Source organism: Paracoccus sp. (in: a-proteobacteria) (genome assembly GCF_030538655.1).
Classification (GTDB): Bacteria; Pseudomonadota; Alphaproteobacteria; order Rhodobacterales; family Rhodobacteraceae; genus Paracoccus.
Window position 1 is genome coordinate 1 of record NZ_JAUNTO010000021.1, and the last position, 41,627, is coordinate 41,627.

Annotated in this window: 40 protein-coding genes and 1 tRNA gene; 22 read left to right on the forward strand and 19 right to left on the reverse strand. The window is 63.3% G+C overall.

The genetic code is table 11. The annotated features are described in order from the left end of the window. The first annotated feature begins 131 nt into the window (after window positions 1-131). The gene (locus Q4G22_RS12785; protein WP_303386282.1) at window positions 132-713 is read left to right on the forward strand and encodes a YceI family protein; all 582 of its coding nucleotides are present in this window, start codon (window positions 132-134) and stop codon (window positions 711-713) included. A gap of 3 nt (window positions 714-716) precedes the next feature. Further along, the gene (locus Q4G22_RS12790) at window positions 717-1,064 is read left to right on the forward strand and encodes a DUF488 domain-containing protein (protein WP_303386283.1); all 348 of its coding nucleotides are present in this window, start codon (window positions 717-719) and stop codon (window positions 1,062-1,064) included. Between the two features lie 58 nt (window positions 1,065-1,122). Here the strand turns inward: Q4G22_RS12790 and topA are convergent, their stop codons facing one another. Beyond that, entirely contained in the window at window positions 1,123-3,810 is a 2,688-nt protein-coding gene (gene topA / locus Q4G22_RS12795; protein ID WP_303386284.1) for a type I DNA topoisomerase, read from the reverse strand. 150 nt (window positions 3,811-3,960) lie between these two features. Here topA and Q4G22_RS12800 point away from each other — a divergent pair, with 150 nt between their 5' ends. Continuing rightward, on the forward strand, window positions 3,961-4,662 hold the full coding sequence (locus Q4G22_RS12800) for a GNAT family N-acetyltransferase (RefSeq protein WP_303386285.1): 702 nt from the start codon (window positions 3,961-3,963) through the stop codon (window positions 4,660-4,662). Between the two features lie 677 nt (window positions 4,663-5,339). On the opposite strand, the gene Q4G22_RS12805 is transcribed toward Q4G22_RS12800, so the two are convergent. Beyond that, on the reverse strand, window positions 5,340-6,047 hold the full coding sequence (locus Q4G22_RS12805) for a response regulator (protein WP_303386319.1): 708 nt from the start codon (window positions 6,045-6,047) through the stop codon (window positions 5,340-5,342). Window positions 6,048-6,200: 153 nt separating this feature from the next. On the opposite strand from Q4G22_RS12805, the gene mce reads away from it, so the two are divergent. Both mce and Q4G22_RS12815 read left to right on the forward strand, forming a co-directional pair. Then, a complete protein-coding gene (gene mce / locus Q4G22_RS12810; protein ID WP_303386286.1) occupies window positions 6,201-6,605 on the forward strand; it encodes a methylmalonyl-CoA epimerase in 405 nt (134 codons plus the stop codon). Then, on the forward strand, window positions 6,605-6,877 hold the full coding sequence (locus Q4G22_RS12815; RefSeq protein ID WP_303386287.1) for a DUF1467 family protein: 273 nt from the start codon (window positions 6,605-6,607) through the stop codon (window positions 6,875-6,877). The genes mce and Q4G22_RS12815 overlap by 1 nt, the downstream gene beginning before the upstream one ends. Here the strand turns inward: Q4G22_RS12815 and Q4G22_RS12820 are convergent. Further along, on the reverse strand, window positions 6,846-7,544 hold the full coding sequence (locus Q4G22_RS12820; protein WP_303386288.1) for an EI24 domain-containing protein: 699 nt from the start codon (window positions 7,542-7,544) through the stop codon (window positions 6,846-6,848). The two genes, Q4G22_RS12815 and Q4G22_RS12820, sit on opposite strands and share 32 nt — an antisense overlap. Further along, the gene (locus tag Q4G22_RS12825; protein WP_303386289.1) at window positions 7,544-8,113 is read right to left on the reverse strand and encodes a nitroreductase; all 570 of its coding nucleotides are present in this window, start codon (window positions 8,111-8,113) and stop codon (window positions 7,544-7,546) included. Before Q4G22_RS12825 ends, Q4G22_RS12820 begins: the two co-directional genes overlap by 1 nt. Window positions 8,114-8,203: 90 nt before the next feature. On the opposite strand from Q4G22_RS12825, the gene Q4G22_RS12830 reads away from it, so the two are divergent. Continuing rightward, the gene (locus Q4G22_RS12830) at window positions 8,204-8,455 is read left to right on the forward strand and encodes a DUF167 domain-containing protein (RefSeq protein WP_303386290.1); all 252 of its coding nucleotides are present in this window, start codon (window positions 8,204-8,206) and stop codon (window positions 8,453-8,455) included. A 38-nt stretch (window positions 8,456-8,493) separates the two neighbouring features. Here Q4G22_RS12830 and Q4G22_RS12835 read toward each other — a convergent pair whose 3' ends face one another. After that, window positions 8,494-8,733 (reverse strand): hypothetical protein, encoded by a 240-nt coding sequence (locus tag Q4G22_RS12835; RefSeq protein WP_303386291.1) that lies wholly within the window; start codon window positions 8,731-8,733, stop codon window positions 8,494-8,496. A gap of 142 nt (window positions 8,734-8,875) precedes the next feature. On the opposite strand from Q4G22_RS12835, the gene Q4G22_RS12840 reads away from it, so the two are divergent. Both Q4G22_RS12840 and Q4G22_RS12845 read left to right on the forward strand, forming a co-directional pair. After that, complete coding sequence (locus tag Q4G22_RS12840; protein ID WP_303386292.1) at window positions 8,876-9,676, forward strand: M48 family metallopeptidase; 801 nt, start codon at window positions 8,876-8,878, stop codon at window positions 9,674-9,676. Between the two features lie 591 nt (window positions 9,677-10,267). Next, window positions 10,268-10,633, forward strand: coding sequence for a hypothetical protein (locus Q4G22_RS12845; protein ID WP_303386293.1), 366 nt, complete (start codon window positions 10,268-10,270; stop codon window positions 10,631-10,633). Window positions 10,634-10,702: 69 nt separating this feature from the next. Here Q4G22_RS12845 and ilvN read toward each other — a convergent pair whose 3' ends face one another. From ilvN to Q4G22_RS12860, 3 genes are all read right to left on the reverse strand, one after another. Further along, on the reverse strand, window positions 10,703-11,263 hold the full coding sequence (gene ilvN / locus Q4G22_RS12850; protein ID WP_303386294.1) for an acetolactate synthase small subunit: 561 nt from the start codon (window positions 11,261-11,263) through the stop codon (window positions 10,703-10,705). Between the two features lie 11 nt (window positions 11,264-11,274). Beyond that, entirely contained in the window at window positions 11,275-13,029 is a 1,755-nt protein-coding gene (locus Q4G22_RS12855) for an acetolactate synthase 3 large subunit (RefSeq protein WP_303386295.1), read from the reverse strand. A 161-nt stretch (window positions 13,030-13,190) separates the two neighbouring features. Continuing rightward, complete coding sequence (locus tag Q4G22_RS12860) at window positions 13,191-14,033, reverse strand: arginyltransferase (RefSeq protein ID WP_303386296.1); 843 nt, start codon at window positions 14,031-14,033, stop codon at window positions 13,191-13,193. Window positions 14,034-14,188: 155 nt separating this feature from the next. Here Q4G22_RS12860 and Q4G22_RS12865 point away from each other — a divergent pair, with 155 nt between their 5' ends. After that, window positions 14,189-17,014 carry a glutamine-synthetase adenylyltransferase gene (locus Q4G22_RS12865; RefSeq protein WP_303386297.1) on the forward strand — a complete coding sequence of 942 codons (2,826 nt, stop codon included), beginning with the start codon at window positions 14,189-14,191 and terminating at the stop codon, window positions 17,012-17,014. Window positions 17,015-17,343: 329 nt separating this feature from the next. On the opposite strand, the gene dapA is transcribed toward Q4G22_RS12865, so the two are convergent. Continuing rightward, the gene (gene dapA / locus Q4G22_RS12870) at window positions 17,344-18,219 is read right to left on the reverse strand and encodes a 4-hydroxy-tetrahydrodipicolinate synthase (RefSeq protein ID WP_303386298.1); all 876 of its coding nucleotides are present in this window, start codon (window positions 18,217-18,219) and stop codon (window positions 17,344-17,346) included. A 110-nt stretch (window positions 18,220-18,329) separates the two neighbouring features. Here dapA and Q4G22_RS12875 point away from each other — a divergent pair, with 110 nt between their 5' ends. Then, window positions 18,330-20,480 carry a lytic transglycosylase domain-containing protein gene (locus Q4G22_RS12875; protein ID WP_303386299.1) on the forward strand — a complete coding sequence of 717 codons (2,151 nt, stop codon included), beginning with the start codon at window positions 18,330-18,332 and terminating at the stop codon, window positions 20,478-20,480. On the opposite strand, the gene Q4G22_RS12880 is transcribed toward Q4G22_RS12875, so the two are convergent. From Q4G22_RS12880 to ilvC, 3 genes are all read right to left on the reverse strand, one after another. Continuing rightward, window positions 20,443-21,369 carry a DMT family transporter gene (locus Q4G22_RS12880; RefSeq protein WP_303386300.1) on the reverse strand — a complete coding sequence of 309 codons (927 nt, stop codon included), beginning with the start codon at window positions 21,367-21,369 and terminating at the stop codon, window positions 20,443-20,445. The genes Q4G22_RS12875 and Q4G22_RS12880 overlap by 38 nt on opposite strands. 122 nt (window positions 21,370-21,491) lie before the next feature. Then, window positions 21,492-22,955 (reverse strand): MATE family efflux transporter, encoded by a 1,464-nt coding sequence (locus Q4G22_RS12885; protein WP_303386301.1) that lies wholly within the window; start codon window positions 22,953-22,955, stop codon window positions 21,492-21,494. A gap of 116 nt (window positions 22,956-23,071) precedes the next feature. Next, window positions 23,072-24,094, reverse strand: coding sequence for a ketol-acid reductoisomerase (ilvC, locus tag Q4G22_RS12890; protein ID WP_303386302.1), 1,023 nt, complete (start codon window positions 24,092-24,094; stop codon window positions 23,072-23,074). A 131-nt stretch (window positions 24,095-24,225) separates the two neighbouring features. On the opposite strand from ilvC, the gene Q4G22_RS12895 reads away from it, so the two are divergent. The 3 genes from Q4G22_RS12895 to Q4G22_RS12905 all read left to right on the forward strand — a co-directional run bounded on the left by Q4G22_RS12895 (window position 24,226) and on the right by Q4G22_RS12905 (window position 27,005). Further along, entirely contained in the window at window positions 24,226-24,681 is a 456-nt protein-coding gene (locus Q4G22_RS12895) for an Lrp/AsnC family transcriptional regulator (protein WP_303386303.1), read from the forward strand. Beyond that, the gene (locus Q4G22_RS12900; protein WP_303386304.1) at window positions 24,678-25,136 is read left to right on the forward strand and encodes an Lrp/AsnC family transcriptional regulator; all 459 of its coding nucleotides are present in this window, start codon (window positions 24,678-24,680) and stop codon (window positions 25,134-25,136) included. Before Q4G22_RS12895 ends, Q4G22_RS12900 begins: the two co-directional genes overlap by 4 nt. A 303-nt stretch (window positions 25,137-25,439) precedes the next feature. After that, window positions 25,440-27,005 carry a 2-isopropylmalate synthase gene (locus Q4G22_RS12905; RefSeq protein ID WP_303386305.1) on the forward strand — a complete coding sequence of 522 codons (1,566 nt, stop codon included), beginning with the start codon at window positions 25,440-25,442 and terminating at the stop codon, window positions 27,003-27,005. Between the two features lie 40 nt (window positions 27,006-27,045). Here Q4G22_RS12905 and Q4G22_RS12910 read toward each other — a convergent pair whose 3' ends face one another. Next, window positions 27,046-27,885, reverse strand: a complete 840-nt coding sequence (locus Q4G22_RS12910; RefSeq protein WP_303386306.1) for a glycosyltransferase — start codon at window positions 27,883-27,885, stop codon at window positions 27,046-27,048. Window positions 27,886-28,113: 228 nt separating this feature from the next. On the opposite strand from Q4G22_RS12910, the gene Q4G22_RS12915 reads away from it, so the two are divergent. From Q4G22_RS12915 to Q4G22_RS12940, 6 genes are read left to right on the forward strand one after another with little or no spacing between them, the layout of a single operon-like run. After that, window positions 28,114-29,148 carry a rod shape-determining protein gene (locus Q4G22_RS12915; RefSeq protein WP_303361195.1) on the forward strand — a complete coding sequence of 345 codons (1,035 nt, stop codon included), beginning with the start codon at window positions 28,114-28,116 and terminating at the stop codon, window positions 29,146-29,148. Window positions 29,149-29,161: 13 nt separating this feature from the next. Continuing rightward, window positions 29,162-30,103: a rod shape-determining protein MreC gene (gene mreC / locus Q4G22_RS12920; protein WP_303386307.1), complete on the forward strand. Its 942-nt coding sequence runs from the start codon at window positions 29,162-29,164 to the stop codon at window positions 30,101-30,103. Next, window positions 30,096-30,635 (forward strand): rod shape-determining protein MreD, encoded by a 540-nt coding sequence (locus Q4G22_RS12925; RefSeq protein ID WP_303386308.1) that lies wholly within the window; start codon window positions 30,096-30,098, stop codon window positions 30,633-30,635. The genes mreC and Q4G22_RS12925 overlap by 8 nt, the downstream gene beginning before the upstream one ends. After that, window positions 30,632-32,581 (forward strand): penicillin-binding protein 2, encoded by a 1,950-nt coding sequence (gene mrdA / locus Q4G22_RS12930; RefSeq protein ID WP_303386309.1) that lies wholly within the window; start codon window positions 30,632-30,634, stop codon window positions 32,579-32,581. Before Q4G22_RS12925 ends, mrdA begins: the two co-directional genes overlap by 4 nt. Before the next feature lie 10 nt (window positions 32,582-32,591). Then, window positions 32,592-33,731 (forward strand): rod shape-determining protein RodA, encoded by a 1,140-nt coding sequence (gene rodA / locus Q4G22_RS12935; protein ID WP_303386310.1) that lies wholly within the window; start codon window positions 32,592-32,594, stop codon window positions 33,729-33,731. Beyond that, window positions 33,731-34,627, forward strand: a complete 897-nt coding sequence (locus Q4G22_RS12940) for a glyoxylate/hydroxypyruvate reductase A (protein WP_303386311.1) — start codon at window positions 33,731-33,733, stop codon at window positions 34,625-34,627. Before rodA ends, Q4G22_RS12940 begins: the two co-directional genes overlap by 1 nt. On the opposite strand, the gene Q4G22_RS12945 is transcribed toward Q4G22_RS12940, so the two are convergent. The 4 genes from Q4G22_RS12945 to folK form a co-directional block, all read right to left on the reverse strand. After that, window positions 34,624-35,292 carry a DUF2062 domain-containing protein gene (locus Q4G22_RS12945; protein ID WP_303386312.1) on the reverse strand — a complete coding sequence of 223 codons (669 nt, stop codon included), beginning with the start codon at window positions 35,290-35,292 and terminating at the stop codon, window positions 34,624-34,626. The two genes, Q4G22_RS12940 and Q4G22_RS12945, sit on opposite strands and share 4 nt — an antisense overlap. A gap of 33 nt (window positions 35,293-35,325) precedes the next feature. Further along, window positions 35,326-37,440, reverse strand: coding sequence for a bifunctional (p)ppGpp synthetase/guanosine-3',5'-bis(diphosphate) 3'-pyrophosphohydrolase (locus Q4G22_RS12950; RefSeq protein ID WP_303386313.1), 2,115 nt, complete (start codon window positions 37,438-37,440; stop codon window positions 35,326-35,328). A gap of 25 nt (window positions 37,441-37,465) precedes the next feature. After that, a complete protein-coding gene (rpoZ, locus tag Q4G22_RS12955; RefSeq protein ID WP_303386314.1) occupies window positions 37,466-37,822 on the reverse strand; it encodes a DNA-directed RNA polymerase subunit omega in 357 nt (118 codons plus the stop codon). A gap of 70 nt (window positions 37,823-37,892) precedes the next feature. After that, window positions 37,893-38,579, reverse strand: coding sequence for a 2-amino-4-hydroxy-6-hydroxymethyldihydropteridine diphosphokinase (gene folK / locus Q4G22_RS12960; protein ID WP_368661480.1), 687 nt, complete (start codon window positions 38,577-38,579; stop codon window positions 37,893-37,895). Between folK and Q4G22_RS12965 the strand changes: the two genes are divergently transcribed. The 3 genes from Q4G22_RS12965 (at window position 38,552) to Q4G22_RS12975 (ending at window position 39,927) form a co-directional block, all read left to right on the forward strand. Beyond that, entirely contained in the window at window positions 38,552-39,103 is a 552-nt protein-coding gene (locus Q4G22_RS12965; RefSeq protein WP_303386315.1) for an NYN domain-containing protein, read from the forward strand. The genes folK and Q4G22_RS12965 overlap by 28 nt on opposite strands. 97 nt (window positions 39,104-39,200) lie before the next feature. Then, window positions 39,201-39,284: transfer RNA gene (locus Q4G22_RS12970), tRNA-Tyr, on the forward strand. Between the two features lie 187 nt (window positions 39,285-39,471). Further along, window positions 39,472-39,927 carry a hypothetical protein gene (locus Q4G22_RS12975; RefSeq protein ID WP_303386316.1) on the forward strand — a complete coding sequence of 152 codons (456 nt, stop codon included), beginning with the start codon at window positions 39,472-39,474 and terminating at the stop codon, window positions 39,925-39,927. Between the two features lie 176 nt (window positions 39,928-40,103). Here Q4G22_RS12975 and Q4G22_RS12980 read toward each other — a convergent pair whose 3' ends face one another. Together Q4G22_RS12980 and Q4G22_RS12985 are read right to left on the reverse strand one after the other, a co-directional pair. Then, window positions 40,104-40,403 carry a hypothetical protein gene (locus tag Q4G22_RS12980; protein ID WP_303386317.1) on the reverse strand — a complete coding sequence of 100 codons (300 nt, stop codon included), beginning with the start codon at window positions 40,401-40,403 and terminating at the stop codon, window positions 40,104-40,106. Between the two features lie 183 nt (window positions 40,404-40,586). Continuing rightward, the gene (locus tag Q4G22_RS12985) at window positions 40,587-41,312 is read right to left on the reverse strand and encodes a hypothetical protein (RefSeq protein WP_303386318.1); all 726 of its coding nucleotides are present in this window, start codon (window positions 41,310-41,312) and stop codon (window positions 40,587-40,589) included. Between the last annotated feature and the right edge of the window lie 315 nt (window positions 41,313-41,627).

Below are 41,627 nucleotides of genomic sequence, written 5' to 3' on the forward strand. Positions count from 1 at the left end.
GAGGCTGCGCCGGTTTCGCATCATTGCGGAAGGATGCGGCTTTATAGCGGCGATTGCGGCGAAATCAAGATAATTCGGCGGAACCTGTGCGGGGGCAAGTGCGTTGCCCGGCTTTGGAAGGAGTCATCCATATGAAACGGACGATCATTGCAGCCGCGTTTGCTGCCGTTATGCCGATGGCCGTGCTGGCACAGGATACGCCCGACAGCGGCACCTATGTGTTTGACAGCGATCACGCACAGGCGCTGTTTTCGTGGAATCACATGGTTTTTTCGACCAGCTATGGTATGGTGAATGGCATTGAGGGTCAGGTCGTTCTGGATGCCGAAAATCCGGCCAATTCGACCGTCGAGGCGCGGTTTCCGGCCGTGTCCATTCAGACAGTCTCGCCCGGTCTGGACGAGCATCTGAAATCCGAGGATTTCTTTAATGGTGACGGCGGTGAGGTGACGTTTGTGTCCACCGTGGTCGAGCCGGGCGAAGGGAATTCGGCCCGTGTGACCGGCGATCTGACGTTGAACGGGCAGACGCATCCGGTGGTGCTGGACATGGTTCTGAACCACAGCGGCGAAAACCCGATCGCGCAAAAGCCTGCCGTTGGCTTTACCGGCACGACGATCATCAAGCGGTCCGACTTTGGGCTGGGTGCTTTTGTGCCTGCGGTCAGCGACGAGGTTCAGATCACGCTGAACGTCGAGGCAATGAAGGAATAACTCTTGCCTGATCTGACGATCAAGCGCGCCTATGACCCGCCCGCGCCCGGCGATGGGGCGCGGGTTCTGGTGGATCGGCTTTGGCCGCGCGGCATGACGCACGAGGCACTGGCGCTGGATCTGTGGCTGAAGGAAATCGCCCCCAGTGAGGATCTGCGACGCGAATTTCACCATGACCCGGCGCGCTGGCCCGAGTTTCAGCAACGCTATGCCACTGAACTGGCGGGCAATCCCGCGGTGCAGACCCTGCGCGATCTGATGGCCAAGGGGCGGGTGACGCTGATCTATGCGGCCAAGGATCAGGCGCATAACAACGCCGCCGCGTTGCGGGATTGGCTTATGGGGCACTGACGCGCGGGATGCAGTGCAGCGCCCCAGGGCGCGTATTTCGCAAACAGGAAACCGGCGGTCACTCTGGAGGAGTGGCCGCCTTTTTCGTGGTTTTCTTGGCTGCCGTCTTTTTAGTGGCGGGCTTTTTGGTGGTTGCCTTCTTGGTCGTGGCCTTGGGCTTGGCCGCCGCTTTTTTCGGTGATTTCGCGGCCTTGGCGGCGATCAGGTCCAGCGCCTGTTCCAGCGTGATGTCTTCGGGGGTCACATCGCGGGGCAGGGTGGCGTTGATCTTTTCCCATTTCACATAAGGGCCATAGCGGCCATTCATCACCTGAATTGCACCGCCATCCGGGTGATCGCCCAGTTCTTTCAGCGGGGCAGCCGTGGTGCGGCCTCGGGTCTGTTTTGCGGCCAGCACCTCGACCGCGCGGTTCATACCGATGGTAAATACCTCATCGACATCGGGCAGGTTTGCATATTTCGACCCATGTTTGACATAGGGACCAAAGCGGCCAATCGCGGCTTCGATCATTACCCCGTCTTCAGGATGCGGGCCGATCTGGCGCGGCAGATTCAGCAGCATCAAGGCCCGGTCCAGATCGAGGCTGGCCGCGTCCCATCCTTTCGGGATCGAGGCGCGGGGCGGTTTCGGCACATCTGCGGTTGCCTCGCCGCGCTGGACATAGGGGCCGAAACGCCCGACGCGCAGGCTGATTTCGTCGCCGCCGTCATGGCCCAGCACGCGGTCGCCCACGGGTTCCTCGCCATCGGGCGCTGACAGCGGGCGGGTATAGCGGCATTCGGGATAATTGCCGCAGCCGATAAACGCGCCGCCCGAGCGCGCGGTTTTCAGGTTCAGCCGCCCGACGCCGCACAGCGGGCATTCGCGCGGATCGCCGCCATCGGCGCGGGGCGGATACAGATGCGGGGCCAGCGCCTCGTCAATCGCGGTTAACACCTCGGAGATGCGCAGTTCCGAGGTGCCTTCCAGCGCCTTGGTGAAATCGCGCCAGAACCGGGTCATCACCTCGCGCCACAGCCGGTCGCCGGCGCTGATCTCGTCCAGCTCGTTTTCCAGCTCGGCGGTGAAATCATAGCTGACATAGCGCGGGAAATATTCGGTCAGAAAGACCGTGACCAGCCGCCCCTTATCCTCGGGGATCAGGCGCTGGCCGTCCTTGCGCACATAGTCGCGGTCCTGAATCGTGGTGACGATGCTGGCATAGGTCGAGGGGCGGCCGATGCCCAGTTCTTCCATGCGTTTCACCAGCGTCGCCTCGGTATAGCGGGGCGGGGGCTGGGTGAAGTGCTGGCGCGCGGCGGTCGCGGCGCTGGCGGCGGCGATCAGGCCGGGGGCGGTTTTCATCTCGCCCGGCGCGGCGGGCAGATCGCCGCCCTTTTCAGTGGCGCGGGTCAGTTCGGCGGTGAAGCTGCCCTCGACCTGCCGCGCGGCCTCGCCCTTGGTGATCTGGGGCAGGCGGGCGCTGTCTTCGCCATCGTCATCGTCGCGGCCCTGATCATAGACGCGCAGAAAGCCGTCGAACAGCATCACCTGACCCGTCGCGCGCAGCCCGACCTGAGCATCAGGGCTGGCGATTTCAACCGTGGTGCGCTCCATCCGGGCGGCTTCCATCTGGCTGGCCAGGGTGCGTTTCCAGATCAGATCATACAGTTTGCGCTGGTCATCCGCCGTCACGCGCAGCTTGTCGGGCGACAGCATCATGTCGGTGGGGCGGATACATTCGTGGGCTTCCTGCGCGTTTTTCGCCTTGTTTTTATACATGCGCGGGCTTTTCGGCAGGTATTGATCGCCAAATTTCGCCCGGATCGCGTCGCGGGCGGCCATCACCGCCTCGGGCGCCATGTCGATGCCGTCGGTCCGCATATAGGTGATGTAACCCGCCTCATAGAGCCGCTGCGCCGTGGACATACACGCCTTGGCGCCCATGCCCAGCTTGCGGCTGGCCTCTTGTTGCAGGGTAGAGGTCATAAAGGGCGGCCACGGATTCCGGCTGGCGGGCTTGGCGGTGACATCGGTGACGGTCAGATCGCGGCTGGCGACGGCGCTGACGGCCAGGGCGGCGGCCTGCGCGTCGGGCAGATCGAAACGGTCCAGCTTTTTTCCGGCCAGCGAGGTCAGCGTCGCGTCATATTCATCGCCGCCGGGCGTGGCCAGACGGGCGTGAACCGACCAGTATTCGCGGGCGCGGAACGCCTCGATCTCCATCTCGCGGTCAACGATCAGGCGCAGGCAGACCGATTGCACCCGGCCCGCTGATTTCGCGCCCGGCAGCTTGCGCCACAGCACCGGCGAGAGGTTAAAGCCGACCAGATAATCCAGCGCGCGGCGGGCCAGATAGGCGTCAACCAGCGGCTGGTCGATCTGGCGCGGGTTGGCCATCGCCTCGGTCACGGCGGATTTGGTGATGGCGTTGAAGGTCACACGCTCGACCGTTTTGCCCTTTTTCAGCGACGGCGCCAGTGTCTGTTGCAGGTGCCAGCTGATCGCCTCGCCCTCGCGGTCGGGGTCGGTGGCAAGGATCAGGCGGTCATCATGGGCCAGCGCATCCTTGATCGCCTTGACGTGCTTTTGGGAATCCGCCGCGACTTCCCATTTCATATCAAAGTCATGGTCGGGATCGACGCTGCCGTCCTTGGGTGGCAGATCGCGGACATGGCCAAAGCTGGCCAGCACCTTGTAATCGCCGCCAAGGTATTTTTCGATGGTTTTGGCCTTGGCCGGGGATTCGACGACGACGACGGGCATGGGCTTCTCGCTAAGGCGCTGCAATCGGGGCGTGAACATGGGGGGCGGGCGGGCGGCTGTCAACTGTCATGCCAAGGGCGGGCGGGTAAGGCGGGGCTGGAACCAGTCGCGAAACCGGTGATACTGGCCCGGCAAAACAAGGAGTCCGCCATGTCTGACACCCACCGCCCGACCGGAGAGCCTCTGCCGGGTTTTACCCCGCCGCCACCGCCCGGACCGGCCCGGATTGAAGGGCGTTTTGTCACGTTGGAGCGGCTGGACCCGGCACGTCATATTGATGCGATCTGGCGGGCGGGGCAGGGGGCGGACTGGATCTGGGATTATCTGGGCTATGGTCCGTTTGCTGCGGCGGCGGATTACCGGGCGTGGGCTGATGGTGTGGCATCGGGTTCAGACCCTTGTTTTTATACGATTATCAGTGGTGGTTGCGCGCTTGGGGTGGCGTCTTTTCTGCGCATTGGTGTGGCCAATGGCGTGGCTGAGATCGGGCATATCCTGCTGACGCCGCCGCTTCAGCGGACCCCGGCGGCGAGTGAGGCGCTGATGTTGATGGTCCGCTGGGCGTTCGAGAACGGTTATCGGCGGTTTGAATGGAAATGCGATGCGCTGAACGCGCCCTCGCGGCGGGCGGCGATCCGGCTGGGTTTTACCTTCGAGGGTATTTTCCGCAAGCATATGATCTATAAGGGGCGCAACCGCGATACGGCGTGGTTTTCGATCACCGACGATGAATGGCCTGCACTGCGCGGGGCCTATGATGCGTGGCTGAACCCGGCGAATTTCGATGCCGAGGGGCAGCAGCGGGAAAGCTTGTCGGCGCTGACGGCGCGGGCCTTGCCGGGGCGGGGCTGAAGCGCACGCAACGGGGCGGGCGTTGCGGGCGCAACGCTCACATTCGTGCGATCCTGGAACGCCAGCATTTGCTGTGTTTTGGGCTGCACAGGGCGTACACAACCCATGCACAACCTGTGCACAGGCTGTACACAGGCGGCGCGCGGTAACACGGGCGGTTTCGCAACGGAAACGCTGCGGTCGTCATGGGTGTTTTGGGTAATGGCCTGCCTTGGCTGAACGTCCAGACGGCTTCATTCTGCGCGACCTTGGCTGGCGTTGGCAGAGGTCCGGGCCTTGCGGAGCCGCAGCAGTCGGCAGAGAGCGAGTGCAGTTTCATGGATAGCGCCAGCCAGCGCAGCGGTCCGGTCGGCGGTGATGCCGAGGGCGAAGAGGTGCAAAAGATCGTGGAATTTACGCTCGGAGATCTGCCTCTGAAAGAGAGGGTAGTTTTCTAATATATAACAGCGAGTTAGCGCACCTTCAGAACCGTCTGGATGGGGGAGTCCCTTGGACAAACAGAAAGCGGCGGCATCGGTTCGTGGCGCGCGCATAAAAAATCGGCCCCGGAGGAGCGGTCCGGGGCCGGGCAGGCGACGGGGTTCGGATACCGTGTCTGCCAGAGTTATTCATGCCTGGCCGGTCGCGCGAAGGGGCGGGCGTCAGACCCTGCCCAGAGCGGTCAGAGGGGGCGGGTGTCAGACCTCGCCCACGGCGGCCAGACGGTCCTGCACCAGACCGCTGATCCGGGCCAGATCGCCTGCGACGGCGCGGCCCGCCTCGTGATCGCGGGCCAGTGCGGTGGCGGCCTGTTCCAGCGGGGCGTCATGGGCCGAGCGCGCCACACCTGCCAGAAAGCGGGCGATATAGTCGATTGCGGCGGTGTCGGTCGCGCCCGACAGAACCTCGGCCACATGGGCCAGATCGTCGCGCAGCGCAGCGGAATCAGGAGAGATCACATCATCGGGCAAAAGGCGCGGTCCCGCTGGTTGCGATTCGGCGGGCAGGACCGACAGGATCGCCTGTTGAAACACGGCAAGGCTTTCGACCGGCTTGGCCAGAAAGCCGTCCGCACCGGCCGCCATCGCCGCGGCTTCGTTATCGGGATCACCCGACAGGCCAAGAATGACCGGCACGCGCGGTTCGGCCCCGGCAATACGGGCGATCAGTTCGGCACCGTTGCCATCGGGCAGGCCCATATCCGCGATGACCACCGCCGGACGATAGGTCAGCAGGTGGCGCGTGGCCGATTTCAGGCTGTCGGCGCGGCGAATGCGCGCGCCCGAGCGCAGGCACAACAGGCGCACCGCCTCGCTGGCAAAGCGCGAATCTTCGACCACCAGCACGGTCAGGCCCGTCAGCGGGCGCCCCGGCAAGCTCATCCTCCAGGCGGGCAAGCTGCCCATGCCGGTTCCGACTTCTGTCTGCATCGCCATTCCCCTGCGAATCGTCATCTGATCCCTTGGTAGCGCGGCAAACACTAAGATCGGGTTAACGGCGGCGGGTTTCTCTTTCCCTTGGCGGCCATGATCCGTAAACACGGGGAAACGGAGGATACCATGATCGGACGCCTGAACCATGTCGCCATTGCTGTGCCTGATTTGCAGGCTGCCGCGGCGCAATACGAAAACACGCTGGGGGCCACCGTGCGCCCGCCGCAGGACGAACCCGATCACGGCGTGACAGTGGTGTTCATCGAACTGCCGAACACCAAGATCGAACTGCTGTATCCGCTGGGTGAAAACAGCCCGATTCAAGGGTTTCTGGACAAGAACCCCTCGGGCGGGATTCACCATATGTGCTTTGAGGTCGAAGACATCATCGCCGCCCGCGACAAGCTGAAAGCCGAAGGCGCGCGCGTTCTGGGCACCGGCGACCCCAAGATCGGCGCCCATGGCAAGCCGGTGTTGTTCCTGCATCCCAAGGATTTCAACGGCACCCTGATCGAGCTGGAGCAAGTCTGATGAATCTGACGGGCGGCATCGTTCTGTATACCGTGCTGTGGTTTCTGGCGCTGTTCGTGGTTTTGCCCATCGGCCAGCGCAGTCAGGCCGATGCGGGGCAGGTGGTGCCCGGCACCCCGGCCAGCGCGCCGCATAACCCCCGGCTGGGCCGCAAGGCGCTGATCGCGACCGGGGTGGCAGCGGTTGTCTGGGCGGTGATCGCCTGGGTGATTTTCAGCGATCTCGTGACCCGCGCCGACATTATCGCGTTTGAGGCGTGGTTGCGCGAATAAGGTGAAACAGGTGCGTAAAGGCCGCAGCGGCCAGCACCGGCACCACGATATTCAGCACCGGCACCGTCAGCAGGAACGCAATCAGCACGCCCGCCCATGTGATGCGGGCGTTGTTGACCTGACGCAACGCCGTCGCCTGCGGCTCGTGCAGGTGGCGGCGGGCGGCCATCTGAAAGAACTCGCGCCCCAAAAGCCAGCCGTTGGCCCCATAGAACAGCACCGGCGAAAACGGCCCAAGGATCGGCATGGTTATCAGCGACAGCAGCGCCACGCCAATCACCGCGCCCATCACCGCCAGCGATTCCAGCAGCCCGTCCATAAAGTCCAGCGACTGGCCCCTGGCTGTGGGATAGTGCGTGTCCTCGACCGCATCGGCGACCTTTTCGGCAAACAGGCCCGAAAAGGCGGCGGCGACCGGGGCCATCAGAAAGAACCCGATCAGCGGAAACAGCGCCAGCGAGGCCCATGACAGCACGGTGCCAAAATCAATCGGCCCCCAGAAGGGCAGGCTGAACCCGCCCGGCACAAAGTTGCGGATCAGAAAAAACACCGCCGCCTGCAACGCGATGAACAGGCCGATGGTCAGCGCGATCCCCGTCAGCACAAGGCCGAAGATGCGCGGGCGCAGCAGGTCGGTGATCGCGCGGCTGAGGGCGATGAAGACCATTACAGCCACCCGGTCTTGGCGTTGATGTCGGGGCGGGGGCGATCGGGCGGGGCCTCGCCCCGGCTGCCGATATGGATCAGGCCGGCGACACGCTCGCCCGGTTTGACGCCAAGGTGCGCGGCGGCGAAATCCTGATCGAGCGCGGCAAAGCCCGTCATCCATGCGGCACCCCAGCCCGAGGCCAGCGCGGCATTGACCAGCCCCAGACAGACCGCCCCCGCCGACAACACCTGTTCCCATTCCGGCACCTTGCTGCTGTCCACCGGGGACGAGATCACGGCGACGACCACCGGGGAATCAAAGGCCGAGGCCGCTTTGTCCGCCGCGGCCTGATCCTGCGTGGCCTGAAGGACGGCGGCGTGCAGGTCGGGCTTGATCCGGTCCAGCGCCGCGCGGCTGATGACGACAAAGCGCCACGGTTCCAGCTTGCCATGATCGGGTGCGCGGGCGGCCAGCGTCAGCAGGCGCAGGATCTGGTCGCGGTCGGGGCCGGGTTCGCGCAGCATCTTGGGCGGGTGCGACCGGCGGGTGGCCAGAAACGTCTGCGCGGCGTCGTTGCGGTGATCCATGGCTGTCTCCTTTTGTCGCCGGGATGTAATGGTGGCGGGCGCGGTTGAACAGGGCTTGCGGGGGGTTCCGCGCGGGCCGATGATCGCGGCATGGACGATCTGACTCATCTGGCCCGGCCGGGCACTGAAATCGCCGTTCGGGTGACGCCGCGTGCCGGGCGGAATGCCGTCGTTGCGGGGGATGGTGTGCTGCGCGTCTATGTCACCACCGTGCCCGAGGATGGCAAGGCCAATATCGCTGTGCAAAAGCTGTTGGCCAAAGCCATCGGCGTTGCGCGGACGCGGCTGGTTCTGGTGCGCGGGGCGACGGGGCGCGACAAGCTGTTCCGGGTCGACGAATAGCGCCCCAGATTGCGTATCCGGGCAAACAGGACGCCTTGTCACGGGCGCATGACGTAATTCCCTTCGGGCAGGTTCAGGGCGGCGCGCAGTTCCTGCAACTGTTTCATGCTGAAGACGACGGTGGCCAGCGTGTCGCCCTCGGGTGAGAGCTGTTCGACCAGCACCCGGTCGTCAAAGGCGGTGATAACGATGTCCTCGTTCAGCGGACGGGCGCCGGGTCTGGCTTCGTCGATCAGGGTGATAACGGTCGAGTCAAAGTCATGCTCGATGGTAAACATGGCATTTCTCTTTCAAATTTTCGGCACATCAAACGCTTGAAGGGGCCGGTCGCGGGTTGTGGCACTGGCGCGGCGCAGGTCATGCGGTTAGATTGACCGCAAAGCCGGTTGATCGGCAAGGGGCAGTGCAGGGGCAAAACATATGCATAATCGCAGCAGAATTGCAGCCATTCTTACCACGGCCTGTGTCGGGCTGGCGGGCTGCGTCGTGCAGGTGCCGGTGGACGGGGCAGGGATGCCGGTTCCGCCGCAGCCTTCGACGCCTGCGCCTGCAACCACTGCGCCAAACCCCTATCCCACGCAAACGACGGCCACTCCGGTTTCCAACAATCCGCAGGCGGCCGCGCGGGCCTTTGTTTCAGTCATGCAAAGGATGGAGCCGGTGATCGAACGGGAATGCCTGACCCGTCGCACCCGTCCCATCAACTGTGATTTCCAGTTCGTCGTCGATGACCGCCGCGGGCAGGAGCCGAATGCCTTTCAGACCATCGACGGGCAGGGGCGGCCTGTGATCGGCTTTACACTGTCGCTGATCGCGGCGGCGCAGAATACCGACGAACTGGCCTTTGTCGTCGGGCACGAGGCCAGCCACCACATTCTGAACCACCTGTCACAAAAATCCAGCGCCGCGACGGCGGGCGCGGTGATTCTGGGCGGGCTGGCGACGGTGTATTCCGGGAACCCTGCTGCCGTGAATACGGCCAGCCGTATCGGGGCGACGGTCGGATCGCGCTATTACTCGAAAGAGTGGGAGCTTGAGGCCGATTATATGGGTGCAATCATCACGCTGAACGCCGGGTATGACCCGCAGCGGGGGGCGGCCTTCTTTGCCCGGATGCCTGATCCGGGCGATCAGATCCTGGGGTCGCACCCGGCCAATTCGCAGCGTGTCGCGCAGGTGCGCCGCGCTGTGGCCGATGTGCAGTCGGGGCGCGTGCGCTGATTTGATCCAGATCATTTTGGCACTGGTCTGAGCACCCTTGCCTTGGTGGGGCGGTATTGATTCGCTCAATTTGACTGCAAATTTCGAACCCGTCGGTTCAGTTTTTTGGAGGCAAAGCGTTCAGTTCAACCGTGGGGCGTGAAAATGGCCGGGGAAGGCTGGAAGGTCTTTGTGCTAAATTTGCAACTGTCTTTTTGGCGAAAGGTTACGAAGGCTGACGTAAAAAATTTATGGCACGCGGCCCCAAATTGCCTGAATAGACAGGTTTCGCCCTTTGCATTCGGGTCGGCGGGTTTTCGCACATCTTTCATTTCATGCAGTTTTTTTGTGGGCCGCAAGATTCGCGATGTGCAGTTTGCTTTTGACCAGTGGTTCCCTGTGACCTTGCGTCATAACGCGGGAAGATGGCTGGTCTCACCGATTCGGTGGAGAAGGTTTCCCCTGCGTAACTACACGGGATTGCGAGGAAATTAAACCAAAATTCCAAATGCTCCCTTTCACTGGGATTTGGATGAACATATGATCCAACTTGCGAACAGGGATTGCCGGCACATCCTACATGCCGGTTTGGAGTGGAAGGACCATCAGAAGATGATCGGTGTAGTGGTGTGGAGCAGTGCGGACCGTGAAAAGGCGGTCATCTGGTGCGAGGATCAGGGAGCACTGGCCTATCTGCAAGGGCGTGAAAATCTGGCGATGCCGGGAATGGGCTGGCCCGAAGCTGGTGATCTGATGGAACTGGAAACCGAATTTCTGGCCTCGCTGCGCCACGCCCGCCGCGTCGCCTTGCTGAGCGAGGCGCAATGCCCCGACCTGCCCGACACGCTGCGCCGCACCACCGAAGCCGAGCCGCACCTGCGTCTGGTTTCCTCGCGCGAGGATGGGCGGATCAGTAAACCGACCCAGACGACGCACGCACCACTGCGCCGTGTGACGGTGACATCTGTCGCAAGCTGAATGTGCCTTCACGGCAGGAAAAAGGGCGGCGCGGGGAAACCGGGCCGCCCTTTTCCGTTTCCTGCCGTCTTACTGACCGCGTGCCAATGCGGCCACGCCAGTCCGGGCCATATCGCTTAACCCCAAGGGGCGCATCAAATCGGCAAAGGCGTCCAGTTTCTGCGGCGCGCCGGTGATTTCGAACACGAAACTTTCCAGCGTCGAATCCACGACCTTGGCGCGGAAAATCTCGCCGATGCGCAGGGCTTCGACGCGCTTGTCGCCTGCGCCAGAGACCTTGAACAGCCCCAGTTCCCGCTCGACCGAGGGGCCTTCGACCGTCAGATCATGAACCTCGTGAACGGGGACGATGCGGCCCAGTTGCGCCTTGATCTGTTCGATCACGGCAGGCGTGCCGCGCGTCACCACGGTGATGCGCGACCGATGGCCGGTGTGATCCACCTCGGCCACGGTCAGGCTGTCGATGTTATAGCCGCGCCCGGAAAACAGCCCGATGACGCGCGCCAGCACGCCCGGTTCGTTTTCCACCAGCACCGCAAGGGTATGGCTTTCGACAACCTCGGCGTTCGGGTCGCGCAGATCATAGGCGGAATGGCTGGATGCGCCGCGTTCGATTTTCAGTGCCGACATCATACCACTCCTTACACCAGAACCGCGCCGTCGGACTGGATCGCCCCTTCGGTGGACGCCTCGCCCAGCAGCATTTCGTTATGCGGCTTGCCCGAGGGGATCATCGGGAAGCAGTTTTCGTGCTTTTCAACCAGCACATCCAGAATGAACGGGCCGTCGTAATCCAGCATCTGCTGGATCGCCGCATCCAGACCGGCGGGGTCGCGCACCTGCGCGCCCTTGCAGCCAAACGCCTCGGCCAGCTTGACGAAATCGGGCAGGCTTTCCGACCAGGACTGGCTGTAACGTTCGCCATGCAGCAGCTGTTGCCACTGGCGCACCATGCCCAGCCGTTCGTTGTTCAGGATGAACTGCTTGACCGGGGCGCGGAACTGAACCGCAGTGCCCATTTCCTGCATGTTCATCAACCAGCTTGCATCGCCGGCGATGTTGATGACCAGCGCGTCGGGATGGGCCACCTGCACGCCGATGCTGGCCGGCAGGCCGTAGCCCATCGTGCCCAGTCCGCCCGAGGTCATCCAGCGGTTCGGCTGATCGAAATGCAGGAATTGCGCCGCCCACATCTGATGCTGCCCGACTTCGGTGGTGATATAGCGGTCGCGGCCCTTGGTCAGCGCCTCAAGACGTTCGAGCGCGAACTGCGGTTTGATGACGCTGGTGCTGTTGGTGTAGGTCAGGCATTTCTTGGCCTTCCAGCCTTCGATCCGTTCCCACCACTGGCCAAGCGCGGCGGAATTCACCTTGCGCCCGCGCGATTTCCAGATCTTCAGCAGATCTTCCAGCACATGGCCGACATCGCCAAGGATCGGCAGATCGACGCGGATCACCTTGTTGATCGACGAAGGATCGATGTCGATATGCGCCTTGACCGAATGCGGGCTGAAGTCAGCCGTGCGCCCGGTGATCCGGTCGTCAAAGCGGGCGCCGATGTTAATCATCAGATCGCAGCCGTGCATGGCCAGATTGGCCTCATACAGCCCGTGCATCCCCAACATGCCCAGCCAGTTGCGCCCCGATGCCGGATAGGCGCCCAGCCCCATCAGCGTCGAGGTGATCGGAAAGCCGGTCGCATCGACCAGTTCCCGCAAAAGCTGGCTGGCAGCGGGGCCAGAGTTGATAACCCCACCGCCGGTATAAAACACCGGACGTTCCGCGCGTTCGATCAGCTCGGCCAGCCGGGTGATGGCATCCAGATTGCCTTTGCGCGGCGGGGCATAGTTGCTGTTGTCGGTCTGACGTGGGCCGGTATATGTGCCCTCGGCGAATTGCACGTCCTTGGGGATGTCGATCAGCACCGGGCCGGGCCGCCCCGAGGTGGCGACGTGGAACGCCTTGTGGATCGTTTCGGCCAGCTTGTCGGTATCCTTCACCAGCCAGTTATGTTTCGTGCAAGGCCGGGTGATGCCGACGGTATCCGCCTCTTGAAAGCCGTCGGTGCCGATCATGAAGGTCGGCACCTGCCCCGACAGCACCACCAGCGGGATCGAATCCAGCAGCGCATCGGTCAGCCCGGTGACGGCATTGGTCGCGCCGGGACCGGATGTCACCAGAACGACGCCCGGTTTCCCGGTCGAGCGGGCATAGCCTTCGGCCATGTGGACCGCGCCCTGTTCGTGGCGCACCAGCACATGGGTAATGTCGTTCTGCTGAAAGATCTCGTCATAGATCGGCAATACGGCCCCGCCGGGATAGCCGAATACGGTATCGACGCCCTGATCGCGCAGCGCCTCGACCACCATTCTCGCACCCGTCATTGTTCGGGACATCGCCATATCTCCAGTTTTGAACAAACAAACGCGCAGCCCCTTTGCTGCGCCGCCGCAAATTATGGCCGGGCACACGGATCGTCAATGCCTGCCGCTGGATAAAATGACGCCATGTGGCGGTTTTTTGTAATTATATTGCGAGCAGGGGTGGCTGCACGAAACTATTTGTCCGGCTGTGGCAGTTGTATCCGCGCGACCTGTTCGACGATAGGATCGACCGACAGCGGATGCGCTTCGCTGCTGTGACTGTCGGGGTTGCCGATGGGTTGCCAGACGCCCCCCTTGTAAATTTCCAGCGCCGGGAATTTCGCCTTGTAATCCATCTTGCGGCTGCCCGGCACCCAGTAACCCAGATAGACAAAGGGCAGGTTGGCCGCCCGCGCGATCTCGATATGGTCAAGGATGATGTGGGTGCCCAGACTGGCTTCGGTCAGGGCCGGGTCGTAAAAGCTGTAAACGAGGCTTAGCCCGTCATCCAGCACATCGGTCAGGCAGACGGCAGCCAGATGTTCCGACCCGGCGATAATCTGTCCGTCATCGGCCAGATCAGCGCAGCGGTATTCGATCACGCGGGTCTTGACCGGCGTTTCCTCGATCATGGCGGCGAATTCAAAGATGTCCATGTCGGCCATACCGCCATCGGCGTGGCGGTGGTCCAGATAGCTGCGGAACAGGTCATACTGTTCCTCGGTCGCCCATGCGCTGGTTGCCAGCCGCCGGATCGCGGCATTTCGGCGCATCATGCGCCGCTGCGTCCGCGAGGGCCGGAAATCCGCCACCCGGATGCGCGCCGACATGCAGGCCACACAGCTTTCGCAGCTGGGACGATACAGCACGTTCTGCGACCGCCGGAACCCTTGCCGCGACAGCGTATTGTTCAGCGCATTGGCATTTTCGCCGTGCAGGGCAGTGAACAGCTTTCGCTCAGCCCGCCCATGAAGATAGGGGCAGGGCTGTGGAGCCGTGACATAAAACTGCGGCACTTGAGGCAGGGTGTGGCGCATCAGCGATCTTGCGTTCGAATCTGATAAAGCCTGACGTTACCCAATAATGCGCCGTTTAACAGCCCAAATCTGACAGGACGCCTAACAACGCGTTGACGAATGACCAGAAGGTTACCGCGTTGACGCGGCCCGGCGCCACGTTATCGTGCGCGATCATGAGCTTTGTCGATCTGATCAGCCGCCAGCCCGTTCCGCTTGACCCGACCCGTGCCGATGCGGCGCGGCAGACCGCTGCGGGCGCGCCGCCTGCGCTGGTTGACCTGATGGCGGGGGCGGCGGGGTCCAGCCCCTATCTGGCCGGGCTGATCGGCCGCGAAGGCGCGTGGTTTCTGGAACATCGCGATCACGCCGATGTGGTTGCCCGCGAAACGGCAGGTTTTCAGGATCTGGACGCCGACGACCTTGGCCCGGCGCTGCGGCGCGCGAAACGCCGTGTCGCGCTGTATGCCGCGCTGGCCGATCTGGGCGGAGTCTGGGAACTGGAACAGGTCACGGGTGCGCTGTCTGATCTGGCTGACCGCGCCGCCGATCTGGCGCTGCGCGTTCACATCGCGGCCGAGACCCGGCGTGGCAAGCTGCCCCCCGCGCGGCCCGGCACCGATGCGGGCGGGCTGTTCGCGCTGTCGATGGGCAAGGGCGGCGCGCGTGAACTGAACTATTCATCCGACATCGACCTGATCGTGCTGTTCGACGATACCGCCTATGATCCCGATGACGTGCCCGAGGCCCGCGCCGCCCTGATCCGCGCCACGCGCAAGGCCGCCGCGCTGCTGTCGGATGTCACCGAACACGGCTATGTCTTTCGCACCGACCTTCGGTTGCGCCCCGATGCGGCGGTGACGCCGATCTGCATGTCGGCATCCGCCGCGCTGACCTATTACGAGGCCGAGGGCCGCACATGGGAACGCGCCGCCTATATCAAGGCACGCCCGGCGGCGGGTGATCTGGCGGCGGGGGAACGGTTCCTGCGCGATCTGCGCCCCTTCGTGTGGCGCAAGCATCTGGACTTTGCCGCCATTCAGGACGCCCATGACATGCGCCTGCGCATCCGCGATCACAAAGGCCTGGGTGGGCGGCTGACCGTGCCGGGCCACAATATGAAGCTGGGCCGTGGCGGCATCCGCGAGATCGAGTTCTTTACCCAGACCCGGCAGTTGATCGCGGGCGGGCGCGATCCTGATCTGCGCCGCCGCGATACCGTGGGCGGGCTGGCGGCCTTGGCGACCAAGGGCTGGATACCGCAGGCGGTCGCCGACGAACTGACCGCGCATTACCGCGAACACCGCGACATTGAACATCGCATTCAGATGGTCAACGACGCACAGACCCATTCGCTGCCCAAGGATGATGCCGGGCTGGCCATCATTGCCGCGCTGATGGGGGAAACCGATGTGGCGGCATGGTCTGACCGGCTGCTGGCCCGGTTGGAACGGGTGCACGACCTGACCGAGAATTTCTTCGCCCCCGGCGAGGCGAACGATCTGCCGCCCGTTTCGGACGAGGCGCAGGCGATCATTGACCGCTGGCAAGGCTACCCTGCGCTGCGCACCGAGCGGGCGCAGCAGATCTTTCGCCGGGTGCAGCCCGAACTGCTGTCGCGCATGTCCCGCGCCGCCCACCCGGACGAGGCATTGGCGCGCTTTGACAGCTTTCTGGCCGGTCTGCCCGCCGGGGTGCAATTGTTTTCCCTGTTCGAGGCCAACCCCTCGCTGATTGCGTTGATCGTGGACATCTGTGGCACCGCGCCGGGGCTGGCAGCCTATCTGGCGCGGCATCAGGGCGTGCTGGACGCAGTGCTGGGCGGATCGTTCTTCGCGCCATGGCCGGGGGCCGAGGGGCTGCGAACCGAACTGACCGCCGTGCTGGACAGCGCGCTGAATGCGCCGGGCGGTGGCTATGAAGCGGCGCTGGATACCGCGCGCCGTTGGGCGCATGAGTGGCACTTCCGCATCGGCGTGCATCACCTGCGCGGGCTGATCGACGCGGATGAAGCGGGCGGTCAATATGCCGATCTGGCCGATGCGGCCATCGCGGCGCTGTTTCCGGTGACGGCCGCCGATTTCGCGCTCCGCCATGGTCCGCCGCCCGGACGTGGTGCGGTGGTGCTGGGCATGGGGTCGTTGGGGGCGCGGCAGTTGAATGCCGGGTCCGATCTGGATCTGATCGTGATCTATGACGCGGATGGGGCCGATCAGTCGGATGGCCCGCGCCCGCTGGCCGCACGACCCTATTACGCGCGGCTGACGCAGGCGATGATTACCGCCGTGTCCGCCCCGACCGCCGAAGGCCGTCTTTACGAAGTGGATATGCGCCTGCGCCCGTCCGGGCGGCAAGGGCCGGTGGCAACCTCGGTTCAGGGGTTCGAGAATTATCAGATGACCGAAGCCTGGACATGGGAACATCTGGCCCTGACACGCGCCCGTGTCGTGGGCCGGACCGGGCCGGATGCCGATGCGCTGGCCGATCAGGTGGAATCGCTGCGGCTGTCGGTGCTGCGGGCCAAGGGCGGTGCCGCGCAGGTGATGCCCGATCTGGCCGACATGCGCCGCCGCATCTTTGCCGCCAAGCCGGTGAACGGCGCGTGGGAAGCCAAGGTCGGGCCGGGCCGTCTGCAAGACATCGACCTGCTGGCGCAATCCTTTGCATTGCGCGCGGGCGATCCGGCCCGTGGCACAGCCGCACAACTGCGCACCGGACGCCGCGCCGGGCTGGCCGACAAAGCCGCGACCGAGGTGCTGACCCGCGCCCACCGTTTCCTGTGGCGCCTGCACGCTTCGGCCCGGCTGCTGACGGAAAAGCCGCTGGACATGGCCGATATTGGCGGCGGCGGACAGGAATTCCTGCTGCGGGAAACCGGCGCTGAAACGCTGGATGCCCTGGCCGATATGCTGGCCGAACACACCAGTGCCGCCAATACCCTGATCGCGGCTGAATTGCCGCACGAAGATGATGGGCAGGACGAAGTAAACGCCCGATCCTGACCAACTGCCCGGATCGTGCCGCCGCCGGGCAAAGGGCCTGACAGAGCCTCTGTCTGTAAATCCTCACCCTCTGGACCTGGCGGCTCGGGCAGGAGCCTCCGGCGGGGATATTTATTAAACGAAAGACGAGGCGGTGTCTTTCGTTGATAAATATCCTGCGGGGTGACGAGGATCAGGAAAAGGTCCAGTGGACCTTTTCCCCGAGGAACGCCGGAACGGCGGCGGGGGGCGCACAGCCCCCCTGTGATCGTTCGCATAATATGCAAGGATTCAGTTAAAAACGCAGCGCCGGCTGCGGTTGTCAGACCGGCCGGGGGGATTCGCACAGATCAGATCAGACCGGCATGGGCCATGGCTGCGTCGATCTGTTTGCGGGTCGCATCGGTCAGGCCGACCAATGGCAGGCGCACCCGTTCGTCGCACAGGCCAAGGCGTGACATGGCGTATTTCGCACCCACCAGCCCCGGCTCGACAAAGATGGCGATGTGCAGCGGCATCAGCTTGTCCTGATACGCCAGCGCGGTGGTGTAATCGCCGCGCAGCGTCGCGTTCTGGAATTCGGCGCAGAGTTTCGGCGCGACATTCGCCGTGACCGAGATACAGCCGACCCCGCCATGCGCGTTAAAGCCAAGCGCCGTCGCATCCTCGCCCGACAGCTGGATGAAATCGGCCCCGCAGGTCATGCGTTGGCAGGATACCCGTTCCAGCTTGCCGGTGGCGTCCTTGACGCCGACGATCCGCGGCAGGCGGGCCAGTTCGCCCATGGTGTCCGGCGCCATGTCGATCACTGACCGGCCCGGAATATTATAGATGATGATCGGAATATCCGCTGCTTCGTGCAGTTCGGTGTAATGCGCGATCAGCCCGGCCTGTGTCGGCTTGTTATAATAGGGCGTCACCACCAGCGCGGCATCCGCGCCCACCTCGGCCGTGAACTGCACCAGCCCGCGCCCCTCACGCGTGCTGTTCGACCCGGCGCCCGCGATCACCGGCACCCGGCCTGCGGCGACATCGACCACGACTTCGATCACTTTACGGTGTTCGTCATGGGTCAGGGTCGGGCTTTCGCCGGTTGTCCCCACTGGCACGATAGCGTGGCTACCCTGATCTATATGCCACTCGACCAGCTTTTTCAGCGTGTCCAGATCCAGCTCGCCGTCCGGTGTGAACGGCGTGATGAGGGCAGGCATTGACCCTTTGAACATGACACGCTCCTGTGGTTTTGCGATTATGATTCGTCTGGATTACCGCCGCCAGCCGGTCTTGCCAAGGATGTGTCTTGCGTATCGGCGCCCGGCCCCGCACAACTGCCGCGATGAAACTGCTGTTGCGAACCCTGTCCCAAGCCGCGCTTGCGGCGTTGATCCTTGCCACACCTGTCCGTGCCGAAAACGCGGGGGCGATGGCGCTGGCCCTGTCCGCCGCCGAGGCGCGCGACTGGATCACCGCCCGCGATGCCGCCGCCGCATCCGGGCCGCTGGCGGAAACGCTGGTCGGCTGGCAGGCGCTGCGGTCGGGGCATGGCGAATTTGCCGATTATCTGGCCTTTGTGCGCCGCCACCCCGATTGGCCGGGGCTGGATCTGCTGCGTCAGCGCGGCGATGCCAAGCTGCGCGCGGGGCTGCCCGCCGCCGATGTGATCGAATGGCTGGATGGTCGTCCGCCGCAAACGCTGGCCGCTGAACAGGTGCTGCTGGCGGCGCTGCCGCCCGATCAGGCGGCGGCGGAACGCGCCCGGTTCTGGACACAGGCCGCCCTGTCGGTGGCGGATGCGGCGGCGTTTCTGGCGGCTTACCCTGATCTTGCGCCGCTGACCGGCGCGCGGATCACACATCTGCTGGATCAGCAGGAATGGGCCGCCGCCGATGCATCCTTGCCGCTGTTGCCCGAACCCGAGCGTGCGTTGCACGCGGCCCGCATCGCCTTGCAGGCCGGGCGGCAGGGGGTGGACGATCTGATTCTGGCGTTGCCCGACGATCAACGCGCTGACCCCGGCCTGACGCTAGATCGCTTTTTGTGGCGGGTGCGCAACCGCAATGCCGACGGCGCCCGCGCCCTGATGCTGGAGGCTTCGAGCAGCGCCGATACCTTGCGCCGACCTGAGCTGTGGGGATCGCGCCGGGCCGATTATGCGCGCGCGGCGATGCGGGCGGGCGACTGGCCCTTGGCCGAGCGTTTCGCCGCCAACCACTTTCTACCGCAAGGTGACCGCAATTATGCCGATCTGGAGTGGCTGGCCGGTTATGCCGCGCTGAAACAGGGGGCGGCGGACCGGGCGCTGGACCATTTCCTGCATCTGGAAACGCAGGTCGGTGCGGCGATCAGCACCTCGCGCGCGCTGTATTGGCAGGCCCGCGCGCTGGATGCCCTTGGCCGGACGCAGGATGCGCAGGCCGCCTTTGCCCGCGCGGCGCAGTTCCCCGGCACCTATTACGGCCAGCTTGCGATCGAGCGCACCGGCGCGGCCATGCCCGCCGATTTCGCCGTCACCGGCCCGGCCATCGAGACGCTGCCCGACTGGCGCGGCAGCGATCTGCGCGGCTCGGAACCCTTCCGTGCCGCGCTGTGGATGATCGCGACCGGCCGCCGTGACGAAGCGCAGCGATTCCTGATCCACCTTGCCGCGACCGCCACGCCCCAAGACATCGCCCGTATGTCGCGCCTGATGTATGAGGCCGGGGCACCGTGGTTCGGTCTGCGCCTGTCGAAACAGGCGGCCAGCAAGGGGGTGATCTTTCCGGCGGCGCATTTCCCGCTGACCGATCTGGCCGACAGGGATCTGGGAGTGCCCACAGAGCTGGCGCTGTCCATCGCCCGGCAGGAAAGCGAGTTCAATCATCGCGTCGCCAGCCACGCCGGGGCGCAGGGGCTGATGCAGGTCATGCCCGACACCGCCCGCGATATGGCGCGGCGCATCGGCGAACCCTATGATCTGCCCCGGCTGACCAGTGACCCGGCCTATAACGCCCGTCTGGGCGGCGCTTATCTGCGCGGGCTGCGGGACAGGTTCGGAACCTCGATTGCGCTGGTTGCCTCGGGGTATAATGCCGGGCCGGGGCGGCCCGCACGTTGGCTGGGCGATTTCGGTGATCTGCGGCAGGGGGCCGATCCGGTGGATTGGGTCGAACTGATCCCCTTTGACGAGACCCGCAATTACGTGATGCGCGTGGCCGAGGCGCAGCCGATCTATCGTGCGCGTCTGTCGGGCAAGCCCGCGCCCATCGTGCCAAGCTTTGACCTGACAGGGGGCGGGATCATGCCGCCCCCGCCCGTGCGTCTGACGCTGGCCATGTCGCGCCCGCCGGTGCCCAAGCCCTTTATCGGGCCGCCCCCGCCGCCCGGCTGGCGTCCGCCCGCAACACCGCAGGATGTGAACTGGCCTGAAACCGCCGCCGGTCTGGTCGCGCCGGGAACGGGCGGGGCCGCGCTCAGCTTTGGCGGCGCATCCGGGTCCGCCACAAGGTGAACAACCCGGCGGCAACCACGATGGTCGCGCCGATCACCACATTCAGCCGCAGCGTTTCACCAAAGATCAGCACGCCGATAAAGCTGACCCAGACAAGCTGCGTGTAGGCAAAGGGTTGCAGGGCGGATGCCTCGGCCAGCTCATAGGCTTTTATCAACATGAAATGCGACGAGATCGCGGTTACGCACAGCAGCCCCATCCAGATCCAGTCGCCCGGTGCCAGCCAGACCCAATCGCGCAGGCCGACAAAGGTGATCGCCACCGCGCCCGCAATCCCGGTCCAGAAAAAGCTGACCATCGCCGGATCATCGCGGGCCACCAGCCGCGTCAGCAGGCCGTAAACCGCAAACATCACCGCCGCGATCAGGGGCAGGGCGGCGGCGGGCGCAAAGACCGTCCCACCAGGGTCCAGCACGATCAGGATACCGGCAAAGCCCACGCCAATGGCCAGCCACCGCCGCCAGCCGACCTTTTCGCCCAGCAAAGGCCCCGACAGTGCCGCGACCAGCAGCGGATAGACGGTGAACACGGCGTGTGTTTCCACCAGCCCAAGCCGCACAAAGGATTCGACCATGACCAGAACTTCGGCCACCAGCAGAACGCCACGGAAAATCTGTGTCACCGGACGCTTTGACCGGATGGCCCGCCGCAGTCCGCCGGGCTGGCGCGCCACCAGCCAGATCACGAACAGCGCAAAGACCCAAAAGCGCAGCATCACGATCAGCACGGGGGGATAGTCGCCCGCCAATTGCCGCGACAACCCGTCCTGCATCGCAAAGATCAGACTGGTTGCACACATCAGCAGAATGCCCAGCCCCGTGCGGTCGCGCACCGGCGCGGCTGGCGGCGGCAAGGCCGTTTGTGGCAGAGGCGTGGTCTTGTCGGGCATGGCGACCTCATTACGGATCAGATCGCGGATGCGCGCTTTACTGCCCCGCGTCAAGCCGCCGCAGGCGCAAAGCCGGATTGCGGGGGCGTTTGCCAGCGCGCGCGATGAAAAAGAACAAAGCTTCAGACAGCAGGCGGCGCATTGCCCGACCGGATGGCACCGGGTGGCCCGGCCTCGCAATACAGTGATGCGGCAGCGGGGCGTGTTTCGGGCGAGGTGCTGATCTGCATGTCCTGTTCAGACCGCCAGTTGCCATAACGATACAGCAATACGGCCATCATCATGGTCGCAATCATTCCGGCCGGAAAGCTGAGCCAGATGGCGTCGGCGCCCAGAACCCCTTGCAGACCATAGGCAAAGCCAAGGCGGACCGGGAACATCGACACGAACAGTATCACCAGTGGCCAGAACACCTGACCATTGGCGCGGATCGTCGCGAACAGCACCATGGTCACACCAAAGGGGATAAAGCCCCAGGTCGCCAGCCAGGCGATATGTTCTCCGATGGTGACGGCATCGGCATCGCTGGCAAGAAAGATCTGCATTGCCTGCCGGTCGGCGGCCAGCAGCAGCGCGACCAGTGCTCCGGTCAGGAACAGGTTATAGATGACGCCGATGCGGGTGATCTGATCGACCCGGTCCCATCGGCCCGCGCCGATATTCTGCGCCGCCATGGCACTGACCGCCGCGCCAAGCGCCATCGCCGGCATCTGCACATAGGTCCAGATCTGCTGCGTGGCACCAAAAGCCGCCGTGGTATCCACGCCCTGATGGTTGATCAGCCGCATCATCGCCAGCATCGAGCCTGACACGACGATCATCTGCAAGCCCATCGGCAACCCCTTGCGCAGCATCAGCGCAAGGATCGACATGTCCGGGCGCAGCCACGCCAATTCTTCGCCGCGCAGCCGCAATGGCAGGTCGCGCGCATAGATCCACAGCAGCATCGCGGCCAGCGCGATATAGTTCGCGACCGCCATGGCAAAGGCAGACCCGCCGATCCCCATGCGCGGCGCGGGGCCAAGGCCAAGGATGAACACCGGGTTCAGCACCACATCCAGCACAACCGCCAGCGCCATAAAGATCAGTGGCGTGATCGCATCTCCGCTGCCGCGCAGGGCCATCATCAGCATGGTCATCAGCAAGATCGCAGGCAGCGCCACAAACGTGACGCGCAGGAAATCGCGGGCCAGCGGGGTGATTGCCGGATCGGTGCCCAGCAGGGCCAGCACGTCGGGGGCCAGAAACCAGCCGACCAGCGCCAGAACCAGCGCCACGGGCACAAAGGTGCCGACCGTGGTGCCGACGATCCGGCGCGAGGTCTCGATATCGCCGCGCCCGAAGGCTTGGCCGATCAGAATTGTGGCGGCCATGCCAAAGCCAAAGACGAAGGCGGTCATCAGGAACATGACCAGATTGCCATTCGTCGTCGCCGCCACCGCATCCGCGCCAAGCAACCGCCCGACCCAGATCGTATCAATCGATCCATTCGCCGATTGCAACATGGAGGCCGCCAGCGTCGGCAGTGCAAAGGCCAGCAATGTGGTGGCGATAGGGGCGGTGACGAGGTTGTTGCCAGATGCCATGGCACTTGTCCTTTCGGGCAGGTTCCTTGCCGGATTATCTGATGTAGGCGCGATGTCCAGCCGCCAGAAACGAAAAAGGGCGCCGCAGGGGCGCCCCGATCCGGTTTTCCGCGCGATCAGTTGCGCGCCTTGTCCACCATTTTGCCTTTGGAAATCCACGGCATCATCTCGCGCAGCTTTGCGCCGACCTGTTCGATCTGGTGTTCGTCGTTGATGCGGCGGGTCGCCTTGAAGCTGGGCTGGCCGACGGCGTTTTCCTGCATGAAGTCGCGCACGAATTTGCCGGTCTGGATGTCGGTCAGGACCGCCTTCATCCGCGCCTTGGTTTCCTCATAGGGCAGGATGCGCGGGCCGCTGACATATTCGCCATATTCCGCCGTGTTACTGATCGAATAGTTCATGTTGGCGATGCCGCCTTCATAGATCAGATCGACGATCAGTTTCACTTCGTGCAGGCATTCAAAATAGGCCATTTCCGGCTCATATCCCGCCTCGACCAGCGTTTCAAAGCCCATGCGGATCAGTTCAACCAGACCGCCGCACAGAACCGCCTGTTCGCCGAACAGGTCGGTTTCGCATTCCTCGCGGAAGTTCGTCTCGATGATCCCCGAGCGCCCGCCGCCGATGGCCGAGCAATAGGACAGCGCCAGATCCATCGCCTTGCCTGAGGCGTCGTTATGCACCGCCACAAGGCACGGCACGCCGCCGCCTTTGGTGTATTCGCCGCGCACGGTGTGGCCGGGGCCTTTGGGGGCCATCATGATGACATCGACGCCTTTTTTCGGCTCGATCAGGCCGAAATGGACGTTCAGCCCGTGCGCAAAGGCGATCGCCGCGCCTTCGCGCAGGTTGTCATGGACGTATTTCTTATAGGTTTCCGCCTGCAATTCGTCGGGCATGGTGAACATGATCAGGTCGGCCCATTTGGCGGCCTCGGCGATCTCCATCACTTGCAGGCCCTCGCCCTCGGCCTTGGCCTTGGATGGGCTGCCTTCGCGCAGCGCGACGACCACGTTCTTGGCGCCCGAATCGCGCAGGTTCAGCGCATGGGCGTGGCCCTGGCTGCCATAGCCAAGGATGGCGACTTTCTTGTCTTTGATAAGGTTCACGTCGCAATCGCGGTCGTAGTAAACGCGCATGATCTTTTCCCTGATAGCGTTTCGATGCGGGTTTTCTAACCGCTGCGGCGCGGCGTGTCTGTTCATTCTTCGCACAATAGGCGATAAATAAGAGATGTTCATGCCTTAAAGTTCTGCTAAACGAATAAATCATGCCTGACGCCACCGACCGCCGCATCCTGCGCCAGCTTTTGGCCGACCCTGACCTGCCCAACCCCGAATTGGCCGAACGCGCCGCGGTCACGCAGGCCAGCCTGTGGCGGCGGCTGGACCGGCTGCGCGCCACCGGCGTTCTGCGCGGGATCGAAGCGCGGATCGACTGGCGCGCCCTCGGATGGGAGGTTGAGGTCAGCCTGCGCTTTACGCTGGACAAGACCAACCCGCGCGCCTTTGATGAATTTCTGGCCGCCGCCCGCGAAGTGCCGGAAGTCACGGAAATTCAGACATTTCTGGGTAGCGTTGATATCCGCCTGTCGGTGATCGCGCGGGATATGGCGCATTGGCAGCAGGTCTATCGCGACCGTATCCTGACCCTGCCGCATGTGTCTGATCTAGATGCGCTGATGCTGGTCAGCACGATCAAAGACAGCGGGGCCTTACCGCTATGACCCCCGACGCAACTGATCTGGCAATCCTGCGGCTGCTGGCGCGCGACGCCACCCAAAGCGCGGCGGAAATCGGGCGGGCGGTCGGGATCGGCCAGCCTGCTGCGTGGCGGCGGATCCGGCGGCTGACCGAGACGGGTGTGATCCGGGGGCGGCGGGTGGAGCTGGATAATGCCGCGCTCGGGTTCGGGGTGACGGTGTTTCTGGGCATCCGGCTGGCCACCAAGGGTCGCACCAGCCTTGAGGATTTTGAACGCGCCGTGACTGCCATCCCCGAGGTGCAGCTGGTCCAGCACGTTCTGGGCCAGTTCGATTACCGGCTGCGTATCACCGCCCGCGATATTTCCGATTTCGAGCGTATCCTGCGGCGGCGGATCATGACCTTGCCCGGCGTGGGCCAAGTTGAAGCCAACGTTATGCTGTCCGAGGAACGCAGGCCCGGCCCTTTGGGCGGGTAGGTGCGGTCGCGCCCCAAGATGCATATTTGGGCAAACGGCAAGCGGGGCCGTGTCTTGACGGTGCGGGCCGAATATGTGCCGGGTGTATTTTTCCTCTTTTCATCGCGGATTTGGGGCGGCATAGTTCGCGCTATGACACGGACCCGCCACATTTTTGTTCAGACCGGCACGCGCTTTGGCGCGCCCTTGGCCGTGAACCTCCGTGGTCTGCTGCTGCTTACGCTGCGCTGAGCGGGTCCGCCGGGCCGCCGCTCAGTCAGGTTGGTGCCCGGTTTCCCCGAGAACTCAGCGAAAGACAGCGTTATGACCGACAAGAACCGCGTTTACATCTTTGATACCACCCTGCGCGATGGCGAACAGTCGCCGGGTGCCACCATGTCCCACGCCGAAAAGCTGGAAATCGCCCAGATGCTGGACGAAATGGGCGTCGATATTATCGAGGCGGGCTTCCCCATCGCATCCGAGGGCGATTTCGCCGCCGTGTCCGAGATTGCGAAACAGGCGCAGAACAGCGTGATCTGCGGGCTGGCGCGGGCACAGATCCCCGACATCGACCGCTGCTGGGAGGCGGTGAAACACGCTCGCCGCCCGCGTATCCACACCTTTATCGGCACCTCGCCGCTGCACCGGGCGATTCCGAACCTGGACATGGACCAGATGGCCGAGCGGATCGAACAGACCGTCACCCACGCCCGCAATCTGTGCGACAACGTGCAGTGGTCGCCGATGGATGCGACGCGGACGGAACATGATTACCTGTGCCGCGTGGTGGAAATCGCCATCCGCTGCGGTGCAACGACGATCAATATTCCCGATACGGTTGGCTATACCGCCCCGCGCGAGTCGGCTGACCTGATTCGTATGCTGCTGGAACGGGTGCCGGGCGCGGATAACATCATCTTCGCCACCCATTGCCACAACGATCTGGGCATGGCGACGGCGAACGCGCTTGCGGCGGTCGAGGCGGGGGCGCGGCAGATCGAATGCACCATCAACGGTCTGGGCGAACGCGCCGGCAACACCGCGCTGGAGGAGGTCGTGATGGCCATGCGCGTGCGTAATGACATCATGCCGTTCAGCACGGGGATTGATACGACGAAAATCATGGGGCTGTCGCGGCGGGTGGCGCAGGTTTCCGGCTTTCCGGTGCAGTTCAACAAGGCGATCGTCGGCAAGAACGCTTTTCTGCACGAATCCGGCATCCATCAGGACGGCGTGCTGAAGAACGTCGAAACTTTTGAAATCATGCGCCCCGAGGACATCGGCCTGACCGCCGCCAATATCGCGATGGGCAAACACTCGGGCCGGGCGGCGCTGCGGGCCAAGCTGGCCGATCTGGGCTTTGACGTGGGTGATAATCAGTTGAAGGATGTGTTTGTCCGCTTCAAGGCACTGGCTGACCGCAAGAAGGAAATCTTTGACGAAGACCTGATTGCACTGATGCAGGACAGCACCGCGAACACGGGCGACGATCATTTGCAGGTCAAACATCTGCGCGTGGTCTGTGGCGGCGGAGAGCCTGCGCTGGCCAGTCTGTCGATGGTTGTGGATGGTGCGGAAAAAACGGTTGAGATGCATGGCGACGGGCCGGTGGATGCGGCCTTTAACTGTGTTAACGCGTTGTTCCCGCATAATGCGATTCTGCAACTGTATCAGGTTCATGCCGTGACCGAGGGCACGGATGCACAGGCCACCGTTTCCGTCCGGCTGGAAGAGGATGGGCGGATCGCCACCGGGCAGGCGGCGGATACCGACACGATTCTGGCCAGCGTCAAGGCCTATGCCGGGGCGTTGAACCGGCTGATCGTGCGCCGTGCCATGACCGGGCCGGATGCGGATGCGAAACAGATCAGCATGTATTCGCATTGACGGATTGGCCGGGGGTGCCTTGGCTGTGCCCCCGGTTGGCCTATGCCCAATGGGCCGGGCGCAGGCCGTCAAAGTCGATCCCGGCCAGAAATGGAAAATGCCGGTTCAGGCTGGCGTCAAAGGCCGCAGGGTCCAGCCGCGTCAGATAGGGCGGCAGTTGGTTCAGATCCAGCGCACGCGAATCTGACGGCCAGCGCAGCAGCAGAGTGGCCGGGGCATCATGCGCGATCAGGCTGGTCATCTGCTGGCCCGCGCGGAAATGCGGGCGGGTAAACAGGCTCTGCTGCGGATTGGCCATGCGCATCGCCAGCCCGCCACCCAGAAACGGCAGGTTCATTTCCAGCAAGGCCATCGCCTGGCCCGGATACAGCGCCACATTCAGCCCGCGTGCAAAGCTGATGGCATATTGGTCGATCCCAGCCATGCGCCGGGCAAGGCCACGCAGGCGGAGGATGTAATCAACGGCCAGCGCATCGTCGTCATCCAGCCGGAACTGCACCAGATCGCCATCGCTGGCCTTGTGCAGTTCCAGTAGGGTGGGGCGCAGCGCGTCGCTCAGGTCGGTTTCGTCTGTCACCAGCAGTTGAATTTCGTCATGGCCATCACACAGGCCGCGCAGCCGGTTCAGCCAGGGCGCGGGCATTCGGGTCGAGGTGACGACCAGGAACACGAAACCCGGCTGCCGCTGCGCCAGAACCGAAGGCAGGCAGATGGTTTCAAAGGCATGAAACCGCGCGGCCATACGGTTATCAGCATAGAGATCGGCGGCGACGCCTGCCAGAAACTCCTCGGTCCGCTCGGGGCGACCGCGAAAGGCCGCGAAATCCGACTGGCCCAGATAAGAAAACCGGCAGATGCCAAGGATGACGGGGCGGGGCACGTGGACCTCGGATGCGGGTAATCGGGCTGATGCTGGGTAACGGTCGCACCCGTCGCGGTCAACAGATGGCGAAACCTCGCCCGTTACACGCTTAACGGGCTTTTACACGGGCGCGCGTGCCTCTATATGGGGCCACGCCATGGCGTGGGGCGATTCCGCGCCGTCCGCACATGGGGCGGGCACGGGCAGACGGGCAGGCCGGAAAACCGGCACGAAAGGATAGCAGGCATGGCATTTGGCGGGTTGTTTTCGACCGACATCGCGATTGATTTGGGCACGGCCAATACGCTGGTCTATGTCAAGGGCAAGGGTATCATTCTGAACGAACCCTCGGTCGTGGCCTATCATGTCAAGGACGGCAAGAAACAGGTGCTGGCCGTGGGCGAGGATGCGAAACTGATGCTGGGCCGCACCCCCGGCAGCATCGAGGCGATCCGCCCGATGCGCGAAGGCGTCATCGCCGATTTCGACAGCGCCGAACAGATGATCAAGCATTTCATCAAAAAGGTTTTCCGGCGCACGACGTTCAGCAAGCCCAAGATCATCGTCTGCGTTCCTCATGGCGCGACCCCGGTGGAAAAGCGGGCGATCCGGCAGTCGGTTTTGTCGGCAGGCGCGCGCAAGGCCGGGCTGATCGCCGAACCGATCGCGGCGGCGATTGGCGCGGGGATGCCGATTACCGAACCCACTGGTTCGATGGTGGTCGATATTGGCGGCGGCACCACCGAAGTCGCGGTTCTGTCGCTGGGTGATGTGGTTTATGCGCGCTCGGTTCGCATCGGCGGCGACCGCATGGACGAGGCGATCATCAACTATCTGCGCCGCAACCAGAACCTGCTGATCGGGGAATCGACGGCGGAACGGATCAAGACCAGCATCGGCACCGCGCGGATGCCCGATGACGGGCGCGGGGCCACGCTGATGGTGCGCGGGCGCGATCTGCTGAACGGTATTCCCAAGGAAATCGAGATTACCCAGGCCATGGTCGCCGAGGCGCTGTCGGAACCCGTGCAGGCGATTTGCGAGGCGGTGATGGTCGCGCTAGAGGCGACGCCGCCCGATCTGGCCGCCGACATCGTGGATCGCGGTGTCATGCTGACCGGCGGCGGGGCGATGCTGGGCGATCTGGATCTGGCGCTGCGCGAACAGACCGGCTTGTCGATCACGCTGGCCGATCAACCGATGAGCTGCGTTGCGCTTGGCACCGGCAAGGCGCTGGAATACGAAAAGCAGCTGCGCCACGTCATCGACTACGACAGCTGACGGGCGACGCGCCGTGGCAGCCAGAGGGCCGGACTATATCACGCCGCTGCGGCGGGTGCTGATCGCCCTGCTGGCACTGGTCCTGCTGACCATGTTCCTGTTCTGGCGCATCGACAGCCCGCGCGCCGAACGGGCACGGGTGGCGTTGATCGACCGCTTCGTGCCCTCGTTCGAATGGGCTTTGGTGCCTGTGACCAGGCTCAGCCAGATGGTGGCGGGCTTTCAGTCCTATTCGCGGCTTTACGAACAAAATCAGGAACTTCGCCGCGAATTGCAGCGGATGACGGCGTGGAAAGAAGCCGCCGTTCAGCTGGAGCAGGAAAACGCCAAGCTGTTGGCGCAGAACAATGTGCGGATTGATCCGGCGCTGACCTCGGTCACGGGGATGGTGACGGTGGACAGCGGCACGGCCTTTCGTCAGTCGGTGCTGCTGAATGTCGGCGCGCGCGACGGAATTATGGATGGTTGGGCCACCATGGACGGACTGGGGCTGGTCGGGCGCATTTCCGGCGTGGGTGAACGCACCAGCCGCGTTCTGTTGCTGACCGACCCAAGCAGCCGGGTGCCGGTGACGGTCCAGCCCTCGGGTCAGCACGCGCTGTTGAGCGGCGATAACACGTCGCGTCCGGTGCTGGATTTTATCGAGGGACCGGAAAACGTTCGCCCCGGCGACCGGGTCGTGACCTCGGGCGATGGCGGGGTGTTTCCGCCGGGGTTGTTGGTCGGGCAGGTCGCGCAGGGGGCCGACCGGCGGATGCGGTTAAGCATGGCCGCCGACTATGGCCGGCTGGAGTTCCTGCGCGTCGTCCGCAGCCAGCCGGGCGAGGTGCTGCCTGACAGCGGATCGCTGATTACCCAGGGGGTCGTGCCGTCGGCGCCCGAACAGGACATCGACCTGATGCCCGGCTTTACCGGCAGCCCGGCTGACGCGCCTGCGGATTCCGCCGATGATTGAGGGTGCGCGCGGGCGGATGCTGATGGGCACGGGCCTGTTCTGCATCTGTATCCTTGGCCTGCTGTTCGTGCGGCTTTTGCCGCTGAACGCGGGGACGGTGGGCTGGCCCGGCCCTGATCTGGGCCTGTGCCTGACCTTTGCCTGGGTGCTGCGCCGCCCCGCACAGGTGCCCGCGCTGTTGATCGCCGTGCTGTTTTTGGTCGAAGATATCATACTGTATCGCCCCATCGGCCTGTGGGCGCTGATCGTTCTGCTGGGGACAGAATCTGCACGCTTGCGTGAACAGCGTTGGCGCGAGCATCCCTTCATGGTTGAATGGCTGCGCGTGTCGATCCTGATCGGGGTGATGATGCTGGGCTATCGCATTGTGCAGGTTTTGGTTCTGCTGCCGGTTCCGGCCTTGGGGCAGGTGATGCTGCAATATATCGCAACTGTGGCGGCCTATCCGCTGGTGGTGGTCGTGGCGCGCTGGACGCTTGGGCTGCGCCGTATCAGCCCGGCGGATGCCGACAATCTTGGGAGGTCGAGATGAGAAAATCTCCCCGTGAAATCATCGAAAGCAGCCGCCAGATCGGGCGGCGCGGCCTGATGCTGGGCGCGATGCAACTGGGCGTCGCGGGGGCGCTTGGCTGGAAAATGCGGTCGATGCAGCTTGACCATGCCGATGAATACAGACTGCTGTCGGATGGCAACTCGATCAAGATCAGGCTGCTGCCTCCGGCGCGGGGGCTGATCCACGACCGCAATGGCGTGCTGGTGGCGGGCAACGAACAGAACTATCGCGTGACGCTGACGCGCGAAGATGCGGGTGGCGATGTCGAGGGCGTGCTGCGCGCGCTGTCGCGGCTGATCCCGCTGCCCGACGACCGCATTGCCGCGCTGTTAGAAGAGTTTTCCAAACGCAGCGCCATCACGCCGATCAGCATTGCCGACCGGCTGACATGGGATCAGTTCAGCACCATCGCGGTGAACGGCCCGGCCCTGCGCGGGGTGACGCTGGAATCGGGCCTGTCGCGCAGTTACCCGCGCAAGGGCGATCTGGCGCATGTGATGGGCTATGTCGGGCCGGTCAGCGATTACGACCTGTCCCGGATCGAGGAACCCGATCCGGTGCTGCGCTTGCCGGAGTTCCAACTGGGCAAAGTCGGTATCGAATCCAAGCTGGAAGACGTGCTGCGCGGCAGCGCCGGTGCCCGCCGGGTCGAGGTGAACAGTGCCGGTCGCGAGATGCGCGAACTGGGCCGACAAGAAGGTATTCAGGGCAGCACCGTGCAGCTGACCATCGACGCGCGGCTGCAAAACTATGCCGAACAGCGGCTTGGCGATGAAAGCGCGGCTGCCGTCGTCATGGATGTGCGCACGGGCGAGTTGATCTCGATCACCTCGGCACCGACCTTTGACCCGAATGCTTTTGTGCGCGGCATTTCCAGTGCTGATTATCGTTTTCTGATGGAACACGATCACCGCCCGCTGGCCGACAAGACGGTGCAGGGGGTTTACCCGCCGGGGTCCACCTTCAAGATGGTGACGCTGCTGGCCGGGCTGGAATCGGGCATCATCAACGCGGGCTGGCGGTCTTATTGCCCCGGCTACACCACCGCGGGCGGTCGCCGCTTTCACTGTTGGAGCAGGGGTGGGCATGGCAGTGTGGACGCGATCAAAAGTTTGGAAGAAAGCTGCGACGTTTACTATTACGACCTGTCACAGCGTATCGGCATCGACCGTATCGCCGCGATGGCGCGCAAGCTGGGCATCGGGGTGCGCCACGATCTGCCCATGTCGGCGGTGGCCGAGGGCATCGCCCCTGACCGCGCGTGGAAGCGTGCGCGCTATGACCAGGAATGGCAGGTCGGTGACAGCCTGAACGCCTCGATCGGGCAGGGCTATGTGCTGGCCTCGCCCTTGCAACTGGCGGTGATGACGGCGCGCATCGCTTCGGGGCGTGCGGTCGAGCCCCGGCTGATCCGCGCCATCAACGGCGTGTCGCAGATCCCTGACACGCCGTTCCCGGAACTGGATATCAGCGCCGCCAACCTGCGTGTCGCCCGGCGCGGTATGGATGCGGTGATGAACAGCGCCCGTGGCACCGCGAAACGGTCGCGTATCCTGCCGGATGAGTGGCGCATGGCGGGCAAGACCGGCACCAGCCAGGTGCGCAACATCACCGCCGCTGAACGTGCGCGTGGGGTGATCCGCAACGATCAACTGCCGTGGAACCGGCGCGACCACGCACTGTTCGTCTGCTATGCCCCCTATGACAACCCGCGCTATGCCGTGTCGGTCGTGGTGGAACATGGCGGCGGCGGGTCCACCGCTGCGGCACCGATTGGGCGCGACATCCTGCTGTTTGCGCTGGCGGGCGGGCTGCCGCCGCTGAGCGCGGTGCCCTCGGATCAGCAGGTGCCGATGCGCGACCGTAACGAAGCGATGGAGCTGTTCGAACCCGAACCAGCCCCCGCCGCGCGGACGCGGGCATAAGGGGCGCGGCATGGCTTATCTGAACTATCAGGTTGCCCAGACCCCGACCGGGCTGCGCAAGTTTCTGTTCATCAACTGGCCGCTGGTATTCCTGATTACGGCGGTTGCCTGCACCGGGTTTCTGATGCTGATCTCGGTCGCCGGGGGCAGGGCGGACACCTGGGCCGAGCCGCAGATGTATCGCTTTGCCGTCGGTATGGTGATGATGATCGGGCTGGCCTTTGTGCCGATGTGGTTCTGGCGCGGGATCTCGGTCCCGTTCTATGTGCTGTGCTTTCTGCTGCTGGTGGCGGTGGATCTGTTCGGCACCATCGGCATGGGGGCGCAGCGGTGGATCGACCTTGGCCCGATCCGGTTGCAACCATCGGAATTGATGAAGATCGCGCTGATCCTGCTGCTGGCGGCCTATTACGACTGGCTGGACCCGGACCGGGTGTCGCGCCCGCTGTGGGTGCTGATCCCGGTGGTGCTGATCCTGGCGCCAACCGCGCTGGTGCTGATCCAGCCAGATCTGGGCACCTCGATCATGCTGGTGACGGGCGGCGGGATCGTGATGTTCGCGGCAGGGGTTTCGCTGTGGTATTTCGGAGTCGTGATCGCCATGGCCGTCGGGCTGGTGGTGGCGGTGATGCAAAGCCGTGGCACCGACTGGCAATTGCTGAAGGATTACCAGTTCCGCCGTATCGACACCTTTCTGGACCCGACCGCCGATCCGCTGGGGGCGGGCTATAACATCATCCAAAGCCAGATCGCGCTTGGCTCGGGCGGCTGGTCGGGGCGCGGCTTTATGCAGGGCACACAGTCGCGGCTGAATTTTCTGCCCGAAAAGCACACCGATTTCATCTTTACCGTGCTGGCCGAGGAGTTCGGCTTTATCGGTGCGTCATCGCTGCTGGCGCTGTATCTGCTGATCGTGGGGTTCTGCCTGTATTCGGCGCTGACCAACCGCGACCGCTTTGCCAGCCTGATTACCATCGGCATCAGCGGCACGTTCTTTTTGTATTTTGCCATCAATATGGCGACGGTAATGGGGCTGCTGCCGGCCAAAGGATCGCCGCTGCCTCTGGTCAGTTATGGCGGCACCTCGCTGATGATTCTGATGATCGGGTTCGGGCTGGTGCAGTCGGCCCATGTCCACAGGCCACGATGATGCGCGTTTTGCTGTCTGCCCCCGATGGTTATTGGCCCGCATGGACACCGGCCTTGCGCGCGGCCTGCCCTGAAATGGACTTGCGCCCGGATGGCCCGCCCGATGCGTTCGATGCCATCATCTATGCACCGGGCGGAATCACCGATTTCACGCCCTATACGAATGTCCGACTGGTCCAGAGCCTGTGGGCCGGGGTCGAGCGCATCATCGGCAATACGACACTGACGCAGCCTCTGGCGCGGATGGTTGATCCGGGGTTGCGGCAGGGGATGGCCGAATATTGCACCGGCTGGACCATGCGCGCGCATCTGCACATGGATGCCTTTGCGCAGGATGGCGTCTGGCGCAACGGACAGGTGCCGCCGCTGGCCGTTGATCGCCGCGTCACCGTGCTGGGCATGGGCGAATTGGGCCGCGCGGTCGCCACAATGCTGCGCGGCATCGGCTTTGATGTGGCGGGTTGGTCGGCATCCGGGCGCGGGGCTGATCTGGCCGGGGCAGAGGGCTTGCCCGATGCGCTGGCACGGGCCGAGGTGCTGCTCTGCCTTTTGCCCGACACGCCTGATACCCGCGACCTGCTGAACGCGGCGCGGCTGGCCATGCTGCCGCGCGGTGCGTGGATCATCAATCCGGGGCGCGGCACATTGATTAATGACGATGCGCTGCTGGCGGCGCTGGATGCGGGGCAGGTGGGGTGCGCCGTGCTGGACGTATTCCGAACCGAGCCGCTGCCGCCCGCCCATCCGTTCTGGTCGCATCCGCAGGTGTTCGTCACCCCGCACATCGCCGCGGAAACCCGGCCCGCATCGGCGGCGCAGGTGGTGGCTGAAAACCTGCGCCGTGTGATGGCCGGTCAGCCGCCGCTGTATCTGGTGGATCGCGCGCGGGGTTACTAGGGCGCGGCAGCGGGTGGTGGAGGTGGTGGATTGTCTGTCGGTGCCATCTTTTGGGCGTTTCGGGTGGCGCGGGCGATACGCTTGGCCATCGCCTTGGACCGGCGGCGCTGATAGGCGCGGAAAATCGGCACGGTCAGATAATGAAAGGCCAGGGCAACCGGGATGCCGATAATCAGCCCGCCCACGGTATAGGGCAGGAACAGATTGTAATAAAACACTGACAGCCGGTCCCAATGTGCGGTCTCTGGTCCGAACAGCGACTGGAAATTGTGCCACAACTGCCCGGTCGCGCTGGAAAATTCGTAAAAAATCATTTGTGGCGACAGATCGCCCGGAACACCCAGCAGATACCGCCCCAACCCGATGGAAATGACGGCGATCAAGGGAAACGTCACCGGATTGCCGACAAAGGTGCCCAAGGCCGACGCGATGATATTGCCCCGGATCAGCCAGGCTATTGCTGCGGCCAGCAGGAAATGCAGGCCGAACAGCGGTGTAAACGACACATAGACCCCGGCGGCAAAGCCACGTCCGATCCTGTGCGGTTGGTCGGGTAGGCGCTGCATCCGATGCATGACATACAGTGCCGCACGCCGCCACCCGCCACGTGGATAGACGATGTTCGACGCCATCTGGCCATAACTGCGGGGTTTGCGTTTGAACACGTGAAACCTCAGGAGCGAACCAGAGCTATTTTGTCACGGTTTGCGAGCCGGGTCACGCACCCTTGCGACCTGCGCCACGTCACTTTCGGCCTCAAGCGCGGTCAGCAGGTTGTGCAGGTGTTCACGGTCGCGCAATTCGACCTCGATCCGCAGGCGATAGAAGTCGGGCTTGCGGTTCACGAATTCCAGATCCGAGATATTCGCCCCCTGCGTGCCGATCAGCGTGCAGATGCGGCCCAGAACACCCGCGTCGTGGCGGATCGTCAGGCTGAGCACGGTGGAATAGGCGGCGGGGTGATGCCCCTCGCGCCAGCGCAGATCGACCCAGCGGTCGGGGCTGTCCTCGTATTCGGCCAGAACCGGGCAGTCGATGGCGTGGATCACCACCCCCTTGCCACGATAGGTGATGCCGACGATCCGTTCCCCCGGCAACGGGTTGCAGCAGGGGGCGCGCTGAAAACTGGTGTCGGCCTCTAGCCCGGCGAAGGGGCGGCGGGAATCCACCTCGTCCTGCCGTTGTGCCAGTTCGGGATACAGCGTGGACAGAACCGCCTGCACCGACACTTCGGCACTACCGATCCGGGCCAGAAGTTCGTCGCCGTCTTGCAGGCCCATCTGCCGGGCGGCGGTGCGCAGCGCCTTGTCCGTGATCTTGCGTCCGACATGCTCAAAGCTTACACGGGCCAGTTCCGCGCCAAGGCGGATAAAGCGGTCGCGGTCTTCCTCGCGCAGAGAACGGCGGATCGCGGCCTTGGCACGGCCCGTGACCACAATGTCCAGCCATGTCGCCTGCGGACGCTGGCCGGCGGCTGCGATCACCTCGACCGACTGGCCGTTTTTCAGGCGCGTCCACAGCGGCACCCGAATGCCATCCACCTTGGCACCGACGCAGGAATTGCCCAGACGTGTGTGGATCGCATAGGCAAAGTCAATCGGCGTTGCCCCGCGCGGCAACTGGATCACGTCGCCAAGCGGGGTAAAGCAGAACACCTGATCGGAATACATCTCAAGCTTGACGTGTTCCAGAAATTCGTCGTGGTCTTCCTCGCCAAAGCGTTCGGTCAGCGTGGCAACCCATTCCGCCGGATCGACGGCAAAGGGGTTCTGCGTGCGCACACCGTCGCGGTAAGCCCAATGCGCGGCGACGCCCGCCTCGGCCACCTCGTGCATCTGGCGGGTGCGGATCTGCACCTCGACCCGTTTGCCATCGCGGCCCGATACAGTGGTGTGGATCGAGCGATAGCCGTTGGCCTTGGGCTGGCTGATGTAATCCTTGAACCGGCCCGGCACGGCACGCCAGCGATGATGAATGACGCCAAGCGCGCGATAGCAATCCGCCTCGGACCGGGTGATGATCCGAAATCCATAGATGTCGGACAACCGGCTGAAGGCCAATTGTTTTTCCTGCATCTTGCGCCAGACAGAGAATGGCTTTTTCGCGCGGCCGTAGACATCTGCGTCGATACCTTCGCGTTCCAGTTCGCTGCGGATGTCGGCGGTAATCTGGCCGATCACATCGCCCGATTCCTTTTGCAGACTGACAAAGCGGCGAATGATGGAAATGCGGGCCTCGGGGTTGATGACCTTGAAGGCAAGGTCTTCCAGTTCCTCGCGCATCCATTGCATCCCCATGCGCCCGGCCAGCGGGGCGTAGATGTCCATGGTTTCACGCGCTTTTTGCAACTGTTTGTCGGGGCGCATCGACCGGATGGTGCGCATGTTGTGCAGCCGGTCGGCCAGCTTGACCAGAATAACGCGCAGATCGCGCGACATGGCCATGAACAGTTTGCGAAAATTTTCGGCCTGTTTGGACTGTGCGCCTGACAATTGCAGGTTGGTCAGCTTGGTGACGCCATCGACCAGATCGGCAATATCGCGCCCGAACAATTCCCGCACCTCTTCCCAGGTGGATCGGGTGTCCTCGATCGTGTCATGCAGCAGGGCGGTGACGATGGTCGCATCATCCAGCCGCATTTCGGTCAGGATTGCGGCGACGGCGACAGGATGGGTGAAATATGGCTCGCCCGAGTGGCGGAACTGCCCCTCATGCATACGCTGGCCATAGTCATAGGCGGCGCGGATCAGGCTGGCGTTCGAGCGCGGGTTATAATTGCGCACCAGAACGATGAGGTCTTCGACATCCATCATCGCCGCCGAAGACCTCTGCTTTCTATCAGTCGCGCTGGTTCGCTTCCAGCATCATACGCAGCATCCGTTCCTCGGATTCCTCGTCGGCGGGCTTGGGTCGATCTACTTCGGCACCCAACAGCAGGGCCATCGCGTCTTCCTCAGGCTCGTCCACCTCGATCTGGGTCTGGCTGGATTCGATCATCCGTTCGCGCAGATCATCAACGGGCTGCGTTTCTTCGGCGATTTCGCGCAGGGCGACGACGGGGTTTTTGTCATTGTCGCGATCCACGCTTAGCGTGGCACCGGCGGTGATTTCACGCGCACGATGCGATGCAAGCATCACCAGGTCGAACCGGTTCGGAACCTTGTCAACGCAATCTTCGACGGTCACGCGGGCCATGAATCACCTATTGTTTGCGAATCGCACATCCGGGGCGAAAACGCATAACTGATGGCCTTGGCAGGAAATGTCAAGTTCGAACCATGCCTTTCAGCGCCTGCGGCGGCAGCGCGGCCAACATCTGCGCCACGGTTTTTCCGATACGTGGATGCCGCCAGCCGGGCGCGATTTCGGCCAGTGGGGCCAGCACGAATCCGCGATCCTGCATCCGCGGGTGCGGCAGGATCAGCTGATCGGGCGTTTCGGTCTGCTGGCGGTTTGGGGGCAGGGCGCGCCATTCATCCTGAGTCTGCGCATCAGGCAAAACCAGACCGTCCCAGCCGATCAGATCCAGATCGGCGGTCCGGGCCGACCAGCGCCCCTGTCGTTGACGATCCAGTTGCGATTCCGTGTCGTGCAGCAGAGCAAGCACTTGCTGCGGCGTCATGGCGCATGCCAAAATCGCGGCTGCATTGCAAAAATCCGGCCCACTTTCTGCGGGATGTGCAGGAGTTGTCCAAAAGTGACTGATTGCACGGATTGAAACTGCTGGCTGTGTGTGCATGATCGCCAGCGCGGTTCGCAGTGTCTGTGCCGGATCGCCCGCCCGGGACGGCAGATTCGCGCCAAGCGCAAGCAGGATTTGTGATGATTGCTTCAATTGTCTGCCCTGACCGTCCGGCCGATATGAATTTGTAGCCGAGCAGTCAGTTTCACCCAGCACGCAGCAAAAACGAAGGCCAAAAACGAATGTTTTACAAAGATGACAGGCTTGCACTGTTTATTGACGGATCGAATCTCTATGCCGCTGCCAAGGCGCTTGGGTTCGACATCGACTACAAGCTGCTGCGACAAGAGTTCGAACGCCGGGGCAAGCTGATCCGCGCCTATTATTACACCGCGCTGCTGGAGGGCGAGGAATATTCCCCCATCCGTCCGCTGGTCGATTGGCTGAACTACAACGGTTACTGCCTGGTGACAAAGCCGGCCAAGGAATACACCGATGCCATGGGCCGCCGCAAAATCAAGGGCAACATGGACATCGAACTGTGCGTCGATGCGATGGAGCTGGCCCCCCGTCTGGATCACGCCGTGCTGTTTTCTGGCGACGGCGATTTTCGCCCGCTGGTCGAGGCGTTGCAGCGTCAGGGCCTGCGCGTGTCGGTCGTGTCCACCATCCGCAGCCAGCCGCCGATGATCGCTGACGAATTGCGTCGGCAGGCCGATAATTTCATCGAACTGGATGCATTGCGCGACATCATCGGCCGCCCCCCGCGCGAGAATCCCACCCCCGAGGTGTGAAACGAAAAATCGGGGGCGAAATCTGCTTGACGCCCCCGGCGGCGGGGGCTAATCACCCCCCCACGCCGAGGCGCTCGACACAGGGCGATGACATCGGGGGCGACGTGCTGCAAGGTGCGGCAGCGGACTGTAACTCCGCCGGGGAGACCCATGCCTGGTTCGATTCCAGGGTCGCCCACCATTTGCCTTTGATTTAATTGGCAAATATTTCCCGGAACCTCTTTTGCCTAAAAGTTGCCTAAGCCGATGGCTTTCGGGCGAAGGCTTGGCGTCATCACGAAAAGGTGATGATGGGCTGCGTTTGGATGCCCACATGCGGCGGGTTAAGGTGCGACATGAGAACTGGAAGCATTCCTTTTCGCTTTGACATGACCGAACTGCTTGATCGCGCACGGCGGCTGCGCGACAAGCATGTTGGGGAAGTTACGCTCAACCTTCCGTTCATCAGTGTTGCGGTTAATCCAAAGGATAAGGAACGGCAAATCGCCCGTGAACTTGTCATCCGGCTTGCCGACCGGCGCGTTCTATCATCGTGGGAATGCTGCGACGGGTGCATTGACAACGCCCTAAAGTCGTTGGGCGAGATACGCGGCATTTTGGTTGATAAACAGGTCGAACTTGCCGACCTTCAAGACGGGCCGCTGTATATGCTGATTGACGCCATGGCGCGCGGCATTCGCCAGTTTATGACCTACGAAGAACTGTTGAACAGGCCCAGCGATGCACCGCCGCACCCTCGCTTCGGTGAGTTTTACCGCCCGAACGACGTGCGGCAGGCATACTTCGACGCGCTAGCCGCTGCTTGGGACAGGTTACGGCAATAGGCGGCATGGACCTTCCACAAGACGGCTTGGTCAAAAACTATCAGGGCGCTTGGCAGCTTGGAGCCTATGAAGTTCCGTTAATTGAACGCAAATGAAAAGGCGGCAGACGCCCCGAATGCATCTGCCGCCCCTATCAACGCCCCCCGGAAGTTCCCGCAACCGGGGGCGTCGATCCCTTATCGCACCGGCAAGCGGGCCAGAAGCCGCGTCCGTTCGGCGGGTTCAAAGGCATAGACTGGCACGGCCAACGCCGCCCTGTCATTGCCCACGGGAAGCCCCGCAGCGGTCATAGCGGCCCGGATGGTCTGCGACGCGCTGGACAGGCCAACCACGGCCACAGGCGGCACGCGCAGCGCGCTATCGACCCCCGCCGCGCCAGCCGCCCAAATCAGGTGAAGCGCCCGTTCCACCGGCTGCGGTTGGTTCGGCGGCGCTGACAGATCGCCGGGGCCGCTGGCCTGTGGGGAATAGATCACCAACGCCCCGTCCCTGATATAAGGCGCAAGGTCAGGGCGTGGGGTTTGGTCAAGGCCAAGCTGATGAAGCACGGCCCAATTCCCCCGAATAACCAAATCACCAAATACGTCGTCCAGCTTTGCGAACTATCGCTAAACCATTTGGCGACTTGCGCGATTTGGGTTTCAGCCGTGCCCATCTGATTACACGTCCACCCGGCTTTCGGCGGCTTGCTGCGCCAGATGCGGCAGATAGAAGTTCACGTGAACGTCACGAACCAAGGCTTCATAGTTGGGCAGGCGGCTTTCGATGGCGGCGGCTTCGGTCAGCATTTCCGCCACTTCGGGCACATACTGGCTAACCAGTGATGCGCGAACCTTGCCGTGAAGCTGTTCCGACATGCCGCAAAGATGGAAGCCCGCCCCGCAGATAGCCCGCGCCGTCTCAAGGTCGCGCTTGGCGATGTTTGTGACCGTGGCGACCGCGTTTTCGTCGCCGCTGGCAAGCGTCTGGCGCATCCAATCGCGCACCTCGCGTTTGCGGGCGTGATCGCGCGGGCCAAGCACGTCAGTCATTTTTTCAGCGGCGTCGCGCTGCATCCGGGCCGCATCGTGGGCAAGGTTGTCCTTGATGATCCGGGCCATGGCCGACACGCGTTCGGCCAGCACCTTTGCCGCTTCATGGCGGGCGCTTTCCGTCTTGGTCGTGTCCTTGTTCAGCCGGATCACGCGTTCGGTGTTTTCGGCAAGACTACGGATCATGGGTTCAACCTGCGCGAAGGTCTTGGGCATGGCGTCGGGCGAACCAAGTTTCGCCGCCATCATCGTTGCGGTGGGGAACTCCTTCAGCTTTTCTTCGGCGGTCGGCACGAGGTAGGACCGCGCGGCCATGAATTGATTGAAGTTGGTGATAGGCGTTTCGCTGGGCATTGGTCAGGTTCCTTATTCGGGCGCGCGGCTTTGCGCGGTGAATAGTTTGTCGCGGTATTGGGCCACATACTGTTTCCATGAAGCGATGTTCGGGAATGGATTGGCGGGCAGAAAAGGCCGGTCATCTTGCCGGTTTCGGGGTCAAGCGCGGCGGTCGGCATGGGCCGGAACTGCGGCGTGCGCTTGGCTTCAAGGCGCTGCAAGCGCGATGCGAGAAAGCGGGCCATCACTTTGCCCTTTCCAATGCAGAAAATCGGACTTCTAGGTTCAGGACCCATTGATTATAACCTTGTTCGATGATTCAGGAGGTGCCAG

What these genes read in the sequence shown, in the direction of transcription:
- Q4G22_RS12785 (WP_303386282.1), top strand. Translation starts at nt 132, where the DNA reads ATGAAACGGACGATCATTGCAGCCGCGTTTGCTGCCGTTATGCCGATG.
- topA (WP_303386284.1), bottom strand. Translation starts at nt 3,810, where the DNA reads ATGCCCGTCGTCGTCGTCGAATCCCCGGCCAAGGCCAAAACCATCGAA.
- Q4G22_RS12800 (WP_303386285.1), top strand. Translation starts at nt 3,961, where the DNA reads ATGTCTGACACCCACCGCCCGACCGGAGAGCCTCTGCCGGGTTTTACC.
- Q4G22_RS12805 (WP_303386319.1), bottom strand. Translation starts at nt 6,047, where the DNA reads ATGGGCAGCTTGCCCGCCTGGAGGATGAGCTTGCCGGGGCGCCCGCTG.
- mce (WP_303386286.1), top strand. Translation starts at nt 6,201, where the DNA reads ATGATCGGACGCCTGAACCATGTCGCCATTGCTGTGCCTGATTTGCAG.
- Q4G22_RS12815 (WP_303386287.1), top strand. Translation starts at nt 6,605, where the DNA reads ATGAATCTGACGGGCGGCATCGTTCTGTATACCGTGCTGTGGTTTCTG.
- Q4G22_RS12820 (WP_303386288.1), bottom strand. Translation starts at nt 7,544, where the DNA reads ATGGTCTTCATCGCCCTCAGCCGCGCGATCACCGACCTGCTGCGCCCG.
- Q4G22_RS12825 (WP_303386289.1), bottom strand. Translation starts at nt 8,113, where the DNA reads ATGGATCACCGCAACGACGCCGCGCAGACGTTTCTGGCCACCCGCCGG.
- Q4G22_RS12830 (WP_303386290.1), top strand. Translation starts at nt 8,204, where the DNA reads ATGGACGATCTGACTCATCTGGCCCGGCCGGGCACTGAAATCGCCGTT.
- Q4G22_RS12835 (WP_303386291.1), bottom strand. Translation starts at nt 8,733, where the DNA reads ATGTTTACCATCGAGCATGACTTTGACTCGACCGTTATCACCCTGATC.
- Q4G22_RS12840 (WP_303386292.1), top strand. Translation starts at nt 8,876, where the DNA reads ATGCATAATCGCAGCAGAATTGCAGCCATTCTTACCACGGCCTGTGTC.
- Q4G22_RS12845 (WP_303386293.1), top strand. Translation starts at nt 10,268, where the DNA reads ATGATCGGTGTAGTGGTGTGGAGCAGTGCGGACCGTGAAAAGGCGGTC.
- ilvN (WP_303386294.1), bottom strand. Translation starts at nt 11,263, where the DNA reads ATGTCGGCACTGAAAATCGAACGCGGCGCATCCAGCCATTCCGCCTAT.
- Q4G22_RS12855 (WP_303386295.1), bottom strand. Translation starts at nt 13,029, where the DNA reads ATGTCCCGAACAATGACGGGTGCGAGAATGGTGGTCGAGGCGCTGCGC.
- Q4G22_RS12860 (WP_303386296.1), bottom strand. Translation starts at nt 14,033, where the DNA reads ATGCGCCACACCCTGCCTCAAGTGCCGCAGTTTTATGTCACGGCTCCA.
- Q4G22_RS12865 (WP_303386297.1), top strand. Translation starts at nt 14,189, where the DNA reads ATGAGCTTTGTCGATCTGATCAGCCGCCAGCCCGTTCCGCTTGACCCG.
- dapA (WP_303386298.1), bottom strand. Translation starts at nt 18,219, where the DNA reads ATGTTCAAAGGGTCAATGCCTGCCCTCATCACGCCGTTCACACCGGAC.
- Q4G22_RS12875 (WP_303386299.1), top strand. Translation starts at nt 18,330, where the DNA reads ATGAAACTGCTGTTGCGAACCCTGTCCCAAGCCGCGCTTGCGGCGTTG.
- Q4G22_RS12880 (WP_303386300.1), bottom strand. Translation starts at nt 21,369, where the DNA reads ATGCCCGACAAGACCACGCCTCTGCCACAAACGGCCTTGCCGCCGCCA.
- Q4G22_RS12885 (WP_303386301.1), bottom strand. Translation starts at nt 22,955, where the DNA reads ATGGCATCTGGCAACAACCTCGTCACCGCCCCTATCGCCACCACATTG.
- ilvC (WP_303386302.1), bottom strand. Translation starts at nt 24,094, where the DNA reads ATGCGCGTTTACTACGACCGCGATTGCGACGTGAACCTTATCAAAGAC.
- Q4G22_RS12895 (WP_303386303.1), top strand. Translation starts at nt 24,226, where the DNA reads ATGCCTGACGCCACCGACCGCCGCATCCTGCGCCAGCTTTTGGCCGAC.
- Q4G22_RS12900 (WP_303386304.1), top strand. Translation starts at nt 24,678, where the DNA reads ATGACCCCCGACGCAACTGATCTGGCAATCCTGCGGCTGCTGGCGCGC.
- Q4G22_RS12905 (WP_303386305.1), top strand. Translation starts at nt 25,440, where the DNA reads ATGACCGACAAGAACCGCGTTTACATCTTTGATACCACCCTGCGCGAT.
- Q4G22_RS12915 (WP_303361195.1), top strand. Translation starts at nt 28,114, where the DNA reads ATGGCATTTGGCGGGTTGTTTTCGACCGACATCGCGATTGATTTGGGC.
- Q4G22_RS12925 (WP_303386308.1), top strand. Translation starts at nt 30,096, where the DNA reads ATGATTGAGGGTGCGCGCGGGCGGATGCTGATGGGCACGGGCCTGTTC.
- mrdA (WP_303386309.1), top strand. Translation starts at nt 30,632, where the DNA reads ATGAGAAAATCTCCCCGTGAAATCATCGAAAGCAGCCGCCAGATCGGG.
- rodA (WP_303386310.1), top strand. Translation starts at nt 32,592, where the DNA reads ATGGCTTATCTGAACTATCAGGTTGCCCAGACCCCGACCGGGCTGCGC.
- Q4G22_RS12940 (WP_303386311.1), top strand. Translation starts at nt 33,731, where the DNA reads ATGCGCGTTTTGCTGTCTGCCCCCGATGGTTATTGGCCCGCATGGACA.
- Q4G22_RS12950 (WP_303386313.1), bottom strand. Translation starts at nt 37,440, where the DNA reads ATGATGGATGTCGAAGACCTCATCGTTCTGGTGCGCAATTATAACCCG.
- rpoZ (WP_303386314.1), bottom strand. Translation starts at nt 37,822, where the DNA reads ATGGCCCGCGTGACCGTCGAAGATTGCGTTGACAAGGTTCCGAACCGG.
- Q4G22_RS12965 (WP_303386315.1), top strand. Translation starts at nt 38,552, where the DNA reads ATGTTTTACAAAGATGACAGGCTTGCACTGTTTATTGACGGATCGAAT.
- Q4G22_RS12975 (WP_303386316.1), top strand. Translation starts at nt 39,472, where the DNA reads ATGACCGAACTGCTTGATCGCGCACGGCGGCTGCGCGACAAGCATGTT.
- Q4G22_RS12985 (WP_303386318.1), bottom strand. Translation starts at nt 41,312, where the DNA reads ATGCCCAGCGAAACGCCTATCACCAACTTCAATCAATTCATGGCCGCG.